Below are 57,671 nucleotides of genomic sequence, written 5' to 3' on the forward strand. Positions count from 1 at the left end.
ACTCTGAACCGCAGGTGGCGCTTGCGTTTGCCTTGGTTGTGATAGCGCTTGCGCCGCAGCCCGGAGTGGCGCAAGTGGCGCCACAACTGACCCCCGGCAGCACGCTCACAGGCGATGTAGCGATAGATCCAGGTGTGGCTGATGCGCAGGGTGCCCTCGCGTTGTGCGCGCCGGGCGATTTGCTGCGGGCTCCATTGCTGCTCAAGCAGGCGTTTGATGCCGCGCCATTGATGGGCCTGGATGCGCCGCCGACAACGCGCCTGACGGCCACGCTTGCGCGCCAGGCCATGGGCCATCTTGGGGCGATAACCGCGGCGATTGATGTTACGCCTGAGTTCGCGACTGATCGTGGAGGGCGCGCGCCCCAAGTGTTCGCTGATTTGGCGGATGGAAAAGTCTGCCTTGCGAAAGGCATAAATCTGATAACGTTCTTCCAGGGTGAGGTGATGGAAGGCCATAGTGCAACTCCAACGTGGTGGTTAGAGCGGCACAGGCTACTTCACCTCGCCCGCTCTTCCCACATCAGTGGCGTTGCACTTCGGGGTTTAATCCAAGTGATGTGGAAACTCGATAGCGCAAATTTTCTCAATAGTGGATGGGAGCGCTTGCCTGTAATGGGTGACAAAGAATTTGGCGATGCGCCTGACGACGTAGTTCAGTTCCGGGTCTCTTACTCTAGCCTTGTTCAGTGGGCTGATCGGCGCAACTTTCTTTACTCAATCTCTGTCCGACAATGTTCGGAGCCATTCATCGATGCTTGTGCCGTAACTACGCCAAGCCAACGCCAGCTCAACAGTACCAAAATCCTTGCCAGTAACTGCCTCAAGCCTTTCCAATTCGCGCGGCCATAATTCATCGTAATAAGCCAACAAGTTTGTCGGCAGATTCAGCGCCCTAAGACTGTCTAATAGCTGGCTAGCTTGTTTGGAAACGTCCGCGAGCTTCTTGCTGTGTTCCTTTGGAGTCATTCTCACCAAGTTAAACTCACCGGAGCGGAACATTTCACGCCAAATCGCCACCCTGTACTGCAAGAGGCGGAGCATTAACGGAGCTAACGTGCCTGCGTTCCTCTCTTTTAGTTCCTGAGCCTCAGTGGTTATAAGGTCTATTTCCTCCGCTGACGCGCCAATACTTTCGCCAATACTTTGCAAGGATTCAGTAAAAGAGTTGGAGCCCCGTTTACCACGCTCTGCCCGCACGATGTTCGCTAGAATTGCTCGGTACTCTGGACTGTCATCCCAAGAGGTCTGAGCCACCTCTTCAGGATGAAGGCCAACGTCCCCTTGGCGTTTCACGCTATGGCCTCGACTGCTTCTGCAAGTGTATGGGGTGCGAGGTGTGCGTAACGCTGTGTAACCTCTATGGTTCCATGGCCAAGCAGTTCTTTAACGCGATACAGATCAATGCCATTCATGACGAGTTGAGAGGCGAAATCATGGCGAAGGTCATGCAACCTAAAATCCTCCAGCTGGGCGTTCTTCATCAGCTTGCCCCAAGCCGTCTTAATGGTCGTTATCTGACCCCCAGTCGCACTGGGAAAGACCAAGCCATCCTTTCCGGTTTGCTCGCCCCACCGCGTCAACACATCAACGGCACCAGAGTTCAGGGGGATATGCCGGGTCTTGCCAGATTTTGCATGAGCCGCCAAAACGGTCAGCCTGGCACTCGACCCTAGGTGAACCTGATTCCAGCGGAGAGACAAAGCCTCAGAGCGTCTCAGCCCCGTATTCATGAGCAGCAAGACGAGAGGATGCAGGTAGTCAGCAAACTCGCCCAGCTCGGGGAGTTCTTCATACCCCCGTTTGCGTCGGAACTCGTTGCCTGACTCCCGCCCTTCGCGCTTTTCGGCATCGCGGGCACGTAAGGCGGCCCGTAAGCGGGATCGCTCATCAGATGAAAGGTAACGGACGCGGGTGTGCTTCTCGGCCTTTACCTTGACGTTTCTGGCGGGATTCTCTGCCGCATAGCCCCACTTGACGGCCTTATTGAGTGCCGACTTGAGTTCGGCCAAGTCACGCTTGACTGTAGACGGGGAAAGCCCTGACTTGGCGCGCCTTGCCTTCCATCGCTCAATCTGGATTTCGGTCAAATCGTCCAGTTGCGTCGCCAGTAGCGGCTCACAGACGCGCAGCAGCCGCGTTTCGCTCTCGTCCCCGCGTTTCAGGTTTTGCTTGGCCCACGGGCCGAAAGCCTTCTTGATGTACTCCTGCAGGGTGTATTTCCTGTCGAGGCGGGATTCTATTTTCTCGCCCTTTTCATAGCGCTGCAGCTTGTCCAGCGCCAACTCTCGGGCTCGGGTAATCGTAAGGACCGCCGCGTCACCAATCCGCCGCTTCAATCTGCGGTCCAACTGGACATAGAACAGCTTGGAGCCGTTCGGGGAAACGCGGAGCATGAACCCCGGAAGGGCCGAATCTCGAATTTCGTAGCGGCTGGCGCGTGGCTTCGCCTTGTCGATGACTTTCTTGTCTATGTAGACGTTGGAGCGCTTGGGCATCTGTAACTCTCGGCCTCGGGGTGCTCTCGGGGTGCAAAAATACCTGTCTCCGAAATTCCCCTATGACCTTGCATGGCCTAAAAATCACGATACCACAATGCCTTAGCGCTTGGAACGGTTTTTGGGATTGACCATAGAATTGCAGTCATATTGCAGAGGTCACTGGTTCAAGCCCAGTATCGCCCACCATCCTGCCGAACATAGCGTCCCCTTGATGCGCCACGCGTAGCTTGTTGCCGCGCAATGATTTCAGCCATTTGCTTCAGGCCGCCGCAGCGACAACGCATGCAACACAATATCCTCGTCCATTCCACCTCCGTCCCAGTTCGGCCTGGGGGTGGCGGGAGTGATTTCCAGACCCGTGGCGGCGTTGGCGGCCATCAGGGCGAAAACGTTCCCGCGGGAATTTTTTGTGGGGGCTTGCGGGATGCGGGCGCCGGCCGGGGTGGTAAAGTGAAAATCGCCGGCGGCGGTGCGTTGCAGGCCGAAGCCACCTTCGTGGACCAGACGGTGGTGGTGGCGGCAGAGCAGGACGAGGTTGTCGATGTGGGTGCTGCCGCCGTCGGCCCAGTGGTGAATGTGGTGGGCGTCGACGAAACGGGTGGCGGTGCAGCCCGGGAAACGGCATCGGCCGTCGCGGCGCTGCAGTGCACGGCGGATCGCGGGCGGTACGGTGCGGGTTTTGCGGCCGACGCTCAACGGTTTCCAACGCACTCCGCCGTCGATCGGAAGGTTTGCGATTTGGCCGGAGACGACCGGCGGATGTTCCGGGTTCGCGTTGTGCGGCTTTGCGTCAAGCCAGTGCACGACGCCGGCGTCGCAGGCCAGGCGACGTGACGTTTCCGCGGAAATTTTTACGGCGTCGATTCCCTCCGCACCGAGTTCGGCTTCGGTGCCCGTACCGCCGCGACGCAGGGTGTCCAGGTCGGTGTGCAGATTGACCACGAAGCGATCGCCACCTGTGCGAGCCGCTTGGGCGTTTGCCGATGGTGAGGCAGACCCCTCGCCGCGCAGCCATTCTTCAGCCAGCCGGGCCAGTGCGTCGGCCCGGCGCGAGGCGATTGGCGCGGCGCACGATTGCAAGGGATCGGGGGCTGCCGCCTGTTTGGCTTCCTCGGGTACATCCCGGCGTTCGCGTTGCTGGGTTTCCAGCAGGGCTTCGAGAGCCTGACGCACCACCGCACCCTGTTCCGGTGTGAAGCGGGCCTGCAGTATGAGGGAGCCGTCATCGTCGGTGCGGAAGTACAGTTCGCGCAGGGCGTGGCGGCGATTCTCATCTTTCACCGCCTCGAGGCGTTGTTCGCGCCGCCACAGCCGGATGATCTTCTCGATGTGCCAGGCGGTGCCGTGGCGGGCGATGTGCAACAGGATGTCTTCGTTCTCAGGGGTGGCTTCGCGGGTGATGGCGCGCACCTTGGAATAACTCAGGCGGCCCAGGCGAAATTGCTCTGATGTCCGGGGCAGATCTTTCAGCGCACGCGCCACCCGGACTCGCTCGCGCGCGGTGCCCAGACTCATGCCACATTGCCAGTTCAGCCAGTGCGCCAGCGACCGGATTCCGTCTCCGGCCCAACCGCCGGTTTCATCGAATTCGGCCAGCAAGCTAAGCCAGCGGAACATGGCGGCGTCGATGTGGGCGGCCAGGCTGGTGATGTCATCGGCGAGTTGGCGAATTCGATCGTTGGGATGGGGGTTCACGTATGACGGCTTCATGGCCAACCTCGCGGATATTTTATAACTGTATATATGTACAGTTATTATAGTATATTGCGCCCTCATCGCTCATCCAACCGGGTATTTTTCGGTGACGGCGAAGAAATTGGCACATCGGTGATCAACGCGTTGATCGACAGTCAGGATAAAATCGCCCTGGCGTATCGCTGGCAGGCGGGCGATTTGTTGATCCTGGACAACAAGCGCTTCATGCATGGCCGGCTGAGGAGCGAAACTGATTGCGAACGGCAAATACGCAGCCGCTTTGGCCAGCTTCTACCTGAATTGCGCGCGTAGCCGGACCCGCAGGATCAACGCAACATGCCCTTGAGCGTAGCGATGAACAAGCCGCCGTTGTCATCCCTCATGCGGCAATTGACTTTGCCCACCAGGGTATCCCCCGCCCAGCGGTGCGATACCATATCCATCTCGACCTTGATGTTGTCGGGCTGGCGAATGACATTGCGGTAATTGAAATGGCATTCACGCATCCACGACTCGCGACACTTGGTCTTGTGGCCGGCGGTAACGTGCAGGTGGATATTGGCGAGTTGGGCGAGGATTTCCTGGGTTGAGAATATGGTGAGGTGGAAACCGTCCGGGTCGGTCGGAGAGATGAATGTAGACGTCATCCTCGCGGTAGCCGTCAGCATGCTTCCGCTGAACTTAACGGCCTGAATTTCCCAGGCTTCCTGTTTGATGCCCTGGTCGATGTAAATCGACGACAGGGCGGCGATATCAGCCGGGCTGAGTTCCAGGTCAAGATTATTTTTCATAGCGAATTTTCACAACCCAATTTCACCGCGTTTCACAGGGCGGTAAGGGTAACATTGAAGCCACTGACACACAGTCTCTCCCGCATGCCAGAAAGGTCTAAATTCAGATGATCGGCGACAACCCGTTTACTGAAGCATTTTTTCAGGATCCCTACCCGGTATACCGCCAGATGCGCGATCAGGAATCGCCTTATTGGCTGGAAACCCCGCACGATGCCAAATCAGGTGGCTGCTGGATGTTCACCCGTTATGACGAGGTCAAGGACTTGCTCCGCAAGGCCCATGATGCCCCGCAGGATATCAAACGCCTGATTCCGGAAAGCCAGCGCACTGCGTTCCACTACATGCTGCTGTACTCGGATCCGCCCGATCATACGCGTCTTCGCTCATTGATCAGCACGCCCTTCAGCCGGGCCGGTGTCAATCGCCTGGACGCCATGATTACCCGTCAGGTGGATCAATTGCTCGACGTCATTCAGGAGCATGACGAAGTGGATTTCATAGCAGCGTTTGCCGAGCCACTTCCGGTTAATGTCATTTCCGAGTTGCTGGGAACACCCATCGAAGATGCCACTTTGCTGCGTGACTGGACCGTGACGCTTGGCAGGGGTTTCGACTCCACGATAAACGACCCGGTCGCCAGTCAACGCGGCGTCGAAGCCCTGCAGGAAATGACCAGGTACTTTACAGAATTGATGGCCCGTCCGAACCAGCCCCCGGGAACCATTATCGAGAGTCTGAAGAATGACTCGGCGGCTCAAAAGTGCTCACCACAGGAAGCCATGGCCCAGTGCATGTTGCTGCTCCTGGCCGGGCATGAAACCACCTTGAGCCTGTTGGGTAACGCCATGTACTGCCTGTTGACGAACCCCGGAGAACTGGCGAAATTACGCCAGCAGCCAGAACTGTTGGACAGCATGATCAATGAAGTGCTGCGCTTCGAAGCCCCCTTTCAACGGGCTGTTTTTCGGGTCGCGGCGGAGCCGATAACCTGCCGCGGCCATCAGATTCAGGTCGGTGAACGCATCTCACCGGTTGTTTCCGCAGCCAACCGCGATCCGGCACAGTTTGCCGAGCCGGATCGCTTCGATATCGAGCGCAAACCCAATCGCCACCTGGCCTTTGGCCTGGGCATACACCGTTGCCTGGGTGAAAAACTGGCACGCAGTGAAGCCCGCATCGCGATCGGGCGCCTGCTGCAACGATTCCCGCACCTGCAAGCGGTGGAATCCAAACCCCGCTGGAAAGCCCGGTCACTGTTTCGTACATTACAATCGCTGCCTGTGAAACCGGGATAGATACAGGATCGCCGCGTGCAGGTTGCAGAAATCATCTCGACCCTCGGCCCCAGCCGCCGCGCTGAAGTGGCGGTCATGGAAATGGTATTGACGGCGGAAGCCGGCGAGGCCGATCAGTTCGATGACATTGCCTCTGGGCTGCAACGAGCCTTGCCCGCCAGGCTGGCCGAGTCGGGCCTGGTCATCGATGCCGGTACGTGGGCAGAAGTGGGTGAGCGGGAAACCGGTATCGCCCGCCTGGCAGGCTATGTCTGCTCGATTGCACTGGCGCTGCAGAATGCCGCCGGACATGACCTGAAATTCCATGACTTCGTGCAGGATCAGGCTCCCGGAAGCGATGAATGGCGTTACCGCTTCATCTTCCAACATGACGATATAGCGAGCGGCGAGCAAGCGGGCGACCTGGCGATGCGCATGGTGTCTGAACTATGCCCGCAACTGCACTGGCAACCCAAACTGAATGATGCCGGGCAACCCCTGGCGGCCTGCATCGCGGAATTCATCGACGCGTGCCGGCCATTCGTAACGCCGCCCGAAACCCTGGGATTGATGGCCGCTGCACGGGCACGCGGGATACCGGTACTGCGGCTGGAGCGGGAACCGTACGGCCCCCTGCCGGCCCGCTTCCGCGTGGCGCCCAATGGCATGATCATGCTGGGCCACAGCCAGTACCGGATCATTCTGGATGGCTTGTTCTGCATCAACCGTCCGGGTCCGGGATTCAGCCTGATGAACGACCGCAGGGCCATGTGGAACCTGTTGGCGGAACTCGGCATACAAAGGGCCATCGACGATGCGTCGTTGAAGCCAGCGGCCTCCCCCATCCGGGTACGGCGCACGGCGCGCCGGCTGGGCTACCCCTTGCGCATCCGCCCCCAGCAACGGGACCCGTCTTGCGTCGAGGGCTGGCGGGTGGAAAACGAAAGCGATCTGGATGCGCTGCTCGCACGGCCCGACCTCGGCAACCGCAGCTTCCTGGTCGAGCCGGATACGACCGGCCCCCGGCTGGATCTGTTGATGGTCGGAGGAGAATTGCTTGCCGCATTGCAGGACGATCGGATCGTGGACGTGGACGCCCGGACCGAAGCCCAGGCACGACGCATCGACCAGGCGCTGAATTGTGGCATCGTGCTGGTTCGATTCAGGTCCGCGGCCGATAATCGCGAAGAAAAGGCACAGAGTGCATCGGACTGGCTGGTCACCGACATCGACCCGTCTCCCGGTTTGGCAACCTTGTTGCAATCACATCCCGAAGTGCTCGACGCGGCCTACGAGGGATACCTGAACTGGTTGTACCCGCCCGGAACACCCTGCCGCATTCCCATCGTTTCCGTCACCGGAACCAATGGAAAAACCACCACGTCGACGATGATTGCGCGCATGGCGCATGCCCAATCCCTGTTTGTGGGCATGGCCCGGACCACCGGCGTGTACTTCGACCAGGAGCTCAAGGAGCTGGGCGACAATTCAGGGTTTCATGGTCACTGCTCGGTGTTCGAACATCCCGAGGTCGAGCTGGCGGTGCTGGAAACAGCGCGTGGAGCGGCGTTGCACGCGGGCTTTGCTTTCGATTACAGCGATGTCGCCATTTGCACCAATGTCAGCCACGACCATCTCGGCGAGTACGGCGTGGAAACCGTCGAGGACATGGCCGCCGTAAAACGATCCATTGTGGAACGCTGCACCGGCTCGGTGGTGTTGAACGGAGACGATCCCCTGTGCCTGGACATGCTGCCGCATTTACCGGACCGGACCCTCTATCTGTCGACTTTCGGGTCCGACCCCGATGAGATGCGGAAGAAGGCGGCCGGCAAATCCACGTCCGTCGACCCAATCATCCACATCGACACGCGCGAGGGTGAGGACTGGCTGGTGATGGACTCCGCGGAGGGCGTCACGCCCGTCATCGCCGTCAATGACATACCCGCCACGTTCAACGGCGCGGCAAGGCACAACATCAGCAACGCGATGCATGCGGTCGCAGCAGCGCATGCACTGGGTCTTGAGTGGAGCAGCATTCGCCAGGCCCTGGCGAACTTCGAAATGGGTTTCGAGTCTCTTCCCGGCCGGCTGAACGTTCATGACAATGGCCGGTTTCACATCATCATGGACTACGCACACAACGCGGACGGTTTACAGCAACTGGTCCGATTTACCGACCAGTATCCCTGCAAGGGACGCAGAATCCTGCGGTTCGGAGTTTCGCCCAACGCCTCCAAGGCCGCTTGTCGCAATGCGGCGGCAACGGTGGCCGGACACTACGATCATTACCTGTGCTCGGGCGTACCCGGGCATGACAATGACGATGGCATCGACACCACGGCCGAATTGCGGCGTGGCCTGCTGGCATCGGGCATCGCTGAATCCCAGGTCGAGATTTTCAGCGATGTCAGTCGCTCCGTGGAATATCCGGCGGGTCTGTGCGAGCCGGGTGATTTGCTGATACTGGTCACCAGCAACGCCCTTCTGGCCAAGACCTGGGAGAAAATCCTCAAGACCTGACCCGGGCAACGACACCTGGTGACGCACCCGGGCCAGGGCCGAAATTACTGCTTGCCGGATTTCCTCGCCCGCTTCAGGCGTTCATCCTGGTCTTCCAGGTTGACCCGGGCGGCCGCCAGCAGCACATCGGGGTGCAGTCGCACCTGGTAGTCGGGGTTGGTGTACTGGAAGCGGATCACACCGTCGGTGCCCACCAGGAACGTTGACGGCGCCGGCAGCACGTGGTGACTTTCGCCCGAAACCTCTTCCAGATCGAGGCCGTGCTGGCGATAGCGTTCAACGCTTTGCTCATCCATGCGGTAACCGATACCGAAGGCCCGGACAGCTTCCAGCCGGGCATCGGAATACACCGTGTAACCGATGCCCGGATCCTCGAGGCTGGCATAGAGCAGCTCGGGGCGGTCCATGCTGATGAACCAGAGGTCATAGCCCATCTGCTCCAGTTCGGCTTCGGCATGGCGCAGTTCCGCCAGGTGCAGGTTGCAGTAAGGGCACCAGCCGCCGCGGAAAAAGGTCAGGATGGCCGGAGCTGCCAGCGCGTCGGGATCAAAGGAGACGGGCTTTCCGGCGGCGTCGCGCAACTCGAATGCCGGCGCCTTCATCCCCGGCAGCAGGGGTTGCACATCCGCGGCCTGCTCGTAGATCTGCCCCCGGCCGTTCGGCGCGGAATCTTCGGCCATCAGTCCGCCGATCATCAGGGACTGAAGGAAAACGGTGATCAAGAGCAGATAACTGGTTCGCGTCATGTTGTGACCTCGGTTTGATTGGATACCGTACGGACCGCGTCCGCGGCGAAAATCCTTCACGAAAATAGCCCGCGATGATTGATCATCGGGAACGCGTTGAAAATGGACAGCTTGCCAAGTCACCACTCCCCCACCGGGTCGAGTTTCGCTATACTTCCGCGCTTCATCGATCAACGAAGGCTATCGTAATGCGTAAATCAAGCCTCATCACCAGCCTGGCGGCGGCCGCCAGCCTGTTCCTCACCGTGTGGTCGGGGCCGGTGTCGGCCCAGGAAAATTTCATCAGCCATCCGGGTTCGCTGTATCCCCCGAGTTGCGCTACCCAGGTCAATTTCGATCCTGAAGGCGTTCGGGGCGAGGTCGAGAAATTCTCCGAGGGTCTGCTTTCCCTGAGAGATCTTTCCGACGGACAGAATTCCAGCGTGCGGCTGCGATTCTACCGGCAGGGCTGCGCCGAGCCGGGGCGCTCGGTCATGTGGGTGGAAATGTCCGTGATCTCGGGCGGCGCCGCGGTGGTTCCGGTCTTCGAAATGGAAGTCGACGGTGAGTTCTACCCCTTGCGCCTGACCGTGGACCCGAATGCCTACAGCGACATTTACACCGGCGCCAATATGATCCAGGGCGAAACCTGGAATTTCTTCATCGACGGACCGACCCTCGAAGAATGGCAGCAACTCACGGATGCGGGCAACAATGTGCCCACTCCGGAACTGTACAACGGCGGCTTCGATCTGCACGCCCTCGACTTCATCGATTTTCGCGAGGCCGTGATTCCAGTCCCCGCTTACGAGGACGACCTTGGTCCCGAAGGCCTGGCTTTCAACGGCCGCCTTTCCGGCAACTGGGTGGTTGAAGGCGCGCAGGACCAGGGCTTCGTGCTCGCCTTCGAGGAACTGCCCGACGGCACCCAATTCCTGTTTCTGTCGTGGTACACCTACGATGCCGACCACAAGCTGCTGTGGCTGACGGCCGGCGACACTTATCAAATCGGCGCACACTCCATCGATCTGCCGATCGAACTCGTCTCCAACGGCGCCTTTCTGGGCAACCAGGAAGCCGAACGCTCGGTGGTCGGCAGCGCCACGTTGACCGCCCTGCACTGCAATCACCTGGAACTGACCTACGACCTCACCGACCTGGGGCTCGGCACCGGCACCGTGAAGCTGCAACGTCTGTTTTCACTGGAAACCGCCGGCTATGCCTGCCGCAACCAACCGGAGCGCGAAGCGACCCTCAACGACTAGGGCCGGCACGGCATTTTCGCGGCGTCCACAAAAAAAGGCTGCACGGTGCCGAAACACCGTGCAGCCTCTCCTTGAAGCCCCAAAACCGGGCAAAGCCCGCCTAATCGGTATGGGCAATAACGTACATCATGTCGCCGGAATTCAGGGTAGACAGGGTATTGAGGTTGGTCAGAAAGCCGTTCTCGGGAGCCACGAACGTTTCAACGACTTCACCGGCCAGATTGTAGGTTGTTCCGAGCACCGTTCCTTTGGCGAATTCGTCACCGACGGCGACGTTCGACACGAACAGACCGGCTCGTTTCGCATAGAGAACAACACCGCCTTTCAGCACCCGCGAATGATCGAGCGGCACTTTCTCGCCTTCTATCATTTCGAGGTGAGCCATGGCACTTTCCAATCCGCCCAGTGCCATTTCAACCTCTTCCATGGCGAGCGTTCCCTCACTGCCGATTTCCAGGGTGACACTCGGTATTCCGCGCATGAACGCGGCGCCGGAAGAGCCCGAACGCGTCCGCTTGGTGGCCTTGGTCCCGTAACTTGGAAGATTACCGATACTTCCTGCCGCGGTTTCCCAGATGACCGGAAAGCCGAAGGCCTTGGCGAGAAATCGAATTTTCTTGTCCAGTTCTGGCTGGTCTTGCGGAAATATCTCGATGTTCGGCGTCATCGCTTCGTGCAGTTCCCCGCCGTGGAGGTCTACATGGTAGTCGGCGTGACTGATGAACTCGGCGTCGATCTTCTCCGCGATGTAGTGGGACAACGAAGTACCGAGGTGGTAAATCGCGTGCCTTTCTTCATGCACGGTATCCGGCAAAGGTTCCAGCGGATAGGCCTTGTTGAAGTTGACGTTGTCCAGCGGGTTCAGATACTTCGTGCGGGACTCGAAGCCCTTCACGTTCTGGACATGAACGATCAGGACCGCGCCCGACAGGTCGTTGGGATCCAGTTTTTTCGCCAGGAAAGCTGAAGCCAGCACCCCGGTGACTTCCGAAGGGTGAGTAGCCCCTGTGATGGCAAAAACCGGCCCATTCCTTTTGCCGTTGATTACCGTAACGGGTATGCCAACCGGCCCGAGAGCCGTTTCGCCAGCCTGCATGTTCCAGGATTCCTTCGTCCCCGGCTGAATCGTTCTACCGTCAATAACAAACGCTTCATTGGCCACTGCCTGAGCAGACAGCGCCACCAGGCACGTCACAAAAACACAATGGACAAGCACCTGCTTGAGCGGATTCAATCTTTTCACATTCATTCTCCCTGCGCGGCCCTGGTTTCAAATTCTTTCAACGCCGAGGCCGCGTCTTTGCAGTTACATTCGAGCATCAGAGGTCACGCACGTTCATGCGCGCACCACAACGGCATGGTCGGAATCCCGTTCTTACCGGAACTCATACTTTGCGCGCACGCCATAGGTGCGAAAAGAGGGTTCGACGAACATACCGCCCGTGTAGGCGTGCTCATAGGCATTGGTATAGAAATTACTGTCGAACAGGTTTTCCACGTAGGCGGAAACAGAGAAGTTCTGGTGTTCTACACCCGCCCGAAGATTGACGAAATCATAACTGGGGATGTACCACGGATAAGTGCCCTCCGGCCGCAGAAACGCGTTGGTCTCGGCAGTGTAATCGTCGCGATATCTCCACTCCGCACGCACATAGCCATCGAGGTTTGAGCTGACATTGAAGCCATACTCGACATCAGCAGCCACGGTCCATTTCGGCGAACGGGGAATCGTCCTCCCGTCGAAAACCCGGTTCTCTCCATCCAGGAACTGCGTCAGTTCGTCGAACTCCGCATCGAGATAACCAATGCTGAGATTGGCGACGAGGTTTTCCGACAGCAAGGCAGTCAGGGTCAACTCCGCACCCTTGGATGTCGAACTTTCCGAGTTATTCAGACCATTGAAGATGACGAGGTTGCCTTCTTCATCAAGCCCGGTTTGCTCGAATTCGACCTGCAGGCCGTCCCAATCCATGTAGAACAAGGCGGCATTGAGCCTCAAGCGATTATTGAGCAGATCCGTCTTGATGCCGATCTCGTAGTTCCAGAGTTCCTCCTCGTCGAACGAGTCAGAGAAGGTGGGGAAAGGAGGAACCTGAACGCCGCCTGCCTTGAACCCCTTGGAAATCGTGCCATAGAAATTGATGTTTTCCCGGGCCTGGTAGCTGAAAGCCAGGCGGGGAGAGAAGTCCGTGAACTTCTCATCGGCGGATACGCTGTCCTCGCGGGCACCGGTAAAGCTGAACAGAGTGGTTTTTTGCTTCTCCTGGGTATAACGGGCGCCCAGGGAGACCGTCAACGCGTCGGTCATGCTGTAATCCACCTGCCCGAACACCGCCCAGGTATCGACCTCACCCTCACTGTCACCAGAACTGATTACGGTGAATTCCGGTATACCAAAAATCTCCTGAGCTCCGACAAACGTCGAATGCTGCCTCGTTTTCTCGTCGCTGGCATAAATTCCACCGACCGTCCATTGCCAGCGGCTGTCATTGGTGTTCTGGATGCGGAGCTCCTGGCTGAAGCTCTGGTCCCTGTTGTCCCGAAACTCATTGAAGAAGTCCCTGCTACCGCCATCGATATCGCCATTGATGAAGATGTTGGAACTGATGTAGCCGGTAATACTCGTGATCAACAAGTCATTGGTCGTATAGTCGATTCGCAGCACGCCACTGCCGCTCTTGGTTCCCACGTTCTGGGGTTGATCGAAGTTGACCCGGTTTCGATTGTCGGGATAAAACCCGACGCCGTCCGGATCCGGATCCGCCACCCCGTCTCCGTTCCGATCCGGGAAGCCGCTGTACAAGACATCGCCGGCAAATGTGGAGAAGACGCCCGAAGGCACGCCTTCACGCATGCCCACATCCTCTTGCGTGCTATAGAGCGTGAAATCGATCGTCAAATTGTCGGTGGGCGTATAACGTGTGGCCAGGCGCGCATACTTGTACTCGGACTCGTTGCCACCGCCCGTCGCGTTGATATTCTTGATATTGCCGTCCGACTTGGTGTACTTGACGTTCGCGCGCATCGCGAACACATCCTCGACGACGGGAATATTGACCACACCTTCGACATCCTTGGTATCGAAGCGGCTGTAGTCGAGCATGACGGAACCATACAGTTCGTTATCCGGTTTTTTGGTCGTCACACTGATTCCGCCACCCATCGCGCCCCTGCCGAAGTAGGTAGCCTGCGGGCCGCGCAAGATCTCAATCCGCTCGACATCCATGATCGGTGGATTGATGGTGCTGTTCACAACGCTGAAATCATCGACATAGAATCCGAAGGTATTGCCACCGGAGTCATCCAGTCCGTCCGCTCCGCCACTGAAGCTCGACACCCCGCGGATGCTGATCTTCTTCTTTGCCCTCGAGCCATTCGAGATGAAACTGGCATTCGGTGTCGCGCTGATATAGTCAGCCACGCCTTCGAACATGTTCTTCTCGATGGCGTCGGTGGTGAACGCAGAAATACTGATCGGAACATCCTGCAGATTCTCCTCCCTGCGCTGGGCCGTTACGATGACCTCTTCAATCGCCAGAACGTTACTTTCAGTCTGCTGGTCCTGGGCAAATGCGCTGGCGGAACTCAAGGCCAGCCCGATGCTGGCGGGCAATAAAGCGAGGGCCAGCCTGGTTGGCTTGAGGTTCAACAACTTGCTGTTGAACGCACGTGTATGTTGACTGTACTTCATGGATCACTCCTCAGTTTCAAGCTCTTGGCTATGTGATCGACGGGTGTTCACCCGTCTGCTCGAGCACCCCGGCTGACGTGGGCGCATCTCTCGAAAATTTCCGCTGTTGTGGCAATGCCCGTGACTTCAGGTGCGCTGAACGCGTTGCACTCCGAGATCACCGCGAATTGTTGTTTTTGTGATGGATGGAATTGCCGCACGACACCAAATACTCAAATTCATGCTTATTTGGTGGCGATTGCGACTCAACATTACGGACCCTTGTCTGATCTATCAATAACAAGGTTTATTAGATTCTGTTGCAGAAAACGCAACAGCGATCAGGCGCGGCACAGGAGGAAAAGCCGCCGAATGTGAGGGAATGGTGCCGGCACCAGGAGTCGAACCCGGGACCTACTGATTACAAATCAGTTGCTCTACCTGCTGAGCTATACCGGCACTGCAGAACTGGGGTTTAGCGCTGGGCCGCAATTATACGGCTCTTTGGGTGCTCTGAGGTAAGTAGTCGTCCTGATGGAGCGCAGCCGGTTTCGCGCGGAGCGCGAAGAAGGGAAGCGAAAGCAGGACAACACCGCAATGGCCGAAGACAGGCAATTCACCGCTCTACCAGCTGAGCTATACCGGCACTGCAGAACTGGGGTTTAGCGCTGGGCCGCAATTATACGCCGGACCCGAAATTGGATTCATATCAATTTTCCTGATGGGGTCTGACGCTGACATCGCCCGCCAGGAACTCTCGCACCTCGGTGCCTCCCGCGGGGGTCTGGATACGAACGCGCAGCGCGCCCTGCGGCGTGATGCCCAGAACCCGGCCCGTCAACGCCTCCTGGTCGCCGCTCACGCGGACCTCCTGGCCGCGCAGCGCATCGAACCGCTGCCAATCGGTTTGGAACGGGCCGAAGCCTGTCTCGCCGAAGTCGCCGAAACCCTGCAACAGGCCGCCCAGCAGCCGGCCCGCAAGGCGATCGCGGAATGCCGGCTCGCCCGCCGCGACCAGATGGTCCGCCAGGCAGGTCCAGGGCTGGTCGATGGCGCGCGCCTCGGGCCGGTCGGCTTCCATCCGAACATTGATTCCGATGCCGGCGATAACGTCGAATCGCGATGGGCCCGAGACGCCGGACTCGACCAGGATGCCGCCCAGTTTACGGCCGTCGATTTGCAGGTCGTTGGGCCACTTGATCCGCACCTGCGGCGCTTCCAGGCTCTCCAGAATTCGCGCGCTGATGACCGCGCAAACCAGCGGCAATGGCGCCACCAGACGGGGGGGCTGCTCGAATCGCCAACCGACACTGAGGTAGAGGTTGCCGCCCGGCGGCGAATGCCAGGCACGCCGGCGGCGACCGCGTCCCGCGCTCTGGCCGTCCGCGAGGATCGCGCAGGCATGACGCTCCGCCGCCGGCCTGCGCGCCAGTTCGAGATTCGTCGAATCGACTTCGCACAGCAGGACGAGATCGCGCAGATGCGCCTGCCCGGCAATGCCCAGCTCGGCGCGAATCCGGCTCTCGGAGAATCCGGTCGATGGTCCGCTCATGCCCTCAACGAAACCAGTTTCGCAACATGGCGCGCTGGAACCGGTGTTCCGTGCCGGCCCGCATGTTGCGAATGTTGCCGCGATGGGTGAACACCAGGAACGCGGCGAGAAAAACGGTGTAGGCGAGATGCGCGCCCGGTGCGTCAAGCCACAGCATGGCCGGTACCAGGCTGATGGCGGCAAACATGGTGGCCAGGCCCACCCAGCCGCTCAGGATCAACACCAGCAGCCACACGCCGAGCATGGGCGCGATGGCCAGCGGTTGCAGTACGCACAGGGTGCCCACGGCGGTGGCTGCGCCCTTGCCGCCGCGGAAGCCGTGCCAGACCGGATAACAATGGCCAAATACCGCGGCCGCGCCGCAGGCGACGGCCTGCACGGATGCGGCAACCGGATCGCCCAGTCCGGGCAGGGGCAAGCCGGGAATGAAGCCGGCAGCCAGCGCACCCTTGCCCACATCGATGACCACGACACCGAGGGCGAACAGGAATCCCTGGGTCCGAAGGGCATTGGTGCCGCCCGCATTGCCGCTGCCGTGCTGACGAATGTCGACGTGGCGCAGGCGCCCGATGATGAGACTGCCGGACACCGAGCCCAGTGCATAGGCAAGCAGGATTTTTACGGTCAGCGCGATCATGATTCTCTGCCCCTTATTCTCTCACTGATACGCGAATCCCGCGCGGGTCCGGATCAAGCCAGCACCTCGGGTTGCGGCGCGAATCCCACGATCAGGCCGCCCGGCCCCAGGTGCACGCCCAGCGCCGGACCCGCTTCGGTCACGTGGCAGGAGTGAATGCGGCCGTGCTGGCGCAGAATCCGCCGGCGCAGTTCGGACGCCCCCTCGGCATGGTTGGCATGCGCGATCAGTACCCGATACATGCGTTCATCCGCCATCAAGCGCACCGCGGTGCGGGCCAGAGCCTGCGGGCGGGCCCCTCGGCCCCGGTGAAAACCCGCCAGGCTCAAACGCCCTTCCGGGTTGGCGGTGAGCACCGGGTTGATGTGAAGGCGGTCGGTCAGCCATTTGATCCAACGCGGCACGCGGCCGCCGCGCACCGCGAAGGAAAGATCACTGGCGACCGCCACCACACGCGTCAGCGGACGCAACTCCCGCAACAGGGCTTCCACCTCGTCGGCGGACATACCCAGTTCAGCGGCCTCGGCCGCGAAGATCGCCAGAAGTCCCTGACCGGCTGAAGCGCTGCGGGAATCGAACACGCGCACGCGGCCCTGATCCTGCCGCCCCGCGGCCTGCTCGGCGGCTGCTGTCGTACCGCTGAGTTTCTGCGACAAACCCACCGATACCACATCATAGCCGTGCGAGGTCAACAGGGCATACACCCGCCCGAAATCCCGGGTTGGAGGTTGCGAGGTCAGCGGCGGCTCCGGAGCCGTGGCCAGCAGGTCATAAAACGCTTCGGCGCTGAGCGACACGCGGTCGAGATACTCGCGGTCGCCGAAACTCAGGCGAACCGGAACGACATGAATGCCCAGCCGATCGATTTCCGACGGCGGCGCGTCACCGCCCGAATCCATGACGACCGCCACCTGGCCGGTCTGGTTGAGCAGGCCGTGCTGCCGCTCCATGTCGTCGGCCTTCTGCTGGACAATGGCGCCGAACGCCTCGCAGGCCAGGAATACGTCGGCGGGGGTGTTCACGTGCACATGCACCCGCACCCGCGAGCCACCCCCGGCGACCACCAGGGAACTCGAATCCAGGGCCTGCAGGGCCGTCATGACCGCATTGCGGTCCAGGGACTCCCCCTCGATCACGCATTCGGTGCAGTAACGGTGATCACCCACATCCAGATCCGGGCCGGTGGTGGCCACGGTGTCGGCCAACTGCTCGGGCAGCGCTTCGGTGAGTCCGCGTTCGATATAGGTCCAGATACCATCGAGCAGGTCGACGAAGCCCTGCGCACCGGCATCGACCACGCCGGCCTGCTTGAGCGCCGGCAGCTGATTCGGCGTGTCCAGCAGCGACCGGCGCGCCCGGTCGAGTCCATACCGGATCAGGGTGCGGATATCGTCGACCCCGGCATCCGCCCGGTCACGCAGCTCGCTTGAGAAATCCTCCAGCACAGTCGGCAAGGTGCCGGGCACGGGCTCCGACATAGCGGTCCACGCCGACGCGGCGCCGCACTGCGCCGCCCGGGCGAAACCTTCGGCCGTCAGCAGGCGCCGCCCCTCGATGGCCTCACTGAAACCATGGAAATATTGCGCCATAATCGCCCCGGAATTACCCCGCGCGCCATCGAGAGCGGCAGCGGCGACCGCCGCCATCAATTGATCGACGCGGTCGTAAGGATTCTTCGCTGTGGCATCGAGGATGGCCTTGAACGTGAAGGCCATGTTGGTGCCGGTATCCCCGTCCGGCACCGGGAACACGTTGATTCGATTCAGATAGTCGCGGCGCTGAAACAGGTGCGCGATGCCCGCCGCGATGGCGCGGATCATGCGGTTCCCGTCAAGGTAGGCGATGGCAGGTGAGCGCGGTTTCAGAGCGAATGCACCGGGTCGGGCCAGAATTGCCGATACGACGAGTCTATCACAGCATGGGGTGGCGAAATTCGCCACTCAATCGCCGCAACCGCCTGTTTGCGCGGCCCGTGGGGCGTGTGAAGCGTGACTTCACGCCCATGTGCGGCTGGCACGAAACCTGCATAATCCCAAGGGTAGCTATCATCACGGAGACTGGAATGACCGCGAACTGCATTCTGCAGGAAATTCGGGAAGCACTGGAAGGGCGGCCGGGCCAACCCCTGGTGCTCGGCGTATGCCAGACCCTCGCGGAGCGCTGGGGCCATGAAGCCTGGCGCATCCGACTGGCCGTTCTCATCGGCTGCCTGATCTGGACCCTGCCCACGCTTGCCGCCTACGTGATCGCCGGCTTCGCGCTGTCGAAGACCGAGCGCCGCACGCGCGACTTTTTCTCCGGCCTGGCCGTACTGGCGCGCGAAACCACCAGGAAGGTCACCGACGCCCTGGGACGGCTGTTCGGCGACGATGGGCCCGAGGATTACCACAGCCGCGGGTACTGAGTCCGGAGAAAGTGAAACGCGCCGGCCGTCGCACCCGGACCGGCCCCCTGACCAGCCACCGCGTCGAAGACAGGCGCGGGCCATCCATTACGATCAAATCTCCAATTCGGCGAAAGCACTGAGTTGCTCCTCGGAGAATGGCCAGTACAGCGCCTGGTCGACATCCGGCCGGTAAATCACCGGTATGCGGGTGCCGTAGCGGGTGATCAGGTCGATATCGGACTCGATGTCGACCCGCTGCCAGGGGATGGCGCCGTTCTCGAGCATCTGGGCAGCCAGGTCGCACAGATGACATTCAGGCCGCGTGTATAAAATGAGTTCGCGTGCGCGTTTCAATGAACTTGCTCCGGGTTGGGTGGGTCCATTCCGTTATAACCCATTGAAGCGGTAAACGCAGCGCGGCGCGGGCACAAAACGCGTTAATCTATGCCCTGCGACGACATGACGGCGGGAGCCAGGATGGCAGTCAGCGTTTTCGATCTGTTCAAAATCGGCATCGGGCCTTCCAGTTCGCACACGGTCGGCCCGATGAAAGCCGCCTGCACCTTCGCTGGCCTGCTGGACAAAGACGCAGTTCTGGAGCAGGTCGCCCGCGTGCGCGCCACCCTGTTCGGCTCGCTCGCGCACACCGGCCGCGGCCACGGCACGGACAAGGCCGTGATGCTCGGTTTGCAGGGCGAACGGCCCGACCGGGTAGACCCGGACCGCATCGACGGCATGCTGCAGTCGATTCGCGACCAGCGCCGCATCGACCTGCTCGGCCGCCACGCCATCGATTTCAATGAAAAACAGGATCTGCGCTTCAACAAGCGTGACACCCTGCCCCACCATCCCAACGGCATGCGTTTCGAGGCCTTCGACGCCGATGGCACGGAACTGCGGGCGCGTGAGTACTACTCCGTGGGTGGCGGCTTCGTGGTCAACCAGGACCGCGCCGCCGAAGACCGTATCGTCGCCGACGAGACCCCCCTGCCGCACCGGTTCAACTGCGGCGACGAACTGCTGGCGCAGTGTGAGCGGCACGGCCGTTCCATCGCAGCCTTGATGCTCGAGAATGAATTGACCTGGCGGGATGAAGCAGCCATCCGTACCGGCCTGCTGGATATCTGGTCGGCCATGGACGCCTGCATGGAGCGCGGATTCCGGCAGGAGGGCAACCTGCCGGGCGGCCTGCAGGTCAAACGCCGCGCTCCGCGGCTGCACCGGAGCCTGTCGGAACAGGGTCATCCCGGTGATCCCCTGAATACGCTGGACTGGGTCAACCTGTTCGCCCTGTCGGTGAATGAGGAGAACGCCGCCGGCGGCCGCGTCGTGACCGCACCCACCAATGGCGCGGCCGGCATCATCCCGGCCGTCATCCAGTACTACCGCAAGTTCGTACCGGGCGCCGGCGAAGACGGCATCATCGACTTTCTGCTGACCGCCGGTGCGATCGGTATCCTGTACATGCAGAATGCTTCCATCTCCGGGGCGGAAGTCGGCTGCCAGGGCGAAGTCGGCGTGGCCTGCTCCATGGCGGCCGGTGGCCTGACGGCGGCCATGGGCGGCTCCCCGCTGCAAGTGGAAAACGCGGCCGAGATCGGCATGGAACACAATCTCGGCCTGACCTGCGACCCGGTGGGCGGGCTGGTGCAGATACCCTGCATCGAGCGCAATGCGATGGGTGCGGTCAAGGCCATCAATGCCCAGCGCATGGCGGTACGCGGAGACGGCAAGCACCGCGTTTCGCTGGACAAGGTAATCAAGACCATGCGTGATACGGGGGCCGACATGAAGAGCCACTACAAGGAGACATCGCGGGGCGGACTCGCGGTGAACGTCATCGAATGCTGAACCGCATGTTTCAAGCTTCCCTGGCTTCCATGCGCTGGAGCCTGCTGGCCTGCCTGGCGGTCAACGGCATCGCCACCGCCAGCAACATCTACAAGTACCAGGACGAAAACGGCATCTGGCATTTCACGGACCGTGCGCCGACCGAGAACACCGAGTTCGAAACGGTCTTCATGGAGCGCGAACCCGAACCGCGCATTCGCATGCGGCAGGAAGGAACCCAGACCAGCCCGGTCTACCTGCTGTTCAACGACTACTGGGGCCCGGTGCAGGTGGAGCTGAAACTCCTCCATGCCGAAAACGTCATGGCGGAACCCGACCTGCCCGCCCGATTCGTGGTTCCGGGACAGACCGAACAGGCGCTGGTCGGCCTCGGCGCCCTGGACGAGCGACGCGGCTTCAGCTACCAGTTGCAGATGGCTTCGGTGCCGGGCCCGCCGGTCGCCGCGGTGGCGGAGGATCTGGTCATCCACCCGCCGTTCCGCTCCGGCGAATCGTGGCCGATCAGCCAGGGTTTCGGCGGCGGCAAAACACACGGCGGACCGGACAGTGTCTACGCCGTCGACATCGTGATGCCGGTCGGCACCGATGTACTGGCCGTGCGGGACGGCGTGGTCATGGACGTGGAAGACGACTTCAATCGTGGCGGCACCGACAAGGAGCGCTATGCCCACAAGGCCAACCACGTGCGTGTGCTGCACGACGACGGCACCATGTCACTGTACGCACACCTCGATCTGGCGAGCGTGAAAGTCCGCCCCGGAGCGCGGGTGCGGGCAGGCCGTGTGCTGGCCCGTTCGGGCAACACCGGTTTCAGTTCAGGCCCACACCTGCATTTCGTGATCCAGCAGAACACCGGCATGGAGCTGGTCTCGGTACCGTTCCATTTCCGGCAGCCGGACGGGGCGACCGCCGTTCCCGAAGAACGCCGGATTCTGCGCGGCACCCTGCCGGGCCGGTAAGGCCGCCAATCTGCTAGAATGGCGTGTTTTTTTACGCGCCCGTGCGGCCCCGAATCCACCGATGCCCAAGCTCAACGAAGAACGCGCCCGGCGGCGCACGTTCGCGATCATTTCGCATCCCGACGCCGGCAAGACCACCCTGACCGAAAAGCTGCTGCTGTTCGGCGGCGCCATTCAGATGGCCGGCGCCGTCAAGGCCAAGAAAGCCGCCCGGCATGCCACCTCCGACTGGATGAAGCTGGAGCAGGAACGCGGTATTTCCGTGACCAGTTCGGTTATGCAGTTCCAGTACCGCGAGCGCATCGTCAACCTGCTGGACACACCCGGCCACGCCGACTTCTCCGAAGATACCTACCGCACACTGACGGCGGTGGACTCGGCATTGATGGTGATCGACTGCGCCAAGGGCGTCGAGGAACGCACCATCCGCCTGATGGAAGTCTGCCGGCTGCGTCAGACGCCCATTTTCACCTTCATCAACAAGCTCGACCGTGAAGGCCGCGATCCGGTGGAACTGCTCGATGAAGTGGAATCGGTGCTGGGTATCGAATGCGCGCCGGTGACCTGGCCCATCGGCATGGGCTCGCGGCTCAAGGGCGTGTATCACCTGCTCGATGATGCCGTTCACCTGTACGAATCGGGACGCAACTACGTGACCCAGCAGGCGCGCATCATCGAGGGACTGGACAACCCGGAACTGGATGAAGTGCTGGGCGGCGACGCGGCGGAGTTGCGCGACGAGATCGAACTGGTGCGAGGCGCCAGTCATCCGTTCGACCCGGACCGCTACCTGGCCGGACAGCAGACCCCGGTTTTTTTCGGTTCGGCGATCAACAATTTCGGCGTCACCCCGCTGCTGGATGCCTTCGTCGAACACGCTCCGGCCCCCGGACCGCGCGAAACGGTTGGCCGCACCGTGGAAAGCACTGAGCCCGACCTGACCGGATTCGTGTTCAAGATTCAGGCGAACATGGATCCGGCACACCGCGACCGGATCGCCTTCATGAGAATCTGTTCGGGCCGCTTCGAACGCGGCATGAAACTGCACCACGTGCGGCTGGGCAAGGACATCAAGGCAGCCAATGCGCTGACCTTCATGGCGCAGGACCGCGAACAGGTTGAAAATGCCTGGCCGGGAGACATCGTCGGCCTGCACAACCACGGCACCATCGGTATCGGCGACACCTTCACGCTGGGTGAGTCCCTGCAGTTCACCGGCATCCCCAATTTCGCGCCCGAGTTGTTCCGCCGCGCTCAGTTGCGCGATCCGCTGAAACTCAAACAACTGCAAAAGGGTCTGATCCAGTTGTCGGAAGAAGGCGCGACCCAGTTCTTCCGGCCACTGAACAACAACGACCTGATCCTGGGCGCCGTCGGCGTGCTGCAGTTCGACGTCGTCGCCTATCGCCTGAAAAACGAGTACAACGTGGACGCGATTTTCGAGAACATCAATATCCATACCGCGCGCTGGGTCCGCGGGACCGACCGCAAACTCGACGACTTCCGGCGGCAGATGCAGACCAACGTCGCCGAAGACGCGGCCGGACAGCTCGTTTACCTGGCGCCGTCGCGCGTCAATCTGCAGCTCACCGAGGAACGCTGGCCGGACCTCGAGTTCGCCGAAACGCGGGAAACGCTGCTGTTCGCCGAGCCCGATCGGTGAGAGCACTCGCCGCGCGACTGGCGGGCGGGTATCCCGACGCAGAGCGCCGCGGCCGTATCTGGCGCATCGCGCTGCCCATCATGGGCGGCATGATGTCGCAGAACATTCTGAACCTGGTCGACATCGGCATGGTCGGCCGCCTCGGTGACACGGCGCTGGCCGCCACCGGCATCGGCAGTTTCACCAGTTACCTGGCCATTTCCTTCATCATCGGCCTGGCCTCCGGTGTTCAGGCGCTGGCGGCGAGGCGCCTGGGCGAGGGCCGCGACGGCGAAACCGCGGTACCGCTCAACGGCGGCCTGCTGTTGGCCCTGGTGCTGGGCATTCCCATCGGGCTGTTGCTGATCGCCCTGACGCCCCGGATTTACCCCTTCCTGACCACCGACGGCGCCGTCGCGGCCCTGGGCATCCCGTATCTGCAGGTGCGGCTGCTGTCCGTGGTGGCGGTGGGCATGAACTTCTCATTCCGGGGTTACTGGAGTGCCGTTCACCTCACCGGCATCTATCTGCGCACCATCGTGTTCATGCACGTGTGCAACATCTTTCTCAACTGGGTGCTGATCTTCGGCAACCTGGGCGCGCCCGAAATGGGTGTGTTCGGCGCCGGGCTGGCAACGACCATTTCGCTGTATATCGGCACCCTGATCTACTTCTGGTTCGGCTTGCGTCACGCCCGGCAAAGCGGATTCCTGCAAGCCATGCCGTCGATTCAGACCCTGCGGCAGCAAATGCGGGTTTCCCTGCCGGCCAGCCTGCAGCAATTGTTCTTTTCCGCCGGGCTGGTGACGCTGGTCTGGATTGTCGGCCGCATCGGCACGGCCGAACTGGCGGCCGTCAACGTGTTGATGACGTTTCATATCACCGCCATACTGCCCGCGCTCGGCATCGGCCTGGCCGCCGCCACCCTGGTCGGCAATGCCCTGGGCCGCGGCGATCCGGATGATGCCGAGCGATGGGGCTGGAACGCGTCGGCCCTGACCCTGATTTACGGCATCGTCCTGACCGCCGTGCTGATCCCGCTGGCCGAACCGATCCTGGGCGTGTTCCTGACCGACCCCGCCACCCGAAAACTGGCCTGGCTGCCGATGGTGCTGTGGGCTTCGGTGCTAGCCTTCGACGCCGTGGGAATGATCCTGCAAAACGCGCTGATCGGGGCCGGGGACACGCGGCGCAGCATGTGGATCACCGTGATCGCGCAATGGGTGTTCTTTCTGCCGGCCGCTTTCCTGGTGGGGCCGGTACTCGGATTCGGTCTGCTGGGGGTGTGGATCGTGAACGGGTTCTACCGTCTGGGGCAGGCCCTGGTGTCCGCGCGCCAATGGCAATCCCGGCGCTGGATCGGCATCGAGCTCTGACCGGCATGATTTGATACCGGCAAACAAAGCCGATACATTGCCCCGCAGTGCCGTCGTCGGCTGGACTCGCCAGGGAGAGTGCATGATCGCAACCATCGCCTACGGTCTGTTCGGCCTGTCCATCCTCGTTGGCATCGCCTGGAGCCTTTCGAGTCGACGCGACCGGATCGACTGGCGATTGATCCTCTCCGGCATCTCACTGCAACTCCTGTTCGCCATCATCGTCATCCTGGTGCCTGGCGGCCGGCAATTCTTCGACTACTTCGCACGATTCTTCGTCAAGATCGTCGAGTTTGCACTGGTCGGCTCGAAATTCATCTTCGGCGAACTCGCCGATGTCCAGTCCTTTGGATTTGTCTTCGCGTTTCAGGTTCTGCCAACCATCATTTTCTTCGCATCGCTGATGGCGGTCCTGTACCACCTCGGCGTCATGCAGAAAATCGTCCAGGCCATGGCCTGGGTGATGCTGAAAGTGCTGCGCACCAGCGGCGCGGAAAGTCTTTCGGTGGCCGCCAACGTGTTTGTGGGCCAGACCGAAGCGCCACTGGTGGTTCGCCCCTACATCGCGCGCATGACCCAGTCCGAGCTGTTCACGATGATGGTCGGCGGCATGGCCACCATCGCTGGTGCGGTGCTGGCGGCCTACATCGCGCTACTGGGTGGTGGGGACGAAGCGCAGCGGCTGTTTTACGCCCGCCACCTGCTGGCGGCCAGTGTCATGGCCGCCCCCGCGACCATCGTGATTTCCAAGCTGTTGAAGCCGGAAGTGGACGAATCGCTGACCAGGGGCAAGGTGCGCCTGCACGTTGAGCAGACGGCGGAGAACGTGATCGAAGCCGCCGCCAACGGCGCCGGGGACGGCGTTCGACTGGCATTGAATGTCGGCGGCATGTTGCTGGCCTTCATCGCATTGATCGCCATGATCGACTATCCGCTGGCCTGGGTTGGCTCGGCAACCGGCCTGGAAACGCTCGCCGGCCAGCCGCTCAGCCTGTCGGTCATTCTCGGCTACGTGCTGGCGCCACTGGCCCTGATCATCGGCGTACCGTGGCAGGATGCCGTCGCGGTCGGCGGGCTGATCGGCGAGAAAGCCGTGACCAACGAATTCGTCGCCTACGCGCACCTGAATGAAATCAAGGACACGCTGTCGCCCAAAGCGGTACTGATTTCGACTTATGCGCTATGCGGCTTCGCCAACTTTTCATCGATCGCGATCCAGATCGGTGGCATTGGCGGTCTGGCGCCCGAACGACGCTCCGACCTCGCCCGCCTCGGCCTGCTGGCCGTTCTGGGGGGAACCCTCGCGACCATGATGACGGCCACGATCGCCGGGGTGCTGACCACCCTGGCCGGCTGAGGTCCGCCGCCGGCGTGTCGAGTTCATCGCAGTTCTCCCTGTTCGGCCAGCGCCGTTTCCTGCCGTTCTTCATGACCCAGGGTCTGGGTGCGTTCAACGACAATGTCTTCAAGAACGCGCTGGCCGCACTGCTCGTGTTCAAGAGCAGCCAACTGGCGGGCTTGAACACCGACCAGGTCGTGAACCTCAGCGCCATGCTGTTCATTCTTCCGTTTTTCCTGTTTTCCGCACTGTTCGGCCAGTTCGCGGACAAGTATGAAAAGTCGATGCAGATCCGGCGGGTCAAATTGCTCGAAGTCGGCATCATGCTGTTCGCGACCCTGGGCTTCTGGCTGGACAGCATCACCCTGTTGCTCGGCGTTCTGTTCCTGCTCGGCCTGCAGTCGACGATTTTCGGACCCATCAAATTTGGAATCCTGCCGCAGATTCTGCGCCGCGAAGAACTGGTCGGCGGCAATGCACTGGTGGAGATGGGAACCTTCGTGGCCATCTTGCTGGGCACCATCGCCGGCCCCCAACTCGCCGGAATCGAGACCGACTGGCCGGCCTGGGTCGCGGCGGCCTGCCTGGCCATCGCCGCCACCGGATACGGCTTCAGCCGGCGCATCCCCGAAGCCCCGGCCGTCGCACCCGAACTGAAAATCAACTGGAATGTTCTGACCGAAACCGTTCGCAACCTGCGTTACATCAATACCAACCGGACCGTGCTCCACAGCGTGCTGGGCATCTCCTGGTTCTGGTTTTTCGGCGCGACCTTTCTGGTGCAGGTGCCGAGTTACAGCCAGAATGTTCTGGGGGGCGACGAAGACCTGATGTCCGGGCTGCTGGCCTTGTTCATCATCGGTATCAGCACCGGATCGCTGCTGTGCGAAAAGCTGTCCGGAAAAGTGGTGGAGATCGGCCTGGTGCCGTTCGGCGCCTTCGGCCTGACCGCGTTTGGGATCGACCTGTACTTCGCGTCCCCGGCCAACCCGGGCGTCGGCGTTTCGGTCGGCGGTTTCTACACGGACCCGGGCAATTGGCGGATCATGGCTGACCTGCTGCTGATCGGCGTTTTCGGCGGATTCTACACCGTGCCGCTTTACGCCCTGGTGCAGCAACGCTCCGATCCTTCGTACCGCTCCCGGGTCATTGCCGGACTGAACATCCTGAACGCCCTGTTCATGGTGGCGGCCGCGATCCTCGCGATGCTGCTGCTGGGTGGCGCCGGCTTCAGCATTCCCGAACTGTTCCTGCTCACGGCGATACTGAACGCGGTGGTCGCGGTTTACATCTTCACCCTGGTGCCCGAATTCCTGGTGCGCTTCCTGGTGTGGATGCTGATCCACACGATCTACCGGGTACGCATGACGGGCGAGGAGCACATCCCGGAACGCGGCCCGATCATCGTGGCGGCCAACCACGTCAGCTTCGCCGACCCGCTGATCCTCGGTGGCATGATCCGGCGGCCGGTGAACTTCGTGATGTACTACCGCATCTACCGGATTCCCCTGCTCAATTTCATATTCCGTACCGGCAAGGCCATCCCCATCGCCGGCCGCGACGAAGACCCGGAAATTCTCGAAAATGCTTACCGTCGAATTCACAAGGTCCTGGGCGCCGGGCAGGTGCTGGGGATTTTCCCCGAAGGCGGGATCACCCACGACGGCGAGATTCAGCCGTTCAAACCCGGCATCGAAAAAATCATCCAGGAGCAGCCCGTACAGGTGATCCCCGTGGCCCTGTGCAACCTGTGGGGCTCGATGTTCAGCCGACGCGACCCGCTGCACCGGCGCCGGCCGTACAAGCTGTGGGCAAGGGTGGATGTGCGGGTCGGGGCCCCGATTCCAGCGCAGGAAGTCACGGCCGAACGCCTGCAACGCGAAGTGGAACGTCTGCGGGGCGACGACCGCTGAGCGGGCGGGACAGGATGGCGACCGGGCGGGCTGCGGCGCTCAGGACACGGGCGCTGGTTGCGGCGCTCCGTCGGCGTCGGAGTCGGGGCGCGGCTCTCCGCACTGCCAGCATTGCAGGAACGGCGCTTCCACGTCGGTGCCACATGACCCGCAGGTCCAAGCTCCACGCGACTCAACATCGGTCACGCTGCGCAACAGCTCGCGGGCCCGCGGCAGATCGGCTTCTTCGAGCACGAACAACTGCGGACAGATTTCCACGAAAGGCAATTCTCCCAGGGCGCCCGCCGAGAACTGATTCTTAAGGAAGGTCCGAATGCCGTGGGATTCCAGCAACGACTGCAACTGGCCGGCATGACTGAGGTCGAAGCTTTCGAATACCTTGAACATGGTCTCAGCGCGCGAACAGCTGGTCCGGATCGGCCAGCGCCTTGAATTCAACGGCGTTGCCGGCCGGATCGCGCACGAACATCGTCGCCTGCTCGCCCGGCTGACCACGGAACCGGACATGGGGTTCGACGTCGAAAGGAATGGCCGCCGCGGTCAGACGTTCGCGGGTCTTTTCGAAGGCGGCGGGATCGAGCACCATGCCGAAGTGCGGAACCGGCACGCCGTGGCCATCCACCGCGTTGCGGAGCGACCCGTCTGCGGAATGCGCGGCTGGCGCGAGATGGCAAACCAGTTGGTGGCCGAAGAAATCGAAGTCGATCCACTGCGGTGCGCTGCGTCCCTCGGCACAACCGAGCACGCCGCCGTAGAATGATCGTGCCGCCTCCAGGTCGTCGACCGGGATGGCGAGGTGAAACGGGCCGAGCGGGGCGCGGTTCATTCCGGCTCCGGTTCGCTGTCGGCCGCCGATGGCTCGAAGTGCAGCGATGCCGAATTGATGCAATAACGCATGCCGGTTGGCGGCGGGCCGTCCGGGAAGATGTGGCCCAGGTGGGCATCGCAGTTCGGGCACAACAGTTCGATGCGCTGCATACCAAGGCTGTGATCAGGCCGTTGCACGACGTTTGCCTCGTCGAGTTCGGAATGGAAACTGGGCCAGCCGCAGCCCGCATTGAATTTGCTGCCGGAGTCGAACAGCGGATGACCGCAACACACGCACCGATACTGCCCCTCGTCCCAGTGCTCCTCGTATTCGCCGCTGAACGGGCGTTCGGTTCCCGCCTGGCGGGTGACGCGGTATTGCTCGGGCGTCAATTGACTGCGCCATTCCTCATCGGTCCTGGTGATTTTCGTTTCGTCTGTCATGTCATTCGCTCAAAGGGATTGCACTTGTCGGAGACCCGATTATGACCCGCTTGCCCGCAACGGGTTCAAGTCGCGAACGCACCCGGGGGCGGGATTCACGCCGACGGTCCGTTCGCGCCGGCACCGCCATCCTGCTCGCGTTGACCGTTTTCGCCCTGCTCCCGGCAGGCGGTTGCGCCGGACCGGGATACTACGCACAGGCCATTACGGGTCACTTGCGGCTGATGCACGCCCGCCAGGACGCCGGTGAACTGATCGCCGACGCGGCCACCGATCCGGCACTCGCGGCCTCCTTGCGTGAAGCCCGCGCGATTCTCGAATTCGGCCGCGACAACCTGGGCCTGCCGAACTCGGACAGTTACCGGCAGGTCGTGATCACCGGCCGCGATGCGGTTACCTGGAACGTCGTCGCGGCCCCCGAGTTCTCCACGGTACCACGACGCTGGTGCTTTCCGGTGGCGGGTTGCGTTCCTTACCGGGGTTATTTCGCTCGCGACAAGGCCGAGGACTTTGCCAGCCGCCGCGCGGCGCACGGCGAGGACGTGGCGGTTTCGCCGGCCACCGCTTATTCCACCCTGGGGTGGTTCGACGATCCGCTGCTCGACACCATGTTGCGGTACGGCGATGCGGAACTCGCCGCCCTGTTGTTTCACGAACTGGCGCACGAAAAGCTCTACGTGGGCGGCGATACCGCGTTCAACGAAGCCTATGCCACCTTCGTCGCGGCCGCCGGAGTCCGGCGCTGGGCGGCGGCCACCGGCCGCACCGCCCTGGCCCGTCAATGGGATGCCCGCCGCCTGGCGATGCGCGATTTCAATCACCTCCTGGCCCAAACCCGCGACGAACTCGACGAGTTGTACGCCAGCGGGCTGCCCGAACCGGATCTGCGGGATCGCAAAAAGGCCGTGTTCGAGCGGATGCGGTCACGCTACGCAGGGCTGGTCGAGTCGTCCTGGGGCGGCGCGGACTACTTCGGAGGGTGGATGGCCACCTCCTTGAACAACGCCCACCTCGCGCTGATGGACCAGTACCAGGGGGGTGACTGCGCGTTCGCCACCCTGTTCAAACAGGCCGGTGCGGATTTCGAACGGTTTCACGCCCTGGCCAGCGACCGGGCGAAACTGCCTGAAGCGGAGCGCGCGAAGTGGCTGAAAACCGGTTGCGACGGGTTTGCTTCCGGTACCGATCTGTGACACTTTAGCGCGCTTGATCAACCGCAGCGACATCCTCCCGTGATTCCGACCCACTGCAGACATGTCCTGGCGCCGCTGGCCTGCGGCATGCTCGCGCTGATACTCCCCCTGGCCGCCCCGGCGCAAACGGAACCATCCGGGACCCTGCTGTGCCCTGACCCGGTCCTCGGCCCCATGCTTACCGCCACGCCCGACCGCAGCCAGGAACCCGTCGTCATCTTCGCCCGCAGTCTGGACGCCAGCAAGACCCGGACCGGTATCGCCCAGGGCGATGTGGAACTGTTTCGCGGTGACCAGCACCTGGCCACCGAGCAACTGTTTTTCGACCCTGTCGAACAGGTCGTGACCGTCCCCGGCCGGCTGGACTACAGCGACCAGCAGGTCTGGATACGGGGCGAAGACGCTCGCTACGCTTTCCGCGAGGAATCAGGTCGCTTCGAAAACATCGACTACGGGCTGAGCGGCTCCAGCGCGAACGGGCATGCCCAACACGCCGTACTCACCGGGGGACATACGTCGAAACTCTACGACCCCGACTTCACGACCTGTCCCACCGAGCAGCCGGACTGGGAACTGTCGGCCTCGCAGATCGAACTGCAGCATGACGAAGGCATGGGCGTGGCACGCAATGCCAAACTCATGTTCAAGGGCGTACCCATACTTTACGCCCCGTATTTCACCTTCCCCATCGATGACCGGCGCAAATCGGGCTTTCTGTACCCCAGCCTGAGCAACACCAACGACAACGGCATCGAAATCGGCGTGCCATGGTACTGGAATATCGCCCCGCAACAGGACGCCACCCTGGAACCCAGGTACTTCACCAGCCGCGGCTCCATGCTGTCCGGGCAATACCGGTTTCTGACCGGCTCCAGTCAGGGCCAACTGGATTTCGACTACATGCCCGACGACCGCAAGACGGACGAAGCCCGTTTTGCCTACCGCCTGGACGCGCAGGCCAGACCGCTGGAGCGATGGCGGGCCCGGTTGCTGATCGACCGGGTGGGCGACGACCGCTATTTCCAGGATTTCGGCTCCAGCCTGTACCAGACGTCGCTGCAGTACCTGTACAGCAGCGCGACCGTCACCGGCGTCGGACAGTACTGGAACGCCGAGATGCTGGTCGACACTTTCCAGGTCATCGACGAGAGCGTGACACCCGAGAACGAACCCTACCGACGCCTGCCACGCCTGGCATTCTGGATGGACCGGCCGTTCGGGCCCCGCGGCATGGCCTTTGCGCTGCAGTCCGAGGTGGTCTATTTCGACCGGGGCGCGGGTGTGGACGGCGCCCGTTTCGACTTGCTGCCCACCCTGTACTGGCAGCGCCACGTGAGCTGGGGATTCATCAAACCCAGCATCGGCTACCGCTACACCGCTTACGACCTGGAGGGCCACGCGGACACGGCTGACGATTCGCCCACCCGGGGCACCTCCATCGTCAGCCTGGATTCGGGCCTGTATTTCGATCGCCGCAATGCTGACGGCAGCACCCAGACCCTCGAGCCGCGCCTGTTCTACCTGCACGTGCCGTACGAGCAACAGGATGATCTTCCGCGCTTCGATACCGCCGGCTACACCTTCGGCTTCAGCCAACTGTTCAATACCAACCGATTCACCGGCGCGGACCGGCAGGCCGACGCCAACCAGCTATCGGTGGCCATCAGCACCCGAAATTACGACTCCGCCAGCGGGGAGGTCCGCTGGAGCCTGAATGTCGGGCAGATCTTCTACTTCGAATCGCCCGAAGTGAGCCTCCTCGAAGACCCGACACCGGACCCGGACCTGTCGCCGTTCATCGCCGAGTTCAACTGGCACCCCTTCGCCCGCATCAGCGCACGCACCGGCCTGCAGTGGGACTGGGAGGAAGACCGGCTCGACGTGGCCAGTCTGGGACTGAGCTACGCTGGTGACGACGGCCGCCGTGCCAGCCTGGACTACCGCTTCCGCCGCGACCGGGTGGACCAGTTCGACCTGCGGGTGGCGTGGCCGATCAACAACGCCTGGCGCGTGGTTTCGCGGGTCAATTACTCGTTCGAGGAGGACGACCTGCTCGAATTCCAGGCGGGATTGGAGTACGAAAGCTGCTGCTGGGCTTTGCGCACGGTGCTGCGCCGATACCTGAAAAACCGCGACGGCGATTTCCGCGACGGCATCTATGTCGAACTGCGGCTCAAGGGCCTGGCCAGCATCGGCACGCGCAGTCTGGACCTGTTTGATTATTAGCCGGCCGCCGATGATGTAAAATGGAAACTCACCGCGCGGCGCACGGTCTGACCTCGCATATCGACGATTCCGGAGTTTTCCCGAATGAAATTTTGTACCGCCCTCAAATCCGCTCCTGGCGCCGCCCTGGGAACCGCCCTGGCTACTCTCATTGCCGCGACCACGCTGCCGGCGATCGCCACCGCGCAGTCACCCGGCGTGCAACCCATCGATTCCATCGTCGCGCTGGTCGATGAAGACGTCATCCTGCGAAGTGAACTGGAACTGGCGGTGGAGGGTATCGTCGAGCGAATCCGGGCCAGCGGCGAAGCCATGCCATCGATGGACCTGATCGAGCGCCAGGTACTCGAGCGCCTGATCCAGCGAGAACTGCAGGTGCAAAAAGCCCTGCAGACCGGAATCCGGGTCAGCGACTCCGATATCGATCAGGCCCTGGTCGGCCTGGCACAGCAGAACAACATCACCGTGCAGCAGATGCGCGAGGTGATCGAAGCGGACGGCGAGGATTTCGCCGAATTCCGGCGCAACATCGGCGAGGAAATCCTGACCGAGCGGCTGCGCCAGCGCATCGTCAACGGCATGACGCCCATTTCCGACACCGAGGTCGACATTCTGCTGGCATCCGAAGACGCGGGTGGCGGCGAGTACAACATTTCCCACATCATGGTGCAGCTTCCCGAAGGCGCGACCCCGCAACAGATCCAGGAAGCCGGGGAAGAAGCCGCCGACATCCACCGTCGGCTCACCGAGGGCCTCGATTTCGCATCCGCGGCCATCAGTTATTCCGACAGCCAGGAAGCCCTGGAGGGTGGCGAAGTCGGCTGGCGCGATCTCAACAGCATTCCCGCATTCTTCGCCGATGCGATCCGGGATCTGCAGCCCGGTCAGTTCACCGACCCGATCCGCAGCCCCGGTGGATTCCACATCGTCAAGGTCAACGACTACCGCGAACAGCGGCAGGTGGTCGTCAAGGAATACCATGCGCGTCACATCATGGTGGAAATCAACGAGTTGATCGGAGCCCGCGCGGCCATGGATCGCGTCACCGACATCAAGCGCCGGCTCGACGCCGGTGAGGACTTCGCCGAACTGGCCAAGGAGTTCTCCGACGACCCAACCAGCGCCAACCTGGGCGGCGACATGGGTTGGTTCCCGCCGGAGGCCTACGGTGAACGGGTGGCGCAAACGCTGACCGGACTGGATGAAGGTGAGATCAGCGAACCCTTCCAGACCGTGGCGGGCTGGCACATCATCCAGATGCTGGGCCAGCGCGAAACCGACCGCACCGAGGAAGCCATCCGCGAGGAAGCCCGAGCCAAAATCCGCCAGCAGAAGGCCGAACTGGAAATCGAGCGCATGCTGCGCCAGTTCCGGGACGAGGCTTTCGTCGAAATCCGGCTGCCGGGCGCTGAAAGCGCGTCCGGCTGATTCGGCCCGTCCGTGTCCGCCCGGCCGTGTCTGGCCGTTACCCCCGGTGAGCCGGCCGGCATCGGTCCGGAGATCGTACTCCGCCTGGCGCTGGAGCATCCGGAACTCGACTTCATCGCTGTCTGCGATCCCGAACTGATGCGCGAACGCGCCCGCGCGTTCGACCTGCCCGTGCATGTTCATGAGGAAAACGAACCCGCGGCGAAGACTGGCGCGTCACTGGCCTGCCTCGCCGTACCCCTGGCCGAGCCGGCCGAAGCCGGCCGGCTGTCGCCAGCCAACGCCGGCTATGTGCTCGATACCCTGCGCCTGGCCGTGGAGCGGGTGCGCACCGGCCGCGCTTCCGCACTGGTGACCGGCCCGGTCAACAAGGCCATCATCAACTCGGCCGGCACGCCGTTCAGCGGCCACACCGAATTTCTCGCCGGGCTGGCCGGAGTCGACCGCGTGGTCATGATGCTGGCCGCCCCGGGCCTCCGGGTGGCCCTGGTCACCACCCATCTGCCGCTGCGTGACGTGGCGGATGCCATCACGCCCGTGGCCGTGGAGGAAACCATCCGGATTACCGCCCGTGATCTCCGCAACCGTTTCGGTATCCGGAAACCCCGGCTTCAGGTTCTGGGCCTGAACCCGCATGCCGGAGAAGGTGGGCACCTGGGCAGTGAAGACGAGGCCATCATTCTGCCGGCAATCGAGCGTTGCCGCGCCGATGGAATCGATGCGCACGGCCCGATCCCGGCCGATACGGCCTTCAACCCCCCGCGGTTGACCGAATGCGATGCCGTCGTCGCCATGTACCACGACCAGGGGCTTCCCGTGCTCAAGCACTCGGGTTTCGGCGAAGCGGTCAATATCACACTGGGGCTGCCGTTCATCCGCACGTCGGTGGACCACGGTACGGCGCTCGACATCGCGGGCCGCGGGATCGCCGATGCGGGCAGTCTGTATACGGCGGCCGCGATGGCCGAGTCGATGGCCGCGGCCGCCCGGTGAAGCACCGCGCCCGCAAACGGTTCAGTCAGAACTTTCTCAAGGATCCGGCGGTGGTCGCCCGGATCGCCGCATCCATCGATGCCGGCCCGGATCAGACCGTGGTGGAAATCGGACCCGGCCACGGCGCGCTGACCCGGCCCCTGCTGGCCTCCGGCGCCGCGCTGCACCTGATCGAAATCGACCGCGATCTGGCCGCGGAACTGCGCACCCTGCTCCGCGACCACCCCCAGGCGGTTCTGCACGAAGCGGATGCACTCGACATGGATTTCGGTACGCTCGCCGCGAATGGCCCGCTGCGGGTCGTCGGTAATCTGCCGTACAACATTTCCACGCCCCTGCTGTTCCACCTGTTGCAGTGGAGCGAGATCATCACCGACATGCATTTCATGCTGCAGCGCGAAGTGGTGCAGCGCATGGCGGCCGGGCCCGGTGGCCGGGACCGTGGCCGTCTGTCGGTCATGTGCCAGTTGCAGTGCCGCGTCACGCGCCTTTTCGACGTGCCTCCGGAAGCCTTCATACCCGCACCGCGGGTGCACTCCAGTGTCGTCCGCCTCGAACCGCACGAATCCCCACCCGTGGTACTGGAATCACGCGCGGCCTTCGGACGCGTGGTCAGTCAGGCCTTCAGCCAGCGTCGCAAGACCCTGCGCAACAGCCTGCGCCAATTGCTGACGTCCGAGCAGATCAGCGCCGCAGGCTGCGATCCGGGCGCCCGTCCCGAAACGCTGACCCTGGAGCAATTCGCCGCGCTGTCGCGGCGGGTGGACGCAACGGTCGCAGGATGACCTAGAATTAGGAACAAGGGGAGCTGCAAGCCGGAGTTTATCGCAATGAGTCAGGTCGAAATTCAGCCCAGCCCTTCCTTTCTGGGAAGGCAGCAGGGGCATTACGCGTTCGCGTATGAAATAACCATCACCAATCGCTGCAGCGAGCCCGTCCAGCTGCTGAACCGCCACTGGATCATCACCCACGGGAACGGGCAGATCGAAGAGGTTTACGGTGAAGGCGTGGTGGGCCAGCAGCCCCGGTTGAATCCCGGGCAGTCCTTTACTTACCAGAGTGGCGCCCTGATCCCGACCCGTAACGGATCGATGTCCGGCAGCTACGAATTCACCGACGATGCCGGCGAACGCTTCCGCGTGGCCATCCCCGAGTTCGTTCTGGCCGCACCCGAATCTCTGCACTGACCATCAAACGCCTTCGCGCTCGAGTGCCTCGCGCAGCGGTTCGAGAAAACGGCCGTAACGTTTCCAATGGCCCACCCCGGACCGGTGGATGGCCTGACGGACCTGAGCGGCGCTGGCTGTCGCCACCGCGCGCCGCGCGTCCTGCGGGCGCAGGCAGGCTTCTTCGAACGGCAGTCCGGCGAAGTCCAGCAACGCCCGGGTTTCCCGTTCGGGCTCGGCCACCAGCGCTTCGTAATCCACCACCTTCACCCGGTCCGGCACACGTTCGGCCCACCAGGTCATCTGACGCTCGCTCTCCCGCCAGTACGCGGCCAGATCATCGAAGTCATAGCTGAATTCCGATCCGCTGATGAACAGCTGCCGGTAACAACTCCAGCAGACGTCCATCGGATCGCGCCGCACCGCCACGACCCGGGAGTCCGGATGCATGGCCAGCATCACGCCGATGTAAGGCAGGTTGCCCGGCAATTTGTCGGTGAACACCGGAGTTTGCCGGTACCAGTGGCGGCACTTTTCCAGATACTCCCGACCGAGCGCAGCCCAGTCTTCGGGCGTGGCTTTCACCGCCCAGCGGGCCAGACCGCTGCCCCGGCGGCGCGAAACATCAGCGACGATGCGCGGCAGCCACGGCAGTTCGGAAGCACCGGTCACGGCACTGTGAGCCGCCAGGATCTGTTCGGTGAGCGTTGATCCGGACCGCGGCAGACTGACGATGAACACCGGCCGCGGCACACCGGGCGTCTCGCCGCGCTCAGGCAGACGAAGGTCGCTCATCGCGGTCCTCAGTGCTTCCATCCACTGGCCGAAGGCATGCCGGTCCCACGGCGCCGATTCGCGCTTGAGCCGATTGCCCCTGGCGTAATGCTCGAAGGCCGCCTGCTCGTCGCCGGCGGCATCCAGCGCCGTGGCCAGCGCGAACTCGAAAAATACCTGTTCCTCCGTGGCACGGCCGACCCCGCCGGCCAGACCGCGCAGGGTTTCCCGCTCATCGCCGGTGAAGCCGCCTGACTTGAGATTGGATAAAGACCACCACGCGGTTCCCGCGTCCGGCTGACTGCGGATGGCCGCACGGTAGTGGGCCGCCGCGGCCTCGATTCGCCCCAGCGCCTTGTTGACGTCACCCAGGCCGATCAACGCGGCGTAGTGACCGGGCTTGAATCGCAGCACCGTCTCCAGCGGTTCCACGGCCTCGGAGGCCCGGCCGGCGGCCTTGTAGGCCATACCGAGGTTGTAGGCGAAAACCGGACCGTGATCCTCCAGAGATCCCTCCGGTTCAACCGGACACAGGGGCAACAGACGCTCCAGCGCCTCGTCGGCCCGTCCCAGTCCGAGCAGGACCTGCGCGTGATCTCCCGCCGCGTCTGTCGACCGCGGTGATGCGTCGGCGACGGCGCGCAGCAGAGGTTCCGCGGCCGCAGGGCGGCCAATCCGCGCCAGCACGATGCCGCGCATGCGCATCACCTCGACCCGACCCGGGTGGGCGACATCGAGGCGCTCGAGCAGATCCAGCGCCTGCTGCACGGATCCCGCGCGCAGCAGGACCGAGGCTGATTTCAACCCGGCGCCCACATCGTTATCCGCTGGTTTGACGTTCACCTTTCATCCTGTTCAGGTTTCGCTGCGCAGAGTAGCAAATCCAACACGAAGGCAGGGCCCGCCGGTTCGGGACGAACCGGTTTGCGCCTGTGTTACCCTCTGGCGGGTTCGCGCCGACAATTCGAATCTCATTCATGGCAACCTACCTGATCGGTGACATTCAGGGCTGTTACGACGCGCTGCAGCGCCTGCTCGACAAGGTGCGTTTCGATACCGCGGCCGACCGGCTCTGGAGCTGCGGTGACCTGGTCAATCGCGGCGGACAGTCCCTGGAAGTTCTCCGGCTGCTGGAAAGCCTGGGCGATCGATTTCTCGCAACCCTCGGCAACCACGATATTTTCCTCCTTGGCGAGGATGTGCGCTGCCCGGACGGCCAATCGAAGAACCGGGAATTGCGTGAAGTCCTGCTGGCCGGGGATCGTCAGCGACTGATGGGATGGCTGCGCCGGCAGCCGCTGATGCACCATGATCCGGACCATGGTCTGCTGATGATGCACGCCGGTCTGATCCCGCAATGGGACGCAACGACGGCACTCGCCCGCGCCGCCGAAGTCGAACAGGTGCTGCGCTCGGACCAGGCGGCGGACTTCCTCGCCCGGGCGCACAAGAACAAGTACCGGCGATGGCGCGATGAACGCACGGGGCTGGACCGGCTGCGGCTGATCACGGCCATCCTCACGCGTATCCGCTTTTGCGACGCGAGCGGCAAGGTTCTGTGGAGCGCCAGCGGCCCGCCCGGAACACAGCCCGCGCCTTACCGCCCGTGGTTCAAGCACAGCCACCGAGCCAGTCGCGACGTGCGCATCGTGTTCGGTCACTGGGCGGCGCTCGGCCTGAGGATCCGCAAGCGGACCCTCGCGCTGGATTCCGGCTGCGTCTGGGGAGGGCGGCTCAGTGCCTGGCGGCTGGAGGACGAACGGTTGTTCCAGGTGCCGGGAAAGTACCGCTGAATCCGGGCGTGATGATTCAGTCGCGGAGGTACTCGATCACCTCGAACGCATGGGCGTTGTCGGCATCGGCGGCCACGTGACGCCGTGAGCTCACGCGCCACTCCGAGGTATCGAAAGCGGGAAACCACGTATCCGCCCGCGGCTCGCAGTCGACCACGGTCAGGACCATGCGGCCAGCCATCGGCAAGGCCTCGGCATACAGCTGACCGCCACCGATCACCATGACCTCGTCACCCTGGGCGAGACGCAGCGCCTGCGGCAGTGAAGCGGCCGTCTCGCAGCCGGGCGCAACGTAACGGGCATCGCGGGTCACGACGATGTTCTGCCGGCCCGGCAGCGCCTTGCCGATCGACTCGAAGGTCCGGCGGCCCATGACGACGGGTTTACCCAGGGTGGTGGCCTTGAAGTGCCGCAGTTCCGCCGGCAGGTGCCACGGCATGCGGCCGTCGAGCCCGATCGCACGGTTGCGCGCCACAGCGGCGACCAGGGTCAGTCTTTTTCCTTCGGAATTCATCGTGGGGCTGCCGCAGGGTGCCGGATCACACGGAGATCGGCGCCCGGATCACCGGGTGGTGCCGGTAGTCGACCAGGTCGAAATCCTCGTAGCGGAAACCGAACAGGTCACGACGTTCGGGGTTCAAACGCATGCGCGGCAACGGATACGGATCCCGCTGCAACTGGGTGTTCACCTGGTCCAGGTGATTGAGGTAGATGTGCGCGTCACCCAACGACAACACGAAGTCTCCGGGTTCGAGGTCACTGACCTGCGCGATCATCATCGTCAGCAGGGAATAGGACGCGATGTTGAAGGGCAGGCCGAGAAACGCATCGGCGCTGCGCTGGTAGAGCTGGCAACTGAGCCGTCCGTCAGCCACGTAAAACTGGAACAGGGTGTGGCAGGGCGGCAGGGCCTGCAGGCCGGCCGCCGCGTTTTCCGCCGGCCGCCGCGACTCGTCGGGCAACACCGCCGGATTCCAGGCGGAGACAATGTGCCGGCGCGAATCGGGCCGCTCGCGCAGATCACGCAACAATTCGGTCACCTGGTCGATTGTCCGGCCGTCATGGGCCTGCCAGGATCGCCACTGGGCGCCGTAGACCGGGCCGAGTTCGCCGTCCGGTGTCGCCCATTCGTCCCAGATCGTCACACCGTGGCGCTTGAGGTAGTCGATGTTGGTTTCGCCACTCAGGAACCACAGCAATTCATGGATGATGGACTTGAGGTGCAGTTTCTTGGTGGTGACCGCCGGAAATCCCCGGGCCAGGTCGAAGCGAAGCTGGGCTCCGAACACGGAAATCGTGCCCGTGCCGGTCCGGTCTTCCTTGCGCGTTCCGGTATCGAGAATATGCTGCAACAGATCCAGGTAGTTCTTCATTCGGGTAACTCCCCCGCCCGTCCATGCGCGTGGCGGCGATAAGCCCAAACCATGATCGCGATTCCGGCAATCACCATCGGCAGCGACAACACCATGCCCATCGTCAGCCAACCGCCGACCAGGTACCCGATCTGGGCGTCCGGCTCGCGGAAGAACTCGGCGATGAAACGAAAACAACCGTAACCCAGCAGGAACAGGCCGGCCACCGCGCCCACCGGCCGCGGCCGTCGCGAATACCAGATCAGCACGATGAACAGCGCCAGCCCCTCGAGCAGGGCCTGGTACAACTGGCTGGGGTGGCGCGCGAGATGATCCAGCGCCCCCTCGGCCCATTGAGCGCGCAGGACTTCGGACCGCCAGCCACCGGGCTCGACCGCGTTGGCGAATATCATGGCCCAGGGCAGGTCGCTGTAGCGCCCCCAGAGTTCCCCGCCAATGAAATTCCCCAGCCGGCCCAGCGCGAGTCCCACCGGCACCAGCGGAGCGACGAAGTCGGAAACCTGCCACAGACTGCGGCGGGTACGCCGGCCGAACCACGTCATCGCCACGATCACGCCCACCAGCCCGCCGTGAAACGACATGCCACCCTGGTTAATGCGGAACAGGAACAAGGGATCGGCCAACAGGCTGTCAAATGCGTAGACCAGAACGTAGCCGAGGCGCCCACCGACGACGACACCGATCATGCCGTAAAAGAGGAAATCACCGACTTCCTGCGAACTCCAGCCCGTCCAGGGACGCCGGCGGGCCAGCCGACTGCCGGCCATCCAGAAAAACACGAAACCGAGCAGGTACATGATGCCGTACCAGTGCACCTGCAGTGGCCCGACGCTGATCGCGACAGGATCGATGGCGACGTACAAATGACGGGATGCGCTCAAGGTCGGAAGGGCCGAAAGATGCGGAGGAATGAGATCGTATTGAAAAACGGTACAATGGCCACCGGGCGGAGCATAGGACAGCACCTGGACCGCCGCAAGTCACCGAGGAGAAGGGACGCTGCGATCCTCTGCGGACCGGCGCTATCCCACGGAGTCATTAATGCTCGAATTCGCCCTCCCCAATCCGCACGCCCTCGCCGTCATGGTGCTGATCGTCGTCGCGCTGATCCTGTTCGCGCGCGACAGCATTCCGCTGGAAACGACCAGCCTGGTGGTCATCGTCGCACTGACCGTTGGTTTCACCCTGTTTCCGTTCCACACCGAGCGGGAAACCATCCAGGCCAGCGACTTCTTCCTCGGGTTCGGGCACAAGGCCCTGGTCGCCGTGTGTGCGCTGATGATTCTGGGCGAGGGGCTGATCCGCACCGGCGCCCTCGAACCCGTCGGCCGTTTCCTGGCGCGGCTGTGGCGGCGGGGGCCGGCGATTTCCCTGCTGTTCACCCTGCTGACGACCGCCACGCTGAGCGCGTTCATCAACAACACGCCCATCGTCGTACTCATGTTGCCCATCCTGATCGGTATCGGTATGCGCACCGGGGTTTCGCCGACCGGCACGCTGATTCCGATGGGCTTCGCCAGCATCCTGGGCGGGATGGCGACCACGATCGGAACATCGACCAACCTGCTGGTGGTCAACGTGGCGGCGGACATGGGCATGGACAATTTCAACATGTTCGATTTTCTGGGACCCGCCGCAATCGGCGCCGGAGCCGCCATCCTGTATCTCTGGCTGGTGGTTCCGCGCATGATCCCGGAACGGCAGCCACCGATGCAGGACACCCGCTCGCGCCTGTATACCGCCCAGATTCGCATTGATGAAAACAGTCCGGTGGTCGGCAATACCCTGGCCGAAGCCATGGAACGCACCGACGAAAACATCCGGGTGGATACGGTGCAGCGTGGCAAGGGCGCCTACATCAACCCCCTGCCCGACGTCGTTTTGATGGCCGGCGACCGGATCACCACCAGTGACACCCAGGCCAACCTGCGTGAATTCTCCCGCGTGCTCGGTGGAACGCTGTTCTCCGGTGACCACGAGGTCGATGCCCTGCATCCGCTCAGCATCGAGGGCGAACAACTCGCCGAACTGGTGGTGACGCCCGCTTCACGCCTGGCCAACGTGCGGGTCGGCGATGCCCAGTTGCGCTCACGTTATGGCGTGCGCCTGCTGGCGCTGCACCGCTTCGAGGAAGCCCAGGAACGAAAATCGCCCGGCCTCGACAACATCCAGCTCCGTTCCGGCGATGTGCTGCTGGTACAGTCCACGGCCGACAAGCTGAGAGCGCTGAAGGAAACCACCGACTTTCTGATCCTGGACGGCAGCATCCGCCTGCCCAGCAAAGCCAAGGCGCCCATCGCCCTGTCCACCATCATCGGCGTGGTGCTGCTGGCGGCGCTCAACATCATGCCGATCGAAATCAGCGCCATCCTGGGTTGCCTGGTATTGCTGGTGACCAGGTGCCTGCGCTGGAAAGACGCCATGAACGCGCTGAGCGCACAGGTCATTCTGATCATCGTGTCGTCGCTGGCCATGGGCGCGGCACTGCTCAAGACCGGAGGCGCCGATTACCTGGCCCAGTTGTTCGTCTACATCACCTTCGGCGCGCCACCGGCTGTGGTGCTCGGCGGGCTGATGCTGATGATGGGAATTCTGACCAACATCGTGTCCAACAACGCCGCGGCCGTGATCGGCACCCCCATCGCCATCGGTATCGCCCAGCGCCTGGGCATGCCGCTGGAACCGTTCGTTCTGGCGGTGCTGTTCGGCGCCAACCTCAGCTTCGCGACACCGATGGCCTACCAGACCAACCTGCTGATCATGAACGCCGGCGGCTACAAGTTTGGCGACTTCGTGCGGGTGGGCCTGCCGCTGGCCATCGGCCTGTGGCTGGTGCTGACCACGGTTCTGGTGTGGGCCTACGGCATGTAGAAAGCCGAATGAAAATATATAAATAAGGAGAACAGACGACGATGAGTCATTCCGCAGCAGCCGCCCCGCTTCGCCACGGCCCGTATCCGGAACTGACCTGGGCCGCGATCCTGGTCGGTTACTTCCTTGGGGTCATCATCGCGGTGAGCATCGGTTACGCGGCACTGATTCTCGGGTTCTCAATCGAAGGCTCGGAACTCGCGGCCATCCTGGGCTTCGGCATCCTGCGCGGCATCATGCGGCGCAACAGCATCATCGAAAACAACATCGCCCAAACCGTGGCCAGCGCCGTGAATGGCGCCTCCAGCGGACTGATGTTTTCCGTGCCCGCCATTTTCATCCTGGGCTATGGCTCCGATTTCAACCCGGTGATGCTGACCTTCGGCGCCATTGCCGGGGCTTTCCTCGGCATTGGGTTCATCATTCCGCTGCGCAAACAAATGATCGACTACGAGCGGCTGACCTATCCGGGTGGCGTCGCGGTCGCCACCATTCTCAAGGCGCCCGGCGCCGGAATCCACAAGGCCATGCTGCTGATCGGCGCCGCGCTGTTCAGCGGCGTGCTGCACGGCTTCAGCCAGTATTACGGAGTCGAGAACTGGGCCCTGGGCGACGCGATTGGTATGCCGGAGTACATGAACGGCGTGTGGTACCTGTCCCTGCTGACCATCGGCGTGGGTTACATCGCCGGCAAGGGGGGCGTCGCTTTCATCGTCGGCGGCTACGTGTGTTACTGGCTGCTGGCCCCCCTGATGTCCGGCCTTGACCTGTTTCCGGCGGACCCGGACACCGGCCGGATTCTGAATGATCCCGGCAGCCTGCGGTTGTTGCTGTACCGGCCGGTCGGCATCGGCATGTTGATCGGCGGAGCCGTGGCCGGAGTGGTGATGGCGTTTCCGATGATTCTCAGCGCCGTTCGCAGCATGCAGAACGCAGCCCGCTCCGAGGCGGCGATGTCGCGCGACGAGATGCCGATCCGCCTGCTCTACATCGCGATCGGCGGCGCGGCCGTGCTGCTTGCGGTCATGGCCATTCTGTCCACCGAGAAAATGGGCCTGGGGCGCGGCCTGGTGATGGCCGTGGTCGGAACCCTGTGGGTCTGGATCGCCGGGGTCATCCTGTCGGAAGCGATCGGGCGCACCAACTGGTCGCCCCTGTCCGGCATGACCCTGGTGGCGGTGACCATCCTGATCTTCATTTCAAGCGGACTGGGCGACACCAAGGCCGCGATTGTCTCCGCCATCATGGTCGGTGCGGCCGCCTGCGTCGCGATGTCACAGGCGACCGACCTGATGCTGGATCTGAAGACCGGATACCTGGTGGGTGCCACACCGCGGCAACAGCAGATGGGACAGTTCCTCGGCGCCTGGCTCGGCCCGATCGTGATCGTGGTGCTGATATTCGTCCTGCACGAAGCCTACGTGCTGGGCAGTGACAAGTTGCCGGCACCGCAGGGGCAGGCGCTGGCCAGCATGGTGAACGGCATCATGGGCGGCGATGTGCCCGGGCAGAAATACCTGGCCGGCGCCGGTCTCGGCGCCCTGCTGAGTATTTTTCAGCCAGGTCTGGGCATCACGGTGGGGCTGGGCTTCTATCTGCCGTTCAATATCGTGCTGACCTACAGCATCGGCACCGCGCTGCGGGTCGGCAGCGACTACAAACTGGGCAACACCTGGGCCGAAACCACCGGCATTCCGATCGCCGCCGGACTCATCGTCGGCGAGGCCCTGGTCGGCGTCAGTTTCGCCATCGCCAAGATCGTGGAGGCCGTCTGACATGAAACACCTTGGACTCATCCTGGTCTTCGCGGCCTTTCTGTGCGGTGCTTTTCTGTCGGTACTGGACCCCCGAGCGGTCAACTGGCTGTTGTTCGCACCCTGCATGGCCATCGGCGCCATGGGACTGCTCCTGCACCGGCGTGCGGTTCACGCCGCCGCCCGCGGCGACGCCGTGCTCTCGGGAAATATCCGCAATCTGGGAGCGTGCCTGGAACGAATCCGTGGCCGCCTGGAAGCCCTGCACGAACGCGATGACCTGCCGACCTACGAGGCTCGATTCGAAATCGACCGCCTGTTCCGCGAGGACCTCGATGCCTTCGCCGAAGCGCGTGAAAGCATGATCCACGTATTCGGCATTCAGAACTATGCCGACGTCATGAGCCATTTCGCGGCGGGTGAGCGTTACATCAACCGTGTGTGGTCCGCGTCAACGGACGGGTACGTGGACGAGGTGAAGCAATACCTGACGCGGGCCCGCGACCAGTTCCGTGAAGCCGAAGCGCACTTTCGATCGGTACAGTCGCAGTTCGCCGGAGCGGCGGAAATTCAGGAAAGGGCCTGAACCAGCAGGTCGCGGGGGGGCTCACCCAGTTGCCGGGCCGACCATTCCGCGCGCTGCTCCGGCGGTTCGTCTCGGTCACCCAGCGCATCCACGGCATCCAGTTGTGCCCGCAGACCGCGGCGGTTGGCGATCTGGACGTTGAGTCCCGGACGTGCGTTCAATTCCAGTATCAATGGCCCGAGGTCGCGGTCGAGCACGATATCCACGCCGAGATAGCCGAGGTTGACGGCTTCATGGCAACGGGCGGACATCTCCAGGATTCTGCCCCAACCCGGAATCTGGAAGCCTTCGATCGGTGCCCCCGTGTCCGGATGAATGGACACGGCCGAATTTCCGGAAACGCCGCCGATGGTCATACCGCTGGCCAGATCGATACCAACGCCAATCGCGCCCTGGTGCAGGTTGGCCTTGCCGTGGGACAGGCGGGTGGGAAGACGGGACATGGCCATGACCGGATAACCCCTGTAGACGATGACCCGGATGTCCGGCACGCCGTGGTAGGTCAGGCGCGAGAATGCGGGATCGAAATGCACCAGGGACTCCAGCATCGCCGCATCGGGCTGGCCGCCGAGTGAATACAGCCCGCCGATAACATTGGTGAGGTGGTGCTCGAGCGTATCCTGCTCGATCATCTCGCCGTCGGAATCGATGAAATAATCGCCCCGGCGGCCGGTGACCACCATGATTCCGTCACCGCCGCTGCCCCGCGACGGCTTGATCACGAATTCGCTACGGTCACCCAGCAGGTCATTGATCCGCGATGTCTGGTGCATCAGGCCGATCACGCCGATCAGTTCCGGCACGGGCAGGTTTTCGCGCAACAGGCGCTGCTTGCACAGAACCTTGTCGTCCACCAACGGGTAATGGCGCCGGTCGTTGTACTGAAGAATGTAATCGCCATTGCGGCAATTGAGCCCCAGCACTCCGGCCGACCGCAGGCGGCGCAGCAATCCGATCATGGCCGGCCATCCTCGTCCACGACCGTGGCCAGCGAACGGAAACGGCGCAGTTCGGTCAGGCGGAACCCGGTGTAACGGCCCAGCGCGATGATCACGCCGAGCACGATCAGATTGACTTCGGGGAACACGGTCACCCAGTACGCGAACTGGTCGACGGACATGGCGAGGTAGGCCAGCGCCGCCATCAACAGGCTGCCAAGACCTTCCTTGATCGACGTATACGCTCCCCGCTCTTCCCAGACGACGGACATGCGCTCGATGACCATGGAGATGATGACCATCGGAAACAGCGAAACCGACAGACCGGTTTCCATGCCGAATTCGTTGCTGATGATGCTGATGGCCGTCATCAACAACACGACGATGGTCACCACGGCCGCCAGCCGCGGCACCAGCAACAAGCGCAGGCGCTCCATATAAAAGCGGAAGAACAGACCCAGCGAGACAATGAGAATGAACAGGATGATGCCCTTGAACAGCTCGGTCTCGCGGAAGGCAAGGGCGATCAACACCGGCGCGAAAGTCCCGAAGGAACTGAAGCCGACGAAATTGCGCAGCAGCACGATGACCAGAATGCCAATGGGTATCAACAACAGGATTTCGTACACCGACTGGGTCTGGACCGGGAATTGCAGCGTGGAAATCAGGCGCATGGACGAATGCTGGAGTTCGGCCCGCTGCTGTGCGATGTCCAGCGCGCTCTTCACCCGGTGGCGGGTGGAAATCTGCAGGTCGTCCAGTTTGGCGCCGCTCACCGTTACCGGGGGTTGATCGCCGGTCCACCAGATAAAAAAGCCTTCCGGCAACCCGTGCGTGCCGGTGGCCGGATCGAAAACCAGCCAGTCCTCGCCGTTGAACACGGCCAGAAGCGTTTCAAAATCAGCACGCTGGGTATCTTCACCGAGGCGGATACCGTGAATCTGCAGGGTTGGTATACGGGCGCCGGCCAACAGGGTCTGCGCCACACGCACGCGGTCCGCCGAACTTGCGACATCGGCCAGGAACAGATCGGCATTCTCGTCGGGATCGGTTCGGTTCAGGCGTTCGATCATCGCCGCGGCAAACGTTTCGGTGTCCGCCGATTCGGCGCGCACTACCTCGATCAGGTCCAACAGCGCGGTCGCATGCGGTTCCTCGAGCTCAGGCACGCTGGGATAGGCCGGGCGGCTGGCAAAGGAGCGCTCGCGGGTATCGGGAATCACCAGCGCGCGATAGTACAGGCTGCCGGGTTCGCGCAGGCGGCGCACCGCCCAGTCCGCCCGCCGGCTCATGGTCTGCTCCTCGAGTGTCAGGCCGAAACCGCGCGACACGAAGTTTTCCTGGGCAACGGTGTAGCCCGAAGGCCGGGCCGGCAGCAACAGGCTGGCCCGTACCGCCCCGTGTTCCGGTTCGAGTTGCAGTCGCGCCTGAACGGTCCAGGCCACACTTTCCAGGTCCGGGTAAGGCGGATAGCCCAGTCGAATCACCTTGTAGGCGAAAATCAGCCCACCGAGTGTCATCAACAGCAGAGACAGCGTGACCCACTGCCGGTTGCGCTTCATCGGGCGGCAGCTCCCCGCTCCGGGGACCCGGCATCGTCGTGCTGTCGCATTCCAGGTTCCATCAGGCGCGTTCTCCCGGGGGCAGTGATGGCGAGCGGCGGATTATACCGATAATGACAGTATCCGGATAATGCAGCCGCATTTGCCGCAGAGCGCATTCTGCAACGGTTTTGTAAAAAAAGCGTTAGTTAGGGCGCACGCCCTTCCCCTATTGCGTTTGTTTGGGTAATTACCGATTGACTGAAATGATTACGAAGTTATAGAGTGAAGGGCTCCTGTTTTTAATTCTTAATCTCGAACTACGTCCCACACATGAGAACCGGTATGTCAATCACAAAACGAAAGCTCCTGATACCGCTGATCGCTTTCGCGGCAATCAGCACCCTCAGCCTCTCCTCGCCCGTATTTGCACAAACGACCGTTGATCAGGTCACCCAGGCGGGCGAGCAGCGCGCCGACGAGGGTGCCGCCGAACAACAGCGGATCGAACAAGTGGCCAATCAAACGGACCAGCTGCTTGCGCAGTACGAAACCGAACTCAAGGTCGTTGATGGCCTGAAGGTCTACAACGGCCTGCTGCAGCGCCAGATCGATAACCAGGAGGCGGAGAAAGTCGCCCTGACTGAATCGATCGACAGCGTTGCGCTGATCGAGCGTCAAATCATCCCGATGATGACGCGCATGCTTGACTCGCTCGAGGAATTCATCGAGCTCGACACGCCCTTTCTGCTGAAAGAACGTCGTGACCGTATCGCGCGACTGCGCGACATGATGGAGCGCTCGGACGTCACCGCCGCGGAGAAATTCCGCCGGGTGATCGAGGCCTATCAGATCGAAAACGAATACGGCCGCACCATCGAAGCCTACAAGGGCACGGTCTCCATCGACGGCAACGAGCAGGAAGTGGACTTCCTGCGCATTGGCCGTGTCTCTCTTTCATACCAGTCCATCGGCGGCCAGCACACCGGCGCATGGGATCCGGCCACGGGCAGCTTCGTGTCCCTGCCGCCGGAAACCTACAAGTCGCAGGTTGCCCAGGGCATCCGCGTCGCGAGGAAGCAGGTTGCACCTGACTTGCTCGTCGTACCCGTCAGTGCTGCCGAAGGAGAAGCACAGTGAAGAACAGAGTCATTACATTCGCTTTCTCCGCCATCCTCGGATTGGCGCTGAGCGCCCCCGCGACGGCCGCAGAGTCCGTCTCACTCGACGAACTGCTGCAGCAGGTTAAACGCGGCCGTGTCGCCGACGCGGAAGAAAACCGCACCCGTCTGCAGGAATTCCAGCGCAACCGCGCCAACCAGCAGCAGGCTCTGGCCGACCTGAAGGCCGAGCGTGCCCGCGAGGAACAGCGGTCGGCAACGCTCGAAGCCCGATTTGCCACCAACGATGAGGAAATCATCGAACTGGAGCGCGCCCTGCAGGAACGCCTCGGCGACCTGAAGGAATTGTTCGGCGTGCTGCAACAGGCAGCCGGCGACGCCCGCGGCAACTTCGACAGTTCCCTGACCCAGGTTCAGTATCCCGAACGCTCGGAATGGCTGACCGAATTCGCCCAGAAGATGGGTTCGACCAACCGCCTCCCGACCCTGCAGGAAATCGAACGCCTGTGGTTCGAATTGCAGCGCGAGATGACGGAATCTTCCAAGGTCTCCCGCTTCACCACCACGGTCGTGAGTGCCGAAGGTGAGGAGCAGCAGCGAGAAGTGGTCCGGGTCGGTCTGTTCAATGTCGTCTCGGATGACAAGTATCTCGAATACGTGCAGGAAACCGGACGCCTGGTTGAACTGGCACGCCAGCCGCAGAGCCGCTTCACCAACCGCGCCGAGGAATTGTTCGAAGCCGACAGCGGCATGACCGCCTTCGGTGTCGACCCCACGCGTGGCCAGTTGCTCGGACTGCTGGTACAGGCACCCAGCCTGATCGAGCGGATCAAGCAGGGACAGATCGTCGGCTACACCATTATCACGCTCGGCGTGATCGGCCTGGCCATCGCCTTGTGGCGTCTGCTGATTCTGACCGGTGTTGGTGCGAAGATTCGCAGCCAGTCCCGTAATCTGGAAAAACCGGGCAACAATCCGCTGGGCCGGGTCATCAAGATCGCTCACGACCACCCGAACGTGGACGTCGAGGGTCTGGAACTCAAGCTGGGCGAAGCCATCCTCAAGGAAACGCCGAAGCTCAACGCGATGCTGCCGTTCCTGAAGATCATCGCGGTGGTGGCACCGCTGCTGGGTCTGCTGGGTACGGTGACCGGTATGATCATCACCTTCCAGGCCATCACCCTGTACGGTGCGGGTGATCCGAAACTGATGGCCGGCGGTATTTCCACGGCACTGATCACGACGGTTCTCGGTCTGTGCGTCGCCATTCCGATGGTGTTCCTGCACACGCTGGTGGCCAGTCGCGCTCGCCGCCTCACGCAGATTCTGCAAGAGGAAGCCGCTGGCATGTTGTCGGAACGCGCGGAACAACAGCAAACCGCAGGAGTCTGACGGATCATGGATGTCCTGTACTACTATCTGCCGTTTCTCGAGACCATTCGGGATTTCTTCGAGCTTGGCGGACCGGTTCTGCGGGTCATCGGCATCCTGACGTTATTTATGTGGATGCTGGTCATCGAGCGTCTGGTGTTCATGCGTACCGGGTATCGACGCCTGGTACGCAGCGCGCTCCAGATCTGGGAAAACCGCGAGGACAAATCCTCGTGGAAAGCCCATCAGATCCGTTCCCGCATCATTGCCCATGTATCCGCTTCGGCTGAGAAGCACCTGGCCCTGATCCAGACCTGTGTCGCGCTGTGCCCCCTGTTGGGCCTGCTCGGCACGGTCACGGGCATGATCGAGGTGTTCGAAGTCATGGCGATCTCGGGCTCAGGCAATCCGCGCTCAATGGCGTCCGGCGTCTCCAAGGCAACGGTCCCGACCATGTCCGGCATGGTCGCGGCCCTGTCCGGCGTCGCCATGAGTGCCTACCTGAGCAACCGAGCGAGAAGAGAACGCGAAGCACTGGCGGACCATCTCGAAATTCACCACCAGTGACCGGCACCGTTTTGAAGGAGAATTGAAATGCGGCAACAGTTTGCCCAGGAACCGGAAGAAGAGTCGAACATCGACATCACGCCCATGCTTGATGTCGTGTTCATCATGCTCATCTTCTTTATTGTTACAGCCACCTTCATCAAGGAAGCCGGCATCGAGGTCAATCGGCCCGATGCGGCGACCGCGGTGAAGCAGGAAAAAGCCAATATCCTCGTAGCGATCGGCCCCAACAACGATATCTGGATTGACCGCCGCCAGGTGGATATCCGTTCCGTGCGCCCGAACATCGAGCGCCTGCACGCGGAGAATCCGCAGGGATCCGTGGTCATCCAGGCCGACAAGGAGTCCAAGACCGACACCTTGATCCAGGTTATGGATGCCGCGCGTTCGGCCGGGGTGTATAACGTTTCGATCGCCGCGAACGAGCAGTAACGGAGACCAGTTATGGCGTCAAATATTCTTGACTCACTGACGCTTCCGACGGGTGGTCATTACACCCGGCTCGTTGTCGGGGGTCTGGTCGGTGTCGCGGTTACGGCCGCGCTGTTCTGGACCATGTCCTACCTGATCGAGACGGCAGACCGCTCTCTGGACGAATCGGGGATGTCCAACATCGTCGATTTCGTCCGTCTGAAGCGAGACGAGACACCACAGCGCAGGCAGCTCAAACCCGAGAAGCCACCACCGCCGGAAGCACCGCCACCGCAGCCCCCCACCCCGCAGCTCGACAATCTGGACCCGTCGGCCGAAAAAATCGCGATTTCCGCGGTACCGGTGGAAACGGACATCGAAATGTCCGGTGGGTTCAGCCTCGGCGTGGGCGAAGGTGATTACCTGCCCATCGTGAAGGTCGCGCCGATTTATCCCCAGCGCGCCCTGTCCCGGGGTATCGAGGGCTTCTGTGTGGTGCAGTACACGGTGACACGGCAAGGCACGATCACCGACCCGTTCGTGGTCGAGGATCAGTGCACCAGTTCACTGTTCCACAACGCGTCCATTCAGGCCGCGCTGAAGTTCAAGTACAAACCGCGCGTGATCGACGGACAGGCGGTGGAAGTGCCCGGCGTCCAGAACAAGTTCACGTACAACATCGAGGAATAGGATTTTGCGAAACCCCATGGATATCGCGAAACGCCATACCGGCAAATACACGAGCCTGATTCTGGCCGGGTTCCTGCTCACGGCGGCCGCCACGGCCGTCGCGCAGGAAGACCGCAAGACCAAGCAGACCGTGGCCATGAGTCAGCAGACCTACGAGAAGCTGACCGAAGTCCAGGAACTGGTCGAAGCCAAGGATTACGCGGGGGCCGAAAATCTCCTTCGCGAAATGCGCGGCAACGAACGGCTCAGCGACTACGAACGGGCCCAGATCTGGAATCTGACCGGCTACTCGTATTACCTGCAGGAACGCTACTCGGATGCCATCAACGCCTACGAGCAGGTCCTGCGGCAACCCGAACTTCCCGAAGCACTCCAGCTGGCCACGCTCAAGACCATGGCCCAGCTGCAGTTCACGGTGGAGAACTACGAAGCCGCGTTGAGCACGGTGCGCCGACTGATGGCTGCAGTGCCCGAGCCTTCCGCTGACGTCTACATGCTCGAAGGTCAGGCTCTGTTCCAGATGAATCGCTACCAGGAAGCGCTCAAACCCATCAAGACCGCGGTGGACATGTACCGCGATCAGGGCCAGGTGCCGAAGGAAAACTGGCTGTTGCTGTTGCGCGTGATCTACTTCGAAATGAAGGATTACGACAACATGCTCGCGGTCGTAAAGGAGTTGGTTCAGAATTATCCCAAGGACAGCTACATTCTGACCCTGGCTGGCGTGTACAGCGAATTGGGCGACACCAAGAAGCAGTTGGCCCTGACCGAAGTGCTGTACGAGAAAGGCCTGCTGAACACCAATTCACACATCACCAACCTGGCCAACCTCTACCTGCTGCACGAACTGCCTTACAAGGCCGCACAGGTGCTGGACAAGGGCATCAAGGCAGACATCGTCGAGCCCAATGAACGCAACCTCCGCCTGCTTTCGCAAGCCTGGTACACGGCACGCGAGGACGCCAAGGCCATCCCGCCGCTGCGCCGTGCCGCCCAGTTGAGCGAAGATGGCGAGTTGTACCTGCGCCTGACGCAGTCGCACATCAACCTGAAGGAATGGAAAGACGCAGCCGCCTCAGCCCGCAAGGCCATCCAGCTCGGAGGCCTGAAGCGGCCCGACCAGGCCCAGATCATGCTCGGCATGGCGCTGTTCAACCAGCAGCAACTGGACCAGGCCCGCCGCGCTTTCGAAGCGGCATCGCGCGACAATCGTTCCGCGCGGGTGGCCGAGCAATGGATCAACTATGTTGATAGCGAACTCAAACGCAAGGAATTGATGGATCAGGACGTCGAGTACAAGGAACGCGAACGCGACGCCCTGCTGGATGCTTTGCCGCAAGAATAACCCCACTCCGTTCCCTGCGAAAAACCCCGGCCTGGCCGGGGTTTTTTTTGCCTGCGATTCATTCGAATTGCATGTACAATCCCGAACTTTGCGGCCTTGACACCGACCGCCGCACTGTCTGTGACACCATCAGGAAACTCGCATGCTCGAACACCTCCAGGCCGTTCCCCCCGACCCCATTCTCGGCGTTCTGGCCGCCTACAATCAGGATCCGAACCCGAATAAAATTGATCTGGGCGTTGGCGTTTACAAGGACGAGGAAGGCCGGACACCGATCCTCCCGTCGGTGCTGAGCGCCGAGCGCGAACTGCTGGAGCGGCAAACCAGCAAATCCTACCTGGGCCCCACCGGGGTGACCGGTTTCAACGAAGCCATTTCCCGACTGATCTTCGGCGCGGACAGTCCGGCCCTCAACGAATCACGTATACGCACCGTGCAAACGCCCGGCGGCACTGGTGCGCTGCGGGTTGCCGCCGAGGTGATCAGAACCGCCAACCCCGATGCCCGGGTGTGGTTCAGCGATCCGACCTGGGCCAATCACACCGCGATATTTCCGGCCGGTGGCCTGCAATCGGGCACCTACCCTTATTTCGACCCCGACAGCAACGGCCTGCGTTTCGACGCAATGATGGAAGCTCTGGGTCAACTCGGCCCGAACGATGCGGTACTGCTGCATGCCTGCTGCCATAATCCCTGTGGTGTCAGTCCGGATGAATCGCAGTGGCGAGAAATCGCCGAATTGGCCGGGCAGCGCGGTTTTCTGCCGGTGATCGACATGGCTTACCAAGGCTTCGAACGCGGGCTGGACGATGACAATCTGGCGATCCGGGTGTTTGCCGAACAGTGCCCGGAACTGATCGTCGCCAGTTCCTGTTCCAAGAATTTCGCGATGTACCGCGACCGGGTGGGCGCAATTTCCGTGCTGGCTTCCAGCGCGCAGAAAGCGGCCGACATCGAAACCGTCATCCATTCGCTGACGCGCAAGAATTACTCCATGCCGCCTGCCCACGGTCCCGCCGTGATCGACATCATCCTGCACGATGACGCGTTGACGGCGCAGTGGCGCGCGGAAGTCGGGGACATGCGTGACCGCATCAACGGTCTGCGCGCCGGCCTGGTAGCCCGGATAGCCGCCAGTGGCGTGGAACGCGATTTTTCCTTCCTGGAACGCCAGGCCGGAATGTTTTCGTTCCTGGGCCTCACGGTCGACCAGGTGCAGAAGCTGCGCGAGCAGTTCTCGATTTACACGGTAAATTCAGCCCGAATCAACATCGCCTCGCTGAACCAGGCGAATCTCGACTACTTCGTCAGCGGCCTGAAATCCGTACTCGAGGGCTGACGGCCAGCGTGGGGCCTGTTCGTCATCGGCCGGGGCCGGAGACGACACCGGAAAGAATTCGGAATGCCCTGGATCGCAGGGCTGCACTGGTTCTGACCGGGTTTCGCGCCGACACACCCGATGCGCTGATTCGCACCGCCGGACTGGTGGGCCGGAGGAACACGGGAATCGACGAAGCCCTTCTCGGTCCGGCCATCATGCACGTGCGTTGCGACCTGAACCGAAAAGCCGATGCTCCGGCTTATTTCACCAACGAATATTTCCCCCTGCACACCGATGTGAGTTACGTACCCCGTCCGCCCCGGTTTCTCCTCATGCAGTGCATTACTCCGGACCCCGCCAAGGGCGGAGCCTGTCTGCTGGCTGATTGTGACGAGGCGGGATCGGCGCTTACTGATGATGACCTTGCCTGGCTGAGGCGCCCGGTGTTCAACTTCGCGTATCCACCGGGATGTCCTGAGGGGAAAGCGGTTGACTACCGGGTTCGCGAAACTGAATTTTGGCGGTACAAACCCGGCGCCATGACCTGGCCGAACGCAGCCAGTGCAGCGCTCTCCCGCTTCGACGCCGCCCTCAATGACGCCTGCGTGACCGTGCATCTGAATGCGGGCGACCTGTTAATCGTTGACAATCATCGTGTCGCGCATGGCCGGACCGCGTTCATGCCCGCGACTGCACCGGACCGCTCTCGACATCTGATCAGGATGTACGCGGCCTGAACGAGCTTACAGCGCATCCGGCGTCCGGCCGGATTCCTCCCTGACGGGTGCTTCGAGTCCCGCGCGTTCATGCAGATGGTTCCACACACTGTCGAACTGGGTTGAGCCGCACAGCAGCACGACGAAGTCGCCCGGTTGCGCGGCATCCAGAACGTGATGAACCGCCTCGACGGCATCCGGCACGACATCGATCTGCTCCCTGGGCACTCCGGCGGCAAGCAGGCCGCGATTGAGCAACTGGGGAATTTCGTGAGGTTTTCGTCCACGATATTCCATGAAATTCCGGCAGACATAGTGGTCGAAATGCCCGGCCAGCTCCGCGATGGCCGCCAGAACAGCTTCGTCACGCCGGTCGCCCGTGAAACCCACCATCACCCGCCGTTTCCCGGCGGGATTTTGCTGATCGACGAATCGCGCGATCTGGCGAAACCCGTCCGCGTTGTGGGCATAGTCCATGATGACCGAAAACGGCAAACCGTCGAATCGGTTCAGCCGCCCGGGCGTGTTTTCGTAGGACATTTCGAAGGAACGCAGGCCGGATGCGATAGCGGGAATTTGCGCACCGCCGAAATAAGCGGCGGCCGCGGCATGCAGGGCATTGCTGACATTGAAAGGCGCGCTGCCGCCGAAGGTGGCGGGTATTTCGTCCACGGGCAGCACCGGCAGTCGTTCCGGACCATCATGGAGCACCAGCCATCGCCGCCCGTCGTTCGCAGGCTCCAACACCGCTCGCGCGCCCCGTTCACCCAGTTCCGCAACTTCCTGTTCCAGGCTGGCGCGGATCGAAATCAGGCAGACCTTCCTGGCCGTACAGGCCGACGCCATGGCCCGGCAACGCGGGTCGTCACCGTTCAGCACCGCCGCTTCCCGCGCCCGCACGGGAACCGCCTGCTTGAGGGCTGCCATCTCTTCGAGCGTGTGGGTGCCGATGCGGCCGAGGTGGTCATCCGTGACGTTGGTGCATACAGCCACGTCGCACCAACGGAAGGTAAAGCCCAGCCGGGCAATGCGGCCAAAATACTCTTCGAAAACCGCAGCTTCGACGGTTTCGGTCTCCAGAATCCAGTGATGGGCCGCCACGTCCGCGGTGGCACGCCGGGTCTCGAACTGCTCGCCGAAATAGAGTCCTTCGGAACACACCATGCCGGTGTGCTTTCCCGCGTGCTCGAGGATGCGGGTAATCATCCGGCAGGTGGTTGTTTTTCCGTTGGTTCCGGTGACTGTCAGAACGGGAATCCGCGCGGGCTCGCCCGCCGGAAACAACCACCTCAGAAACCGGGTGGCGCACTCCCCGAACAACGGCGATTCCGGTGCCAGCAGGTGGTCCAGATCGGGCGCCAGGTCGACATCGACGACCGCCCCCCCGGTTGTCTCCAGTGAGTGGCCGATGTCGCGGCTGACAATATCGACCGCGACCAGCCCCGCATCCAGCCGCCGTGCGATGTTCCGGGCCAATTCGAGCGTATCGGCATGGACCTCGTCAGGCGGAAATTCTTTGCCACCGCTGATGACGGCCAGCGGCTCACCGCCCGCCACCAGGATTTTGTGAGACGTTCCCGGCACCATTGCCTCGACGACAAGCGTCTGCGCCCGGTGGCGCATGTGGTCGACAGCCTCGGCAACTTCCTGTCCGATTTGCAGGTCGAGCGCCGCACTCACACCGTCCGTACGCATGGCGGGCCGTAAGACCACGGGATAACCGATCGATTCGGCCGCGCGCAGCGCCCGGCGAGTCATCAGGCAGTTGCCGGCGGACGGATCACGCGACGGAAGTGGCACCTTCCAGGTCGCCAGCAGGCTGCGGAGTGCCTCGCGGTCCCGCACCAGAGATTGGATGCGCGCGCAGCGGGAGACACAGAACGTACCGTCGACGATCTGTTTGAAACGTGCGTGGCCGAGCATCAACAGGCCGTTCCGCCGAATGCGAAAATCGCCTTCCAGACCCGGATAGGGATCGCGCTCCAGTTTGTAGCAGGGAATGTCCAGGCGGGCCGCGGCCGCGACAATAGCCTCGGTATCGCGCGGCTGCACGTATTGGGTTGCAAATTCAAGAAAGGAGTTCACCGCCGCCGCGGTGTCCGGCGTTGGACCGGCATCCGAATCACCTGCCCCACCGGCCG

Annotated in this window: 51 protein-coding genes and 1 tRNA gene (1 of these 52 running past the window's edge); 29 read left to right on the forward strand and 23 right to left on the reverse strand. The window is 62.2% G+C overall.

Annotated elements, in window-relative coordinates; translation table 11 throughout:
* From V3330_RS16200 to V3330_RS16215, 4 genes are all read right to left on the reverse strand, one after another.
* Positions 1-458: helix-turn-helix domain-containing protein (locus V3330_RS16200; protein WP_354696493.1), on the reverse strand; the 458-nt coding region annotated here is incomplete at its 3' end.
* A gap of 258 nt (positions 459-716) precedes the next feature.
* Positions 717-1,295 carry a hypothetical protein gene (locus V3330_RS16205; protein ID WP_354696494.1) on the reverse strand — a complete coding sequence of 193 codons (579 nt, stop codon included), beginning with the start codon at positions 1,293-1,295 and terminating at the stop codon, positions 717-719.
* Positions 1,292-2,497: a site-specific integrase gene (locus V3330_RS16210; RefSeq protein WP_354696495.1), complete on the reverse strand. Its 1,206-nt coding sequence runs from the start codon at positions 2,495-2,497 to the stop codon at positions 1,292-1,294. Before V3330_RS16210 ends, V3330_RS16205 begins: the two co-directional genes overlap by 4 nt.
* A gap of 249 nt (positions 2,498-2,746) precedes the next feature.
* On the reverse strand, positions 2,747-4,210 hold the full coding sequence (locus tag V3330_RS16215; RefSeq protein WP_354696496.1) for an HNH endonuclease signature motif containing protein: 1,464 nt from the start codon (positions 4,208-4,210) through the stop codon (positions 2,747-2,749).
* Between the two features lie 33 nt (positions 4,211-4,243).
* On the opposite strand from V3330_RS16215, the gene V3330_RS16220 reads away from it, so the two are divergent.
* Positions 4,244-4,507, forward strand: a complete 264-nt coding sequence (locus V3330_RS16220; RefSeq protein WP_354696497.1) for a TauD/TfdA family dioxygenase — start codon at positions 4,244-4,246, stop codon at positions 4,505-4,507.
* Between the two features lie 14 nt (positions 4,508-4,521).
* Here V3330_RS16220 and V3330_RS16225 read toward each other — a convergent pair whose 3' ends face one another.
* Complete coding sequence (locus V3330_RS16225) at positions 4,522-4,986, reverse strand: hypothetical protein (protein ID WP_354696498.1); 465 nt, start codon at positions 4,984-4,986, stop codon at positions 4,522-4,524.
* Positions 4,987-5,093: 107 nt separating this feature from the next.
* On the opposite strand from V3330_RS16225, the gene V3330_RS16230 reads away from it, so the two are divergent.
* Positions 5,094-6,284 (forward strand): cytochrome P450, encoded by a 1,191-nt coding sequence (locus tag V3330_RS16230; protein ID WP_354696499.1) that lies wholly within the window; start codon positions 5,094-5,096, stop codon positions 6,282-6,284.
* Between the two features lie 15 nt (positions 6,285-6,299).
* The gene (locus tag V3330_RS16235; RefSeq protein ID WP_354696500.1) at positions 6,300-8,786 is read left to right on the forward strand and encodes a Mur ligase family protein; all 2,487 of its coding nucleotides are present in this window, start codon (positions 6,300-6,302) and stop codon (positions 8,784-8,786) included.
* Between the two features lie 44 nt (positions 8,787-8,830).
* On the opposite strand, the gene V3330_RS16240 is transcribed toward V3330_RS16235, so the two are convergent.
* Entirely contained in the window at positions 8,831-9,532 is a 702-nt protein-coding gene (locus tag V3330_RS16240) for a peroxiredoxin-like family protein (RefSeq protein WP_354696501.1), read from the reverse strand.
* A gap of 188 nt (positions 9,533-9,720) precedes the next feature.
* Here V3330_RS16240 and V3330_RS16245 point away from each other — a divergent pair, with 188 nt between their 5' ends.
* The gene (locus tag V3330_RS16245; RefSeq protein ID WP_354696502.1) at positions 9,721-10,776 is read left to right on the forward strand and encodes a hypothetical protein; all 1,056 of its coding nucleotides are present in this window, start codon (positions 9,721-9,723) and stop codon (positions 10,774-10,776) included.
* Between the two features lie 100 nt (positions 10,777-10,876).
* Here the strand turns inward: V3330_RS16245 and V3330_RS16250 are convergent, their stop codons facing one another.
* The 6 genes from V3330_RS16250 to V3330_RS16275 form a co-directional block, all read right to left on the reverse strand.
* Entirely contained in the window at positions 10,877-12,019 is a 1,143-nt protein-coding gene (locus V3330_RS16250; protein ID WP_354696503.1) for a succinylglutamate desuccinylase/aspartoacylase family protein, read from the reverse strand.
* Positions 12,020-12,151: 132 nt separating this feature from the next.
* A complete protein-coding gene (locus tag V3330_RS16255) occupies positions 12,152-14,467 on the reverse strand; it encodes a TonB-dependent receptor (RefSeq protein ID WP_354696504.1) in 2,316 nt (771 codons plus the stop codon).
* Between the two features lie 362 nt (positions 14,468-14,829).
* Positions 14,830-14,905: transfer RNA gene (locus V3330_RS16260), tRNA-Thr, on the reverse strand.
* 250 nt (positions 14,906-15,155) lie between these two features.
* On the reverse strand, positions 15,156-15,998 hold the full coding sequence (locus V3330_RS16265; protein WP_354696505.1) for a biotin--[acetyl-CoA-carboxylase] ligase: 843 nt from the start codon (positions 15,996-15,998) through the stop codon (positions 15,156-15,158).
* Between the two features lie 4 nt (positions 15,999-16,002).
* Positions 16,003-16,635: a glycerol-3-phosphate 1-O-acyltransferase PlsY gene (plsY, locus tag V3330_RS16270; protein WP_354696506.1), complete on the reverse strand. Its 633-nt coding sequence runs from the start codon at positions 16,633-16,635 to the stop codon at positions 16,003-16,005.
* 53 nt (positions 16,636-16,688) lie between these two features.
* Positions 16,689-18,455 carry a DegV family protein gene (locus V3330_RS16275; protein ID WP_354696507.1) on the reverse strand — a complete coding sequence of 589 codons (1,767 nt, stop codon included), beginning with the start codon at positions 18,453-18,455 and terminating at the stop codon, positions 16,689-16,691.
* Positions 18,456-18,697: 242 nt separating this feature from the next.
* On the opposite strand from V3330_RS16275, the gene V3330_RS16280 reads away from it, so the two are divergent.
* Positions 18,698-19,039, forward strand: coding sequence for a PspC domain-containing protein (locus V3330_RS16280; protein ID WP_354696508.1), 342 nt, complete (start codon positions 18,698-18,700; stop codon positions 19,037-19,039).
* Between the two features lie 93 nt (positions 19,040-19,132).
* Here V3330_RS16280 and V3330_RS16285 read toward each other — a convergent pair whose 3' ends face one another.
* Positions 19,133-19,375, reverse strand: coding sequence for a glutaredoxin family protein (locus tag V3330_RS16285; protein WP_354696509.1), 243 nt, complete (start codon positions 19,373-19,375; stop codon positions 19,133-19,135).
* Positions 19,376-19,498: 123 nt separating this feature from the next.
* Here V3330_RS16285 and V3330_RS16290 point away from each other — a divergent pair, with 123 nt between their 5' ends.
* The 6 genes from V3330_RS16290 (at position 19,499) to V3330_RS16315 (ending at position 28,101) form a co-directional block, all read left to right on the forward strand.
* Positions 19,499-20,872 carry an L-serine ammonia-lyase gene (locus V3330_RS16290; RefSeq protein WP_354696510.1) on the forward strand — a complete coding sequence of 458 codons (1,374 nt, stop codon included), beginning with the start codon at positions 19,499-19,501 and terminating at the stop codon, positions 20,870-20,872.
* Between the two features lie 5 nt (positions 20,873-20,877).
* Positions 20,878-21,831 (forward strand): peptidoglycan DD-metalloendopeptidase family protein, encoded by a 954-nt coding sequence (locus V3330_RS16295; RefSeq protein WP_354696511.1) that lies wholly within the window; start codon positions 20,878-20,880, stop codon positions 21,829-21,831.
* 61 nt (positions 21,832-21,892) lie between these two features.
* Entirely contained in the window at positions 21,893-23,494 is a 1,602-nt protein-coding gene (locus tag V3330_RS16300; protein ID WP_354696512.1) for a peptide chain release factor 3, read from the forward strand.
* On the forward strand, positions 23,491-24,849 hold the full coding sequence (locus V3330_RS16305; protein WP_354696513.1) for an MATE family efflux transporter: 1,359 nt from the start codon (positions 23,491-23,493) through the stop codon (positions 24,847-24,849). The genes V3330_RS16300 and V3330_RS16305 overlap by 4 nt, the downstream gene beginning before the upstream one ends.
* An 82-nt stretch (positions 24,850-24,931) precedes the next feature.
* Positions 24,932-26,206 carry a NupC/NupG family nucleoside CNT transporter gene (locus V3330_RS16310; protein ID WP_354696514.1) on the forward strand — a complete coding sequence of 425 codons (1,275 nt, stop codon included), beginning with the start codon at positions 24,932-24,934 and terminating at the stop codon, positions 26,204-26,206.
* 14 nt (positions 26,207-26,220) lie between these two features.
* The gene (locus tag V3330_RS16315; protein WP_354696515.1) at positions 26,221-28,101 is read left to right on the forward strand and encodes an MFS transporter; all 1,881 of its coding nucleotides are present in this window, start codon (positions 26,221-26,223) and stop codon (positions 28,099-28,101) included.
* Positions 28,102-28,140: 39 nt separating this feature from the next.
* Here the strand turns inward: V3330_RS16315 and V3330_RS16320 are convergent, their stop codons facing one another.
* From V3330_RS16320 to msrB, 3 genes are read right to left on the reverse strand one after another with little or no spacing between them, the layout of a single operon-like run.
* Positions 28,141-28,488 (reverse strand): putative signal transducing protein, encoded by a 348-nt coding sequence (locus V3330_RS16320; RefSeq protein ID WP_354696516.1) that lies wholly within the window; start codon positions 28,486-28,488, stop codon positions 28,141-28,143.
* 4 nt (positions 28,489-28,492) lie between these two features.
* Complete coding sequence (locus V3330_RS16325; protein ID WP_354696517.1) at positions 28,493-28,927, reverse strand: VOC family protein; 435 nt, start codon at positions 28,925-28,927, stop codon at positions 28,493-28,495.
* The gene (msrB, locus tag V3330_RS16330) at positions 28,924-29,352 is read right to left on the reverse strand and encodes a peptide-methionine (R)-S-oxide reductase MsrB (RefSeq protein ID WP_354696518.1); all 429 of its coding nucleotides are present in this window, start codon (positions 29,350-29,352) and stop codon (positions 28,924-28,926) included. Before msrB ends, V3330_RS16325 begins: the two co-directional genes overlap by 4 nt.
* Positions 29,353-29,393: 41 nt before the next feature.
* Between msrB and V3330_RS16335 the strand changes: the two genes are divergently transcribed.
* The 6 genes from V3330_RS16335 (at position 29,394) to apaG (ending at position 36,379) form a co-directional block, all read left to right on the forward strand.
* Positions 29,394-30,545, forward strand: coding sequence for an aminopeptidase (locus V3330_RS16335; protein ID WP_354696519.1), 1,152 nt, complete (start codon positions 29,394-29,396; stop codon positions 30,543-30,545).
* A 39-nt stretch (positions 30,546-30,584) separates the two neighbouring features.
* The gene (locus V3330_RS16340) at positions 30,585-32,771 is read left to right on the forward strand and encodes an LPS-assembly protein LptD (RefSeq protein WP_354696520.1); all 2,187 of its coding nucleotides are present in this window, start codon (positions 30,585-30,587) and stop codon (positions 32,769-32,771) included.
* A gap of 84 nt (positions 32,772-32,855) precedes the next feature.
* Complete coding sequence (locus V3330_RS16345; protein WP_354696521.1) at positions 32,856-34,199, forward strand: peptidylprolyl isomerase; 1,344 nt, start codon at positions 32,856-32,858, stop codon at positions 34,197-34,199.
* Between the two features lie 12 nt (positions 34,200-34,211).
* Positions 34,212-35,192, forward strand: coding sequence for a 4-hydroxythreonine-4-phosphate dehydrogenase PdxA (gene pdxA, locus V3330_RS16350; RefSeq protein WP_354696522.1), 981 nt, complete (start codon positions 34,212-34,214; stop codon positions 35,190-35,192).
* Entirely contained in the window at positions 35,189-35,977 is a 789-nt protein-coding gene (rsmA, locus tag V3330_RS16355) for a 16S rRNA (adenine(1518)-N(6)/adenine(1519)-N(6))-dimethyltransferase RsmA (RefSeq protein WP_354696523.1), read from the forward strand. Before pdxA ends, rsmA begins: the two co-directional genes overlap by 4 nt.
* Positions 35,978-36,022: 45 nt before the next feature.
* Entirely contained in the window at positions 36,023-36,379 is a 357-nt protein-coding gene (apaG, locus tag V3330_RS16360; RefSeq protein ID WP_354696524.1) for a Co2+/Mg2+ efflux facilitator ApaG/CorD, read from the forward strand.
* A 3-nt stretch (positions 36,380-36,382) separates the two neighbouring features.
* On the opposite strand, the gene V3330_RS16365 is transcribed toward apaG, so the two are convergent.
* On the reverse strand, positions 36,383-37,975 hold the full coding sequence (locus V3330_RS16365) for a tetratricopeptide repeat-containing sulfotransferase family protein (protein ID WP_354696525.1): 1,593 nt from the start codon (positions 37,973-37,975) through the stop codon (positions 36,383-36,385).
* Between the two features lie 134 nt (positions 37,976-38,109).
* Here V3330_RS16365 and V3330_RS16370 point away from each other — a divergent pair, with 134 nt between their 5' ends.
* Positions 38,110-38,925 carry a symmetrical bis(5'-nucleosyl)-tetraphosphatase gene (locus V3330_RS16370; protein ID WP_354696526.1) on the forward strand — a complete coding sequence of 272 codons (816 nt, stop codon included), beginning with the start codon at positions 38,110-38,112 and terminating at the stop codon, positions 38,923-38,925.
* Positions 38,926-38,941: 16 nt separating this feature from the next.
* On the opposite strand, the gene V3330_RS16375 is transcribed toward V3330_RS16370, so the two are convergent.
* From V3330_RS16375 to lgt, 3 genes are read right to left on the reverse strand one after another with little or no spacing between them, the layout of a single operon-like run.
* Positions 38,942-39,439: a dihydrofolate reductase gene (locus V3330_RS16375; protein WP_354696527.1), complete on the reverse strand. Its 498-nt coding sequence runs from the start codon at positions 39,437-39,439 to the stop codon at positions 38,942-38,944.
* A 25-nt stretch (positions 39,440-39,464) separates the two neighbouring features.
* Positions 39,465-40,298, reverse strand: coding sequence for a thymidylate synthase (locus V3330_RS16380; protein WP_354696528.1), 834 nt, complete (start codon positions 40,296-40,298; stop codon positions 39,465-39,467).
* On the reverse strand, positions 40,295-41,179 hold the full coding sequence (lgt, locus tag V3330_RS16385) for a prolipoprotein diacylglyceryl transferase (protein WP_354696529.1): 885 nt from the start codon (positions 41,177-41,179) through the stop codon (positions 40,295-40,297). The genes V3330_RS16380 and lgt overlap by 4 nt, the downstream gene beginning before the upstream one ends.
* Positions 41,180-41,339: 160 nt before the next feature.
* On the opposite strand from lgt, the gene V3330_RS16390 reads away from it, so the two are divergent.
* Genes V3330_RS16390 through V3330_RS16400 form a run of 3 tightly spaced genes read left to right on the forward strand, consistent with a single transcriptional unit; the run spans position 41,340 to position 45,509 of the window.
* Positions 41,340-43,169: an SLC13 family permease gene (locus V3330_RS16390; RefSeq protein WP_354696530.1), complete on the forward strand. Its 1,830-nt coding sequence runs from the start codon at positions 41,340-41,342 to the stop codon at positions 43,167-43,169.
* A gap of 41 nt (positions 43,170-43,210) precedes the next feature.
* Positions 43,211-44,944 (forward strand): OPT family oligopeptide transporter, encoded by a 1,734-nt coding sequence (locus tag V3330_RS16395; protein ID WP_354696531.1) that lies wholly within the window; start codon positions 43,211-43,213, stop codon positions 44,942-44,944.
* A gap of 1 nt (position 44,945) precedes the next feature.
* On the forward strand, positions 44,946-45,509 hold the full coding sequence (locus V3330_RS16400; protein WP_354696532.1) for a hypothetical protein: 564 nt from the start codon (positions 44,946-44,948) through the stop codon (positions 45,507-45,509).
* Here the strand turns inward: V3330_RS16400 and V3330_RS16405 are convergent.
* Both V3330_RS16405 and V3330_RS16410 read right to left on the reverse strand, forming a co-directional pair.
* Complete coding sequence (locus tag V3330_RS16405; RefSeq protein ID WP_354696533.1) at positions 45,494-46,468, reverse strand: alpha-L-glutamate ligase-like protein; 975 nt, start codon at positions 46,466-46,468, stop codon at positions 45,494-45,496. The two genes, V3330_RS16400 and V3330_RS16405, sit on opposite strands and share 16 nt — an antisense overlap.
* Positions 46,465-48,009, reverse strand: coding sequence for a UUP1 family membrane protein (locus V3330_RS16410; RefSeq protein WP_354696534.1), 1,545 nt, complete (start codon positions 48,007-48,009; stop codon positions 46,465-46,467). Before V3330_RS16410 ends, V3330_RS16405 begins: the two co-directional genes overlap by 4 nt.
* Before the next feature lie 324 nt (positions 48,010-48,333).
* Here V3330_RS16410 and V3330_RS16415 point away from each other — a divergent pair, with 324 nt between their 5' ends.
* From V3330_RS16415 to V3330_RS16450, 8 genes are all read left to right on the forward strand, one after another.
* On the forward strand, positions 48,334-49,128 hold the full coding sequence (locus V3330_RS16415) for a DUF3450 domain-containing protein (protein WP_354696535.1): 795 nt from the start codon (positions 48,334-48,336) through the stop codon (positions 49,126-49,128).
* Entirely contained in the window at positions 49,125-50,501 is a 1,377-nt protein-coding gene (locus V3330_RS16420; RefSeq protein WP_354696536.1) for a MotA/TolQ/ExbB proton channel family protein, read from the forward strand. The genes V3330_RS16415 and V3330_RS16420 overlap by 4 nt, the downstream gene beginning before the upstream one ends.
* A gap of 6 nt (positions 50,502-50,507) precedes the next feature.
* Positions 50,508-51,047: a MotA/TolQ/ExbB proton channel family protein gene (locus V3330_RS16425; protein ID WP_354696537.1), complete on the forward strand. Its 540-nt coding sequence runs from the start codon at positions 50,508-50,510 to the stop codon at positions 51,045-51,047.
* Positions 51,048-51,074: 27 nt separating this feature from the next.
* Positions 51,075-51,479 carry an ExbD/TolR family protein gene (locus V3330_RS16430; RefSeq protein ID WP_354696538.1) on the forward strand — a complete coding sequence of 135 codons (405 nt, stop codon included), beginning with the start codon at positions 51,075-51,077 and terminating at the stop codon, positions 51,477-51,479.
* Between the two features lie 12 nt (positions 51,480-51,491).
* Complete coding sequence (locus tag V3330_RS16435; RefSeq protein WP_354696539.1) at positions 51,492-52,148, forward strand: energy transducer TonB; 657 nt, start codon at positions 51,492-51,494, stop codon at positions 52,146-52,148.
* 16 nt (positions 52,149-52,164) lie between these two features.
* Positions 52,165-53,493 (forward strand): tetratricopeptide repeat protein, encoded by a 1,329-nt coding sequence (locus V3330_RS16440; RefSeq protein ID WP_354696540.1) that lies wholly within the window; start codon positions 52,165-52,167, stop codon positions 53,491-53,493.
* Between the two features lie 142 nt (positions 53,494-53,635).
* Positions 53,636-54,832, forward strand: coding sequence for an amino acid aminotransferase (locus tag V3330_RS16445; protein ID WP_354696541.1), 1,197 nt, complete (start codon positions 53,636-53,638; stop codon positions 54,830-54,832).
* Between the two features lie 8 nt (positions 54,833-54,840).
* Positions 54,841-55,551 (forward strand): TauD/TfdA family dioxygenase, encoded by a 711-nt coding sequence (locus V3330_RS16450; RefSeq protein WP_354696542.1) that lies wholly within the window; start codon positions 54,841-54,843, stop codon positions 55,549-55,551.
* A gap of 6 nt (positions 55,552-55,557) precedes the next feature.
* Here the strand turns inward: V3330_RS16450 and V3330_RS16455 are convergent, their stop codons facing one another.
* Positions 55,558-57,671, reverse strand: partial view of a Mur ligase family protein gene (locus V3330_RS16455; RefSeq protein ID WP_354696543.1) — the 3' portion only. It continues 388 nt past the right edge of the window; only the last 2,114 of its 2,502 coding nucleotides appear in the window; its start codon lies off the right edge, out of view; its stop codon occupies positions 55,558-55,560.

This window comes from Elongatibacter sediminis, from assembly GCF_037892215.1.
Taxonomy (GTDB): domain Bacteria; phylum Pseudomonadota; class Gammaproteobacteria; order Xanthomonadales; family SZUA-36; genus Elongatibacter; species Elongatibacter sediminis.

Bases quoted from the DNA above. Each gene is read 5' to 3' on its own strand.
- V3330_RS16240 (WP_354696501.1), bottom strand. From the start codon at position 9,532: ATGACGCGAACCAGTTATCTGCTCTTGATCACCGTTTTCCTTCAGTCC.
- V3330_RS16230 (WP_354696499.1), top strand. From the start codon at position 5,094: ATGATCGGCGACAACCCGTTTACTGAAGCATTTTTTCAGGATCCCTAC.
- V3330_RS16370 (WP_354696526.1), top strand. From the start codon at position 38,110: ATGGCAACCTACCTGATCGGTGACATTCAGGGCTGTTACGACGCGCTG.
- V3330_RS16255 (WP_354696504.1), bottom strand. From the start codon at position 14,467: ATGAAGTACAGTCAACATACACGTGCGTTCAACAGCAAGTTGTTGAAC.
- V3330_RS16225 (WP_354696498.1), bottom strand. From the start codon at position 4,986: ATGAAAAATAATCTTGACCTGGAACTCAGCCCGGCTGATATCGCCGCC.
- V3330_RS16405 (WP_354696533.1), bottom strand. From the start codon at position 46,468: ATGATCGGATTGCTGCGCCGCCTGCGGTCGGCCGGAGTGCTGGGGCTC.
- V3330_RS16245 (WP_354696502.1), top strand. From the start codon at position 9,721: ATGCGTAAATCAAGCCTCATCACCAGCCTGGCGGCGGCCGCCAGCCTG.
- V3330_RS16345 (WP_354696521.1), top strand. From the start codon at position 32,856: ATGAAATTTTGTACCGCCCTCAAATCCGCTCCTGGCGCCGCCCTGGGA.
- V3330_RS16325 (WP_354696517.1), bottom strand. From the start codon at position 28,927: ATGAACCGCGCCCCGCTCGGCCCGTTTCACCTCGCCATCCCGGTCGAC.
- V3330_RS16445 (WP_354696541.1), top strand. From the start codon at position 53,636: ATGCTCGAACACCTCCAGGCCGTTCCCCCCGACCCCATTCTCGGCGTT.
- V3330_RS16380 (WP_354696528.1), bottom strand. From the start codon at position 40,298: ATGAAGAACTACCTGGATCTGTTGCAGCATATTCTCGATACCGGAACG.
- V3330_RS16295 (WP_354696511.1), top strand. From the start codon at position 20,878: ATGTTTCAAGCTTCCCTGGCTTCCATGCGCTGGAGCCTGCTGGCCTGC.
- V3330_RS16215 (WP_354696496.1), bottom strand. From the start codon at position 4,210: ATGAAGCCGTCATACGTGAACCCCCATCCCAACGATCGAATTCGCCAA.
- V3330_RS16320 (WP_354696516.1), bottom strand. From the start codon at position 28,488: ATGTTCAAGGTATTCGAAAGCTTCGACCTCAGTCATGCCGGCCAGTTG.
- V3330_RS16265 (WP_354696505.1), bottom strand. From the start codon at position 15,998: ATGAGCGGACCATCGACCGGATTCTCCGAGAGCCGGATTCGCGCCGAG.
- V3330_RS16425 (WP_354696537.1), top strand. From the start codon at position 50,508: ATGGATGTCCTGTACTACTATCTGCCGTTTCTCGAGACCATTCGGGAT.
- V3330_RS16335 (WP_354696519.1), top strand. From the start codon at position 29,394: ATGACCCGCTTGCCCGCAACGGGTTCAAGTCGCGAACGCACCCGGGGG.
- V3330_RS16390 (WP_354696530.1), top strand. From the start codon at position 41,340: ATGCTCGAATTCGCCCTCCCCAATCCGCACGCCCTCGCCGTCATGGTG.
- V3330_RS16440 (WP_354696540.1), top strand. From the start codon at position 52,165: ATGGATATCGCGAAACGCCATACCGGCAAATACACGAGCCTGATTCTG.
- V3330_RS16435 (WP_354696539.1), top strand. From the start codon at position 51,492: ATGGCGTCAAATATTCTTGACTCACTGACGCTTCCGACGGGTGGTCAT.
- V3330_RS16415 (WP_354696535.1), top strand. From the start codon at position 48,334: ATGTCAATCACAAAACGAAAGCTCCTGATACCGCTGATCGCTTTCGCG.
- V3330_RS16290 (WP_354696510.1), top strand. From the start codon at position 19,499: ATGGCAGTCAGCGTTTTCGATCTGTTCAAAATCGGCATCGGGCCTTCC.
- V3330_RS16410 (WP_354696534.1), bottom strand. From the start codon at position 48,009: ATGAAGCGCAACCGGCAGTGGGTCACGCTGTCTCTGCTGTTGATGACA.
- apaG (WP_354696524.1), top strand. From the start codon at position 36,023: ATGAGTCAGGTCGAAATTCAGCCCAGCCCTTCCTTTCTGGGAAGGCAG.
- V3330_RS16430 (WP_354696538.1), top strand. From the start codon at position 51,075: ATGCGGCAACAGTTTGCCCAGGAACCGGAAGAAGAGTCGAACATCGAC.
- V3330_RS16220 (WP_354696497.1), top strand. From the start codon at position 4,244: ATGTACAGTTATTATAGTATATTGCGCCCTCATCGCTCATCCAACCGG.
- msrB (WP_354696518.1), bottom strand. From the start codon at position 29,352: ATGACAGACGAAACGAAAATCACCAGGACCGATGAGGAATGGCGCAGT.
- V3330_RS16280 (WP_354696508.1), top strand. From the start codon at position 18,698: ATGACCGCGAACTGCATTCTGCAGGAAATTCGGGAAGCACTGGAAGGG.
- V3330_RS16375 (WP_354696527.1), bottom strand. From the start codon at position 39,439: ATGAATTCCGAAGGAAAAAGACTGACCCTGGTCGCCGCTGTGGCGCGC.
- V3330_RS16395 (WP_354696531.1), top strand. From the start codon at position 43,211: ATGAGTCATTCCGCAGCAGCCGCCCCGCTTCGCCACGGCCCGTATCCG.
- V3330_RS16210 (WP_354696495.1), bottom strand. From the start codon at position 2,497: ATGCCCAAGCGCTCCAACGTCTACATAGACAAGAAAGTCATCGACAAG.
- plsY (WP_354696506.1), bottom strand. From the start codon at position 16,635: ATGATCGCGCTGACCGTAAAAATCCTGCTTGCCTATGCACTGGGCTCG.
- V3330_RS16275 (WP_354696507.1), bottom strand. From the start codon at position 18,455: ATGATCCGCGCCATCGCGGCGGGCATCGCGCACCTGTTTCAGCGCCGC.
- V3330_RS16300 (WP_354696512.1), top strand. From the start codon at position 21,893: ATGCCCAAGCTCAACGAAGAACGCGCCCGGCGGCGCACGTTCGCGATC.
- V3330_RS16400 (WP_354696532.1), top strand. From the start codon at position 44,946: ATGAAACACCTTGGACTCATCCTGGTCTTCGCGGCCTTTCTGTGCGGT.
- V3330_RS16310 (WP_354696514.1), top strand. From the start codon at position 24,932: ATGATCGCAACCATCGCCTACGGTCTGTTCGGCCTGTCCATCCTCGTT.